We start from the raw sequence: 56,308 nt of genomic DNA on the forward strand, positions 1-56,308 counted from the left end.
TCGACGCCCGCTTCGAGCGCTGCCTCGTCGATCTCGGCGTCGTCCAACGCCTGGATAAATGTCTCGACGGGCTCCTCGGCCAAGGCGATCCGATCGAGGGCATATTGCTCGTCTTGCGACTTTCGCTCGTCGGCAACTCGGCTGCGGATGTCCGCGGCAAGCGCGACGAGCGCATTGGGTCCCGACATCAGCAGTGCTTCGAACGCCTGGGCCTCGAAACCCTCCAGTAGGAACTGCACATCGCTGATCGAGCGATGGAAAATCGACAGGCCCTCGGCCAGTAACTCGTGCCAGGCCGCAAAGGGGCTATCGTGTTCGTCGGAAGGCAGCAGGGTCCGGTGTCGGATGATGTTCTGGCGGCGGCCATAGCGGTCGAGACGACCGATGCGTTGTTCGATTCGGGCGGCGCTCAGCGGCAGATCGAGATGTACGATCGCGTCGGCGAAGCTGAGATTGAGACCTTCCTCGGCCGACCGATCGAGAGTAAGGATCGCGGCGTCCGGCGCTTGTGCGAACAGCGCCACGACATCCTTGTCGGCATCGGGTCCGGCACGCTCGACGAGTAGCAGACAACGCGCTCCGTCCACTGCATCCTGCAGTGCGTCGTGAAACTCCGCCGCCGTGGCTGGCGCGGTCGCAAAGACCACGATCTTGGGATGGTCGACATCCGCACGCAGTGTCTTGATCAGTCGCCGCGCGCTTTCGACCATTGTTTCAATCCGGTCGGCGTCGTCATAATCTGCGGCCTTTTCGCGCAAGGCGTCCAGAATTTCACCCTCGCCGAGGAACATCGGGCTGGCCCCAGCCAGCCAGGCCCGAAGCGCGTCGCCGCCTTCTGAGATTGAGCCGAGCAACTCGCGATAGCGAGCGGCGAGCAGCGCGGATCCAACCTTGTGATCGACAAGTGAGTCGACAGCTGCCGACCGCCAGTCCTCAAGCGTCGCGAGCAGGAACGCGAGAACCTCGCTCGGATCGCCTTCGGTGCGAACATGGGTCAGCGCGCCACCCTCGGGGCCGCGCGGCTGAAACTCCCAGCCCTGGGCGTCGGCTCGCCGCGAGCGGATCAGCCGCTGATGAATGCGGTAGCTATCGGCGACGTGCTGCTTGAGTGTGCCACACAGGTTGCCAAGCCGCTCGGGTGCCTCACGCGTTGCGGTGATCAATTGCGGCGCTAGATCCTGCACGACAGGATCCTCGGGGAAAGTGCGGACAAGTTCGGCGCCGCGCTGGCGCAGGACCAAGCCTGACGCGTCAGGGTCGAGACTGAGGAGCAATCGGCCAATCGCCCGCCGTTGTTCCAGTTTCACTCGGAACCCAGTCAGATCGTCGAGCGGATGAGTGAGTGGATCGAGAAGGTTGAGTAGCGCCAGAAATCTGGCTTCCTCGCCGAGCGGCGGTGTCGCTGAGAGCAGCAGCAGAACAGGTACATCGCGGGCAAGCTCTCGCAAGCGCGCCGCCGATGGACCGAGCGGCCCAGCCTCGAGCCCGACCAGATGATGCGCTTCGTCGACAACTAATACATCCGGCGTTCGCATGACCCGCGCGATCTCGGCATGCGAACAGCACTCAAACGGCTCGCCAAACTGATCGAGGCGCAGCTTTCCGATTAGTTCGCGCCGCCACTGGTCGCAAAGCGCGGGCGGGGTAGCGATCAGCACCTCAGTGTCGGGATTGTCGATTAGGTGCTGGCGGATGATCAGCCCCGCTTCGATCGTCTTGCCTAGGCCAACCTCATCAGCGAGCAGATAACGCTGGATCGGGTCGCTCAAGACACGGCGGACCGCGGCGACCTGGTGTGGGACGAAGTCGATCCCGGACGATAGCAGCGAACTCAGGCCCTGCGCTGCGCTTGTAAGCGCGCGTAGCGGTGCTAATGCGGCTTGGCGTCGATCATGGAGAAACTGACTTTCAGCTCCACCGAGTGCGAGAATTTCGGCCGGGTCCTCTGGAGCATTCCAGGGGCGGACGAAGATGTCGACTTCGCTGACGTCGCGCTGTTTGCCATTTGGAAAGCGGACCTCGTAGGTGACGACGCCGTTCTCATGATGCAGATCATAACCGGTGACCCGCCCGACGCGCATGCGGTCATTTTCGCGGACATAAGCCCGAGTTTGCGGGCTCAAAAAGGCGCGCTCGATCTCGGAGGCGGCACATTCGATCGACTGCGTGCGCTGAAGCGAATGGAAAACAGAAATGGTGCAGCGCCCTTCGGCCGCCGCTTCCAGTTTCCCGACACCTCTGTGTCCGGGCAGTCCGACCAACATCCCCCTGAACAGCTTCTCGACCCTCCGCGAGCGAATCTTCTTACGTTCGCTCTTGAAGGTACTTTAATGGGAGTGGCTGAAGTGCCAACCAAAAATCGAGGTTAAGCGTCCGTGTTGCCTGCAAACTTGTGCCAGCCAGCACGGCGTAGTTCACAGGCTGGGCACCCGCCGCAGCCATAGCCCCAATCGTTTAGGGTTTGACGATCGCCGATGTAACAGCTGTGAGACTCGGTTCGAATTAGGTCTACCAGATCCGCCCCCCCTAACTCGCCAGCAAGTTTCCACGTCGCCGCCTTGTCTATCCACATGAGCGGCGTGTGCAGCACAAACCGTCGTTCCATACCGAGATTGAGTGCGATCTGAAGCGCTTTGATCGTATCGTCCCGACAATCGGGATAGCCCGAGTAATCAGTCTCGCAGACTCCAGTAACAAGATGTTTGATGCCTCGGCGATAGGCGATGGTGGCCGCAAAGGTCAGGAACAGGAGATTGCGGCCGGGAACGAAGGTGTTTGGTAGTCCGCTGTCGGCCATCGCGATCTCGACCCCGGTCGTCAGGGCAGTTTCGCTTATTTGGCCCAGGACAGCGAGGTCGATCATATGATCGTCCTTCAGCTTGGCCGCCCACGCCGGAAACGACCTCCTGATGCCGTCGCGGAGCAGTTCGCGGACTTCAAGTTCAACCCGATGGCGTTGACCGTAGTCAAATCCGATCGTTTCGACAGCGTCAAACCGATCCAGCGCCCAAGCCAGGCAGGTCGCGCTGTCCTGCCCCCCTGAGAAGAGAACGAGAGCGTGGCCTTCTCCGTTCATGCCGCGACATCCCCGCCCCAGTAGGAGCAGGACTCGGCGCCGCTGTCCCGATAGACGCTGACCTTGTGGAGATTGCCGACGACAGGGGAGAGGCGATCCCAAATCCAGCGGCTCAGATTCTCCATTGTTGCGGGGCCAAGATCGTTGACCTCGTCGAGAAAGCGGTGGTCGAGACCGTCGCGCGCCTCCTCCATCGAACGCTGCAGAAGACCGAGGTCGACCACCATACCCGTCACTGGATCAGGCCGTCCCCGCACCGTCACCTCCGCGCGATAACTATGGCCATGGATCCGCCGGCTCGATTCTGTGTCAATCACCCGGTCGAGGGTATGGGCCGCATCAAATCGAAATTGCTTACTTATCTCAAACATCAGCGTATCCCGATCATCTTGTGTGACTGGAGTGAAAGCCGCCACCGCGGGTTTTCGGTACAGTAAGTGATGGCCGCCGCGAGGTTGGCGGCAGCCTCCGGCGAGTCCATCGGCTGAAGAAAGAAGTGGTCAAAGGCGAGATGCTCGAAGCGGTCAGGCATCGCCTGGCGCTGCGGGTACACCAGTTTGAGTTCATGCCCCGCCGCCTGCACGAGTTGGGCATCGGCTTTTGGGCTGACACAAATCCAGTCGAGCCCGTCTGGCGCAGGCTGGGTTCCGTTAGTCTCGACGCCGATCTCAAAGTGACGCGCGTGAAGCGCTTCGATGAGGGCTTGATCAACCTGGAGCAGCGGTTCGCCTCCGGTAAGCACAACATAGCGGCGAACCATCGCGCTACCCCACTCCGCTTCTATCGCGTCGGCCAAAGCATCAGCATCGGAGAACCGACCGCCACCAGTTCCATCCATACCCACGAAATCAGTGTCGCAAAATGTGCAGACTGACGTGGCACGGTCGACTTCCCGGCCGGACCATAGGTTGCAACCCGCAAACCGGCAGAAGACGGCCGCTCTGCCCATCTGGGCGCCTTCCCCCTGTAGTGTCTTAAAGACCTCTTTGACAGCGTAAGTCATGATGTCCCCTCTACCGGTTCAAGCAGCGGCGCCGGTGCTGCTTTTCGCTGTTGTCGCTGGTTAGATTTCACTACCCCGACGAGATGGTGCTTGAGCAATGCAACGTCGCGATTGACGTTCTGCAACGAGTTCCATCGGCGAACCTCGCCATCGAAGTTCCACTCACCGGCAGTCCAGGCTGTCTTGCCCTTAAGACACTCCATCCCTTCCCGAAAATCTTCGGCGCTGCGCGCGTGGCTCCGCTGCGCCAGAACCTCCATGACGTCACCTAGAGCCTCGATGCCGGCGCCGTGAAGGAGCCTGGAACTCGCTGGCTTGTGGCCGTGCCAAGCGTCCGGGAAGGTCTTCTTCACGGCATCGAAAAAGTTGGAGACAAGCCGCACGCACCGTGTCGCACCTTTTGGCCCTCGAATGAGTTCCCGCATCACGCCGTTCGTCAGCGATTCCATTATGATCTTCTGCATGACCGTATCGGTGATCATACCTTCCGGCGCGGTGTGCTGCTTGATGTAGCCTCGTAGGGCGGTGTTCTCGAAGTTCAGCCGCGCGGTAATGTCCGCAGCCGTCGAGCGTCGACTGAGCCGGGGAGGCAAGTCACTCACAGTCGGAAGCAACTCATAGATTAAGGATTTTGGGAGGGGTTTTGTGTTGTTAATCAGCACGAACTGGCGCCGCAACTCGGCCTCATCTCGGCATATGAGAGCTGAAACAAAAATCTGGAAGTCGCGGTCAATCTCGGCGAGCGCCGAGAGCCGCTGCTGCCCATCGACAACGAGACCAGGTATGCCGGAACTCATGTCGATCGAGAGCCTGACAAGGCCATCACCAAGGTCCTGCATCTCGACCCGATCCGTAAATGCTACGACGATGGGGTTAGGCAGAACCGCGTTCGGCTTTTCAAGATAGTCGCGGATTTCGCGGATGTGTGCAGCGACCTGGGGTCGTTGGAAGCCCCTGAGTTCGCCTTGGGCATCCCGACCGATGCGTTCGATCGACGCGAAGCGTAGCACGTCGGCAGCCCGAGCCGCGAAACTAAGGACAGTGTGCTCATCGCTCTGCTCCGCACAGACGCTGAGATAGGTGATCGGTTCGTTCAACGGCACGCTTCAAATCCAATTTTTCGATATGGTCGTGGTAGACTACGAGATTGTGGATCCCGCGGCGTTTGTTCCGATTGCTGCCGCGAAAGATGATCACATCAATCGCGGCATCGCGGCAGATTTTGCAGGCACACTGCTTCCAAGGCTGCTCAGTGAGGGTGATGCGATAACGCTCGGCAAGCTTTGCCAGCGCTACGCTGCTTTTGCAGTCCTCGTATGGCTTCTCTTCGACCAAAGGGGCGCTGTAGACGAGAACATTGTGGAGTGTTTCGTCCAGATCCGCTTCGCCCCGATCGAAAGCCCGCAGTGAATTCAGCGCAAGGGCCTCAAGCCGCACCAATTCCTCCGCACGGAAGCTCCCTTTCTTGACCCCGCGTTGCAACTTGGGATTTTCAATCGCCTGCGGGACCCGGATTGAAGTGAAATAGCGAAGTGCCAGCCCCTCGCCCGGAAGATAGTAATTTTGCTTGGCGTCTTTGAATGCGCGGATCAGCGGCGAAGTCGTGTCGAAACTGGCGATGTCATAGCCGTGAAAACCATCGATATCGTCGGCCTTAGCGAAGCCGAGGATGTGCAATCGGGTCGCCGCTGGTATCGCATCACGGATAGCCTGGAGACAGAGCTTGATCTCCGGTGATTTAAGCGGGACCATCCCGCCAATCGCAAGGTAGGTGTATCCCATCGCGACCAGCCGGCGCGCCGCCTCAGCCATGCTTCCCGGTGACCAGCCCTGAACAACGCCCATGGGCGTGAACGACGCGCCCATTGCAAGAGCTTCGCGGCGAAACCCGTCTGCGTTCTCTAGCGTGATCTCGAAGCGGTTCTTCGCATCGTCAGTACCGCCGGCTAGACCGGTCAGGGCGGGGTTAAAATCGAAAATGATGTGGTCGACAGAACATCCGTGCGTAAACCCGCACTCGTCATAGAACTCAGCCATCTCTGCCGGCGTGTATGGCGGCCGTTCTTCTTCAACATAGGTGAAGGCTCCGCAATCGCCGAAAATGTCTAGCTTCGCGAATTGGGGCGTGTCGAGCCGAAGAAACTTGCGGGCGCCAACAAGATGAAAGCGACGCGCTTGGCTGGCGGTGTATTTCCCCTTTACGCGGTGATCTCCGATGATCCCGCGTGACACAAGGACTCCATCATAGGGCGCGTATCCGAGTATCTCATGAGGATATGCATCATCCCAATAGGGCTGACGGTCGGCGGGGCTTCGATCCGCAATGAAGTCGAACGCGGGATCGACATAGTCTAAACTATCGGCGAAAATGAACTTCATGCCGACACCCGAGCCTGCTCGCGCTCAATTCGAATGAGATGCTCACTCAGCTTATTGATGTGCTGTGGTGTGGATTGAAGTTCGTTCCAAGCTAGGCCGAGGCCCTGCCATTGCCCTTCGGTCCAGCGACAATGGGGGGCCAGTCGCGAAAGGCTCTCCATGATCACCGACGCCTTGTTGGCCGCCCCGTCTGCTCGGAGCATAATCGTATCCATGAGCGCTCCCATCGCTCGGATACCCACCGAGTGCATCAGTCGGCTGTCCTTGGGAGATTTGCCCCACGCGTCCGGGAAGGTTTTTCGGACAGCAGACCAGTAGGTTACGAGCGCATCGTACATGGCGGCGGTGTCGCTGCCCTCGCCATTATGTTTGAACTGACCCAAAGCGCCGGCCGTAGTTTTAAGGCTGGCCTTCATCGTTTCGATCAGGGCGTTGTCGCTCACCATGCCAGTCCCGTTCTTCGGGTCGGACTCGCGCCTGATCAGGCCATGGAAAGGCGATTTCGGATCGTTGTTCAAAAGGGTACAGAGTTCGCTGGGAAGCTGCCGAGTAGCAAGGTTTCGCGGCAGTTTGACACTGACCTCAGGCAGAAGTTCGTCGATGAGGCCGGTCGGCAGCTTTTTCGACTTGTTGACCAAGATGAATTGCTCCCGCTGCGTGGATACTTCGTCAGAGATGAAGCCGATCACGGGAACAGCAATCTGCTTGTTTTTGGCCTCAGCGAGGGCAAGAGACCGCTGCTGGCCGTCGACAATCCACGCGGCGCGGGCGCCTTCGGGGTAAAGTGGGATCGACAGCGTGCCGGCATCGCCGACTTCGCACATATTGCCCGGGGAGCGGCCGCGGGCCGAAGCGAAGTCGACCTCATCGGAGAGGGCGAGGATGATCGCGTTCGGAAACAGCACGGGACCGCTGTCAAGGAAACTCGTGATGTCCTTCACGTGATCGCGGATCTCACGGCGCTGAAATCCTTTCAACTCGCCGTCCTCCCGACGAACACGGCTGATGTCCGCAATCCGGTGGATGTCAGCGCCATAAAGAAAGAAGGCGTAGACCCCGGTTCCTTCGCCCTGCTCCGCCCGCACAGCGCGAACTTTGAGATATTCACGATTGCTCATGCTCTTTCTGCCCGAACGAAGTCAGACAGTGCTCGAAAGCGACCCTGCTCACACGCCACATTGAATTCATCACGGAAACGCCGGAGCGATCGGCCGCGAGGATCGTCCCAGTGGGACCGGATCAATTCGAGCATCGTCTCATCATCGTAGCGGACACGCTCGACCTTTGTCGGTAGCCGCCAGCCATCGAGCGAGGTCGACACCGCAGCAGCATGCTCGGATGCGGAGCGACCATCTTGAGCAACTGTCACCGTTTTCGCGAAATGGTGGACTGCCCTGCTGGCAAAGTCGCTCAACGTTCCCTGGATCTCGCTGTCCGGGCCGTCGAGGCGATCATCGTAGGGCATGATCAGCGGCCGTATTCCTTCCGGTACACGCTCAGCCGGCGCGCGTGTGAAGAGCCTAAGGCGCTCGAGTGTTGCCTGTGGAAGCGCCAGCAGGTCTTCGGAGATCATGTTGATATAAGCGTCGGAGAGCGCCGCCAGGATCAGCCCGCCCTTGCTCTCGGCCACTGACCGCAGCGTGAGAGAAAATGGTGAGGCATTGGCAAGCGCTGCCCACCACCCAGGTGCGGTAAAGCCATCGCTCACTCGCCCGGCGACCCCGTCAGGAGCGTTGTGCAATATGGTACAGGCATAGGGCGGAACGCAGGTCGACGCATCAATCAAGCCCAAGCCCGCCGACACAATCATCAGGCGTGCGTCGAGCAATGCTGCGGCCGCCATAGCTTCCTGGAACCCTCGGCCTCCATAAATCTCCGCAGCCGGAAACTGCACAGCGGTTTCCCGAAGCCGGTTGCCCCAGTCCGCCGCCACGCCAGCCAGGGGGGAGCGCGCAAGGGCGCCCATGTAGAACCGGCCAGGCACGGCCTTTCGCTTTCGGTTCGTACATGTAGTGATCACGAGCGTCACGGACTGCGGCTCCCCCTGAGCGTCATTGAAGCGCATTTATTTGTAATCGACCACGATCAGATTTGCCACATTTAATGGGCGTGGCAATCCAAATTATTTCCCATAAATGCGCGCTTGCGATGCGCGGCGAAGCCGATAAAAGGATGATTCGTGCGAGCCGCAGTTTGCCGCCATATCAGCCGCTCGAGCGAGGAGATCCTCTCGGTGCTAAAGGAGCAAGTGGCGGAGATGAATACCGCTCACGCGTGTCGCAAGCACGGAGCCTCCGAGCACCCAATTCCGTTTTCTCGAACTCGCCGCAGCCGACGGTCTAGACAAGGAGCCGGCCCGCCACGGTGAATACGTGTATCCTCGTGGACGGGGGATTGACGGCGAGCAATGGCGCCTCCACGCGCAGCGTGAGATGCTTGGCAGCCAACCCGGCCGAGCGCATTCGTCGATGGCCAATCCGATCGTCGCCGACAACTTCAAGCTTCCGGAGGCCCAGTCGCTGACTTTTGGCTGACGGGCCATTAAGAGAGGCGAAAGCTGACGTTTGCCAGGTCGCTATGGGCCAAAGTAGCCGTTCCGTGAACCCACCACGAATGGCCAAGATTGATGCTGTGGACGGCTCACCACCACGGCGGGAGCATGGCTCCTGCTGAAGAGGACGAGAGCAATGGGTCAGGTGGTGACGATTGACCTTGATCTCGCGACGTCGGTGTTCAAGGTGCATAGAGTTGACGTCGGGGGCGACATCGCTATCCGGAGTCAGATCAGGCATGCGCAACTCCTGCAGTTTTTTTTTTGCCAAGCAGCCTGCGTGTGTCGTGGGGATAGAAGCGTGCGCCTCGTCGCATCATTGGGCGCACGAGTTGATCGCGCTCGGGGTCGTCACGATCGGGGTCAGTAGTTTCGGCCGACGCTCAAAGGCACGGCGCTTGGCGGGAGTGCCTGGTGATGGCGTGCTGATAGCGATCTTGCCCGAGTTGCGCAGAAAAGTGCCCACGCCAGTGCCCACAAGACACCAAAACGAAGGGCACTTGGCGCCACTCGCGTGAGCTAACCCTAAGATTATTTTTTTTTCAGGAAGTTCCGTGGTGGGTGATGTAGGGCTCGAACCTACGACCCGCTGTTAAGCGTCAACTGCTGAGATCGCAGCCTCTGCCGCCATCTGTTGATCAGCTATCGCATCTCGGACCATCTAACCGAGCCGAGTTGGCACAATCGGAATGCTTCCCATATGCTTCCAAATCCGGCCTGTTGGGAAGCAGGCGATAGGCCAACCCGATTTAAGTACTTGAAATAAATGGCGCGCCCGAAAGGATTCGAACCTCTGACCCTCAGATTCGTAGTCTGATGCTCTATCCAGCTGAGCTACGGGCGCGTCTCAGAGCGTCAAGACGCTAGAGCGTCTGGCCTGATGGACGCCGAGATAACGGCTTCATTTCGTCTTGGCAACCCCAAAATCATCGAGGGCCCGAATTCTCCGCGACTGTGGACAGGGATGCCGTCATGCGCCGTCTCAACGCGTTTGCGCCGCGACGGCGGGCGCCTGTTGCCGGCTTCGCTTCGCGCGCTGTGCGCGGCCGCCCTTCGGCAGCTTCTCGGCGATTCCGTAAAGCCGCTCGCGCCGGTCGATCTCGCTCCAGATCTCATCCGGCTCGATCCCCATGGCGGTCCAGAGGACGATCAGGTTGTAGATGAGATCGGCGCTTTCGAGGATCGCCGCCTGTCGCTTGCCTTGCAACGCTTCAAGGCTGAGCTCGACCGCTTCCTCAGCCAGTTTCTTCGCCATCTTGGGCAGGCCGTCGGCAAAGAGTTTTGCGGTTCGCGAGCAAGCCGGGTCCCGGAATCGCGCTTCGAGGACGGCAGCGTGGAGTCTCTGCAGCGAATCGGCCATCCGACGAGCATTGGATCGCTCGATGAGAGTTTGATGACAGCCGGCAGGAGGAGGGCAAACCGGTGGCCCCATTCGCGGCTCGATCCTGCTGCGAAGGGCGGCGTGCCGAGCCGCCCCCGCCATCGATGCTGCGTCAGCGGGTGGCGCGACGGGTCGTCCGGACGACGGTCGGGGCTGTCACCGCACCTGCCGCGCCGCCGACCACGGCACCGACCGGCCCGGCCACGACGGCTCCGGTGCCGGCGCCAACTGCTGCGCCGCCGATGCGCTGCTCCGTGGTATTGCCGCAGGCGCCGAGAGCGAGGCCTGCGGCAGCGATCAAAGCCAGTGTCGAAATGCGCATGATGGGGTCCCCCCGAGGAAAGCTCAGGGGAAACGCTGCCGCGGCTACTCTGTTCCCCGGACTTTCCCGCGCTCTTTTGCGCGTGCGAGTGCGAACGCACTTGCGATCTGCGGAAAAATCCGTATACAGCCGCCATCGCATCAGTCGCACCATTGTCATGGGCGGTGAGGGCTTGGCCCCAAGTCGCAGACTGAAGGTTTTTGACCGGCGCGTCCGCAAGGGCGGGTCGATGGAGTTGAGACGATGAAGATCCGCAATTCGCTGAAGTCGCTGCGCGCGCGCCATCGCGACAACCAGCTGGTGCGCCGCAAGGGCCGCGTCTACATCATCAACAAGGTCCAGAAGCGCTTCAAGGCGCGTCAGGGCTGAGCTTCTGCGCGGCTCTCGCCGCGCGAAAGCCTGACCGGGACTTTGCAGAGCGGGGCGCCGACCGGCGCGCCCCGCTTTTTGCGTTGCGCGCTCGCCCAGGCGTGATTTGACCTGCCTGAACACGTGGCTACAGTCGACGGCATGATGCGTTTCCATCTGGCGCCTGCTTTCGCTTTCGGATTGGCCGTGGCCGCCTCTCTCGGCACGGTCGCGGCTCCCGCTCAGGAGGCCGCGCCGCCGCGGCCCGGCACGGTCGCGCCTTCCGACAAAGCCGATAATCCCGTCACGCCCTCCGCCCCTCAACGCGGCCCGGCTGCGACGCTCGAGCGGCTGTTCGAGCGATTGCATGAGGCCAAGACGCAGGAAGAGGCCGAGGGGGTCGCGCGGCTGATCCAGCGGCGTTGGGCGCGATCCGGCTCCGATACCGCCGACCTGCTGATGACCCGCGCTCAGAAGGCCTTGCAGGAGAAGCAGACGGAAATCGCGATCGAGCTGCTGGATCGCGTCATCAGCCTGCAACCGGACTGGGCCGAGGCCTGGAACCAGCGTGCCAATGCGCTCTACCTCTCCGGCGATTCAATCCGCTCGATGATCGATATCGGCGAGACGCTGAAGCGCGAGCCGCGCCATTACGGCGCGATGATGGGGCTCGGCATGATCCTGCGCCAACAGGGCGACGACAAGGGCGCCATGATCGCCTTCCGCAAGGCGCTGACGATCTATCCGGAATTCGACGCCGTGAAGAAGGCGGTCGACGCGCTCAAGACCGAGGTCGATGGTCGCGACGCCTGAGCGTCGCAACCAGCCGCGCCCTGCCCTCCCCGCTCAGGCCTTCGCCACATGCTCCTGGGCGATGAAGGCGATCCGCACCATATTGGTCGCGCCCGGCGTCCCGAACGGCACGCCGGCGACGACGATCACCCGGTCGCCGATCTTGGCGTAATGCTCGCGTACCGCGAATTTGCAGGCGCGGAAGGCCATGTCGTCGGCGTCGCTGGCGTCCTTGGTCACTATGGCGTGGACGCCCCAGACCAAAGTGAGCCGGCGCGCCGTGGCGCGGTTCGGCGTCAGCGCGATCACCGTCGAGTTCGGGCGCTCGCGCGCGATGCGGAAGGCGGTGGAGCCGGACGAGGTCCAGGCGCAGATCGCCTTGAGGTTCAGCGTCTCGGCGATCTCGTGGGCGGCCTTGGCGATGGCGTCGGCACCGGTGGCCTCCGGCTCGTTGCGCTGCGAATCGAGGATCGAACGGTAGACCGCGTCGTTTTCGACCTCCTCGGCGATGCGGTTCATCATCGTCACCGCTTCGATAGGGTACTGGCCAGCGGCGCTCTCGGCCGAGAGCATCACCGCGTCGGCCCCTTCGAAGACGGCAGTGGCGACGTCGGAGACCTCGGCGCGGGTCGGCACCGGGCTGGTGATCATGCTCTCCAGCATCTGCGTCGCGACCACGACCGGCTTGCCCTTGAGCCGGGCCATGCGGGTCAGCCGCTTCTGCGTGCCGGGGACCTTCTCCAGCGGCATTTCGACCCCGAGATCGCCGCGCGCCACCATGATGGCGTCGGAGGCGTCGATGATCTCCTCCATCCGCACGACCGCCTGCGGCTTCTCGATCTTGGCGAGCGCCAGCGCCCGGCCGCGCACGATCTTGCGCAGCTCCGCCATATCCTCGGGGCGCTGCACGAAGGAGAGCGCGATCCAGTCGACCCCGACCTCGGCCGCGACCTCGGCATCGGCGCGGTCCTTCTCGGTCATAGCCGAGACGGCGATGGTGGTGTCGGGCAGGCTGACGCCCTTGCGCGAGGACAGCCGCCCGCCGACCGTGACGCGCGTGACCGCCTCCTTGGGCGACGCCTTCTCGACGACGAGGCGCAGCTTGCCGTCGTCGAGGATCAGGGTGTGGCCGGGCTCCAGCGCGCTCAGGATCTCTGGATGCGGCAGGTGGACGCGCTTGACGTCGCCCGGCGCCGGATCGGAATCCAGCGTGAAGCGGGCGCCGTTCTCCAGCATCACGCCGCCATCGCCGCCGAACTGGCCGACGCGCAGCTTCGGGCCCTGGAGATCGGCGAGAATCCCGACCGGACGATGAAACTTGGCCTCCAGGCCGCGCAGCATCGCGATCTTTTCGGCCAGCGTCTCGCGCTGGGTATGGCTCATATTGATGCGGAAGACGTCGACGCCCGCCTCGAAAAGCTTGGCGCACATCTCCTCGCTCGAGGAAGCCGGCCCGAGGGTGGCGATGATCTTGATCCGGCGTTCGCGCTTCATTGCTTTTCCCCTGCGGTCCGAGAGCCGGTGCGGCTTCGGTCCCATCCAGGCCCCTTCAATCGTTGCAGAGCTGCCATCGGCCAGCAATCCTGCTGCCCCGACGCGGCGTCCCCTGTTTCCCTTTGGGCAGGCCCGAATGGCCCGCCTTTTATCGTTCTCGTGCTCGCACCCGCCTCGCCGCGCCGCTCATGGTCGGGGCGACGCAGCTCCGCCCGTATCGGTGAGCTGGATCGTCCAGCTCTTCTGCTCTCCGGTGTCGACCTCGAAGAAGCCGGCGCGGTCATAGCCGCGTGCCAGACAGTCCTCGATGCCGCGAATCGTGAATTCCTTGTTGCGGACACACATGACGGATTTGCCGGTCCACTCGCCGCCTTTGTCGTAGTCAACGGCGTGAACGTAATAGAAGCGCGCCGCCAGCGTGCCGCGCAGCAGGGTTTCGCAGCCGCGCGGGCTGATGTTCCACCAGCCTTCGGTGGTCCAGCCCTGCGCGTCGCGGTAGCCGATCGCGACGCCGATCCGGCTCGACGTGGTGTTGCACATGCGCAGATCGGCCTTCGCGGGCACGGCGCCTGCGATGAAGGCTGTGGCGCAGCAGGCGGCCAGAAGGCCCGTTCGCTGATTGAAGGAGAATCTCACGGCTCGATCAGGATCACGCGGCAGTCGTTGACGTTGGTCAGCGTCGGTCCCGGCTGCAGCAAATCGCCCAGCGCTTCGAAGAAGCCGGTCGAATCGTTTTCGGCGAGGGATCGGGCGGGATCAAGGCCGATCTCGGCGGCGCGCGCCAAAGTTTGGGGATCGACCAGCGCGCCTGCCGGGTCGGTCGCCTCGCCGCCGCCGCCATCCGTGCCGTCCGTGTCGCCCGCGAGTGCGACGATGCCGGGCTCGCCGGCCAGCGCGATCGCCAGCGCCAGCGCGTATTCCTGGCTCGGGCCGCCCCGGCCGGAGCCACGCAGCGTCACCGTGAGTTCGCCGCCGGAGAGGATGGCGGCCCGCCTGCCCTCGCGCTTCAGCCGGCGTGCGAGTTCGGCATGATCTGCCGCGACCTCTCGCGCCTCGCCTTCCAGATCGGGGCCGAGATCGTGCACCTCGTAGCCCTCCGCCTCGGCGACGGCGCGGGCGGCGGCCAAGGCATCGGCCGGGCGGGCGATGATGCGGAACGCGCTGTTGGCAAAGGCGGGATGGCCGGGTTTCGGCGTCTCGTTTGCGGAGTCGTCGAGCAGCGCGCGGGCGGCGGGCGGCAGATCGAGCCCATAGCGGGCGACGATGGCGCGGGCCTCGTCCATGGTGGACGGGTCCGCGACGGTCGGGCCCGAGGCGATGGCGGTGGGCTCGTCGCCCGGCACGTCCGATATGGCGAGCGTCAGCAGCTTCGCCGGGGCCGCCGCAAGCGCGAGCCGGCCGCCCTTGATGCGCGACAGGCGCTTGCGAACGATGTTCATTTCGCCTATCGGGGCGCCGGAGCGCAGCAGCGCCTTGTTGACGGCCTGCTTCTCGGCAAGCGTAAGCGAGCCGGCCGGGGCGACCCAGTTGGCCGAGCCCCCACCCGAAAGCAGGACCAGGACCAGATCGTCCTCGGTCGCGGAAGCCGCCAGCGCCAGCGCGCGTTCGGCGCTGTCGATGCTGCCCTGATCGGGCACGGGATGGCCGGCGGCGATCATCGGGATCCGGCGGGTCGGAGCGGTGTAGCCGTGGCGGGCTACGGCATGACCGAAAAGTCGCTCCTGCGGAAAACCGCCATCGAGATAATGCGCCTCGGCAAGGGCGGTCATGCTGCCGGCAGCCTTTCCGGCAGCAAGCAGGATCAGGCGGCCCGTTGCAGGGGCAGACGGGAGATGTTGCGGCAGGCATTCGGCCGGATGGGCCCGGGAGACGGCGGCATCGTAGATCTTCCGCGCCGTCGCGCGCGGCTTCGCTGTCTCGCTCGCAGGACTGTGCACGTTGCCCATTTCCACCCAGCGTCGTCGCTGGCCGCGACGGTCCTCTTGATTCTTCCTAGATCGCGCGAAGGCCGGCGTCATCTGTCTTATCCAGATTAAGTCATACTTTTCTTCGTCAGCCCGAAGCGGGTGATTGCGGCATCACAGCTGTTGAGGGCGAGCCGTTTCCGGCTTGACGCCCAGCCCCGATCCGGGCGAACGCTGCCGGCCGAATTTTCATACCCCGGAAGGATATCAGATGGACGATCCGGTTCAGGGCGACCAGCTCAAGAGCATTGTCGAGCGCATCGAGCGGCTCGAGGAAGAGAAGAAGACGATCGCCGACGACATCAAGGAGGTCTATGCCGAGGCCAAGGGCAACGGCTACGACGTCAAGGTGCTGCGCAAGGTGGTGGCGCTGCGCAAGCGCGATCTCGAAGAGCGCAAGGAGGAAGAGGCGATCCTCGACCTCTATCTGCAGGCGGTCGGCGAGACGGTCTGACAGCATCCTGCACGGCGATTTTGCCCGGGGCATACCGATGTCGGGCAAACTGCGTAAGCATTCGCATTTCACGCCAGGCGCGATCTGGAGGACATCCCACCAGATCGCGTATTGCCATGGCAGGCAGGACTATTGACCGGTCCATTGCCTCGGCAATGTCATTCCCCAAATCATGCACGATCGATGATTGACGACCGATGATCGGCGATGGATGATCAACGCCGGGGGAGAATTCGGCATGATCGTAAAACCCGTTCTGGCGCGCGTGGCGCTGGTCGATCAGGTCACGGCCGTTCTGATGGAACGCATCCTCGATCGGGCCTATGCGCCGGGAGAGAAGCTCAATATCGATGCGCTCACCCGCGAGTTCGAGGTCAGCTCCTCGCCGATCCGCGAGGCGCTGACACGGCTCTCCGCGCTCGGCCTCGTCGCTTCGGCATCCTTCACCGGTTTCTCCGTGGCGCCCGAACCGCCGCGCGAATGGTTCGAGCAACTCCGCGATTTCCGCATACTGAACGAGGGCTGGGCCGCCAGGCAGCTCGCCCGCAGCCGCGATCCTCACGCGATCGCCCGGATGCGCGCCAGCATCGCATCGATGGAGCGCGATCCTCCGCGCGGGCAGGCGTGGGACTATGTCGGTGCCAGCCGCGCCGACGAAATCTTCCATGAGGCGATACTGGAAGGAGCCGGCAACGAGATCCTGGCCCAGGCGGTGAGAGGCCTGCATCCGCATCTGCACCACGCCCGGCTGTTCAGCCGTATTCCCCACGACATCGCGCCGATGCTCGACGAGCACCGCGCCATCCTCGGCGCGGTCCTTCGCGGCGACGAGGACGGCGCGCAGGCCGCGGTGGAGTCGCATCTGAAGACGTCATGGCATCGCTACAATGGCTGGCATGCGGACCGGCCGGAGAAACGCTGAGAGATCACCCGGGAAGGAAGCCGAGAATGGCCAAGATCGTATCCGTCGAAGTGTTGCAGGCGAACCTGAAGCCCAAGGTCAAGCGCACCGACGCCGTGCAGAGCTTCGAGCTGCAGGAGACGCCGATGGTCCGCATCACCGATGCGGATGGCGTGACCGGCACGGGCTACAGCTACACCATCGGCACCGGTGGCTCCTCGGTCTGCAAGCTGATCGACGATCATCTCGCACCCGTCCTGATCGGCCGCGAGGCCGAGGAGATCGAGGGGCTGTGGCGAGCCCTGTTCTTCCGCGTCCACGCCACGACGGTGGGCGCCATCACCTCGATCGCGCTCGCCGCGATCGACACGGCACTGTGGGACCTGCGCGCCCGGAAGACGGGCCTGCCGCTACACCGGCTCGCCGGCGGCGCCAAGAATGCGATCGAGCTCTATTACACCGAGGGCGGCTGGCTCCACATGGAGCAGTCCGAGCTGGTCGAGGAGGCGCTCAAGGCCAAGGAAAGCGGCTTCGGCGGTACCAAGGTCAAGGTCGGCCGGCCGCATGTCGCCGAGGATGTGAAGCGCCTTTCCGCTGTGCGCGACAAGGTCGGCTTCGGCTGGGAGATCATGACCGACGCCAATCAGGGCCTCTCGCTCGACGAGGCGATCCGGCGGGCGCGTCATTACGAGAAGCTCGACGTCGCTTGGTTCGAGGAGCCGATCCATGCCGACGATATCGGCGCGCATCGGCGTCTCTCGCAATCGACCACCGTGCCGATCGCCGTCGGCGAGTCGATGTATTCTCTCTCGCAGTTCAAGGACTATCTCGAAGCCGGTGCCTGCTCGATCGTGCAGGTCGATGTCGGGCGCATCGGCGGCATCACGCCCTGGCTCAAGGTCGCGCATATGGCCGAGGCCTTCAACGTGCCGGTCTGCCCGCATTTCCTGATGGAGATCCATCTCGGGCTGTGCTGCGCGGTGCCCAACAGCCGCTGGCTCGAATACATCCCCCAGCTCGACCTCGTCACCTCCTCGCCGATCCGCATCGAGAACGGCAAGGCGATCCCTTCCGAGAAACCGGGTCTCGGCATCGACTGGGATTGGGAGGCGCTGGAGAAGACCATCGTCCACCGCAAGAGCCATGGCACCGCTCCTGCCTTGAAGGCCGAAGCCTGAGATGAGTGCGGTCGAGAGGCGCGCCGTCGTCATGACGCCGTAAGCCGCCGGCGCGATTATCCAGGACGCCCTCGCCTGTGAAGCCCGTTCACAGATAATGTGGCAGGAGGCGTGATTATCAAGCTGGTCGCGGTGCCTTATCTCCCGGCCATGACACGGAACTCCGCATTGGACCTGATCCGGAAGCCGGATCGCCTGACTCTTGGCCTCGAGCTGCCGCTCGACAACGACTGGTCGCCCGCCGGCGAAGCCCGCCGCACCGAGCAGGGGCGTCCGCCCGGCGTCCCCGATCTCAGCCGGCAGACGGAGCTGATCCGCTGGGCCGACGATCTCGGCTTCTCGGCCGTCTGGCTGCGCGACGTGCCGGTGTTCGACCGGGTCAATATGGGCGACGCAGGCTCGGTATACGACGTCTTCACGCTGCTCGGCTTCCTCGCCGGCCAGACGCGCAATATTGCGCTCGGAACGGCCGCCGTCGTGCTGCCGATCCGCCATCCCCTGATGACGGCCAAGGCCGCGGCTTCGGTCGACGCATTGTCCGGAGGTCGTCTGATCCTCGGCGTCGCCTCGGGCGACCGGCCGGTCGAATATCCACTGCTCGGTCTCGATTTCGAGACACGGGGCGAAGCCTTTCGCGAGGCCGTCGCCTATCTGCGCGCGGCATGGCAGCCCGGCGGGCTGCCGGTGAACGGAGAGCGGATGGCGGGGCTCGATCTGCTGCCCCGGCCCGACCAGCCGAGCATACCGCTCGTCGTCGCCGGACAGGCGCGGCAGGACGACGCCTGGCTCGCGGCCAACATGGATGGCCGCTTCGTCTATCCCGGCAGCGTCGAGCGCATGGCCGCGCAGGTCGCGCGCTGGCGGGCCGCCACCACCGGCCCGGGCGCGTTCATCAGCGCCTTCCATCTCGATCTTCTGGACGATGCCGCCGCGCCGGCCGAGCCCATCCGCTTCGGCGCGCGCGTGGGTCGCAACGGGCTGATCGCGCATCTGCAGGCGCTGGTAGCCGCCGGAGTCGACCACCTCGCCCTCAACCTCAGGCAGTCGGCACGGCCGCCGGTGGAGATCATCGAAGAACTGGCGTCGGACGTCATCCCGGCGCTCGCCACCAAACCCAAGGCGCATGCCGCCTAAGCACTCAGGAGACAGACAATGGAAATCGTGAAAGCGCATGGCGCGGAGATTCCGGCGCTCGGTTTCGGCGTCTTCCGCATGTCGGACGCCGAGGTGGAGGCCGTTGTGCCCGCCGCGCTGGAAGCCGGCTTCCGCCACTTCGACACCGCCCAGATCTACGGGAACGAGGCGGCGCTAGGCCGGGCCCTTGCAAGCGCGGGAGCCCGCCGCGACGACCTGTTCCTGACCACCAAGGTCTGGGTCGAGAATTACAGCCCCGCCAAATTCGCCGCCTCGGTGGATGAGAGCCTCGGCAAGCTGAAGGTCGACCAGGTCGATCTGCTGTTGCTGCACTGGCCGGCCGAGGTCGCCATCGCCGAGCAGATCGCGATGCTGGACGCGGTGCAGAAGGCAGGCAAGACGCGCTTCGTCGGCGTCAGCAACCAGAACATCGCGCAGATGCGGGCGTCGGCAGCGCTGAGCACCACGCCGATCGTCACCAATCAGGTCGAGCTGCATCCTTATCTGGACCAAAGTCGTCTCGCCGCCGCCGCGAAGCAGGCCGGCATCGCGATCACCGCCTATTACGGCATGGCCGATGGGGCCGTGCCGCGCGACCTCGTCCTGCAGAAGATCGGCGCGCAATACGGCAAGAGCGCCGCGCAGGTCGCACTGCGCTGGCTGGTCCAGCAGGGCTTCGTCGCGCTGTCGAAGACCGCGAAGCCGGAACGTATCGCCGAGAACATCGCGATCTTCGATTTTGCGCTGTCCGATGCGGACATGACAGCAATCGCGCAACTGGCCCGACCGGACGGGCGGCTCGTCAGCCCGGCGGGCCTGGCGCCCGCCTGGGACGCGTGAAGCCGAGGCGACAATGACCGCAACCACCTGTTCGGCGACGGCCGAAGCCGCCGCCGCGCCGCATGCCCGCTGGGCGCTGCTGGCGCTCGCCGTCGGCGCCTTCGGCATCGGCACCACCGAATTCTCGCCGATGGGCCTCCTGCCCGTCATCGCCCAGGGCGTGGACGTCTCGATACCGACCGCGGGCCTGCTGATCAGCGCCTATGCGATCGGCGTGATGCTCGGCGCGCCGGTCATGACGCTCGCCTTCAGCCGTTTCGGCAAGCGCACCGCGCTGATGCTGTTGATGGGCATCTTCACCATCGGCAATCTGATGTCGGCGATGGCGCCGGGCTATTTCACCCTGCTGCTCGCCCGCCTCGTCACCAGCCTGAACCACGGCGCCTTCTTCGGGCTCGGCGCGGTGGTGGCGGCCAGCGTGGTGCCGAAGGAGAAGCAGGCGAGCGCCGTCGCGGCGATGTTCATGGGCCTGACGATCGCCAATATCGGCGGCGTGCCTGCGGCGACCTGGATCGGCCAGCAGATCGGCTGGCGCATGGCCTTCGCCGGCACGGCCGTGCTCGGGCTCGCCGCAATCGCTGCGCTATGGTTCGCGCTTCCGCGCGGTGAGGCAGGCACGCGGCCCGACCTGCGACGTGAATTGCGCGTGCTGACCCGCCCGGCCGTGCTGCTGGCGATGGCGACGACCGTGATGGGCGCGGGCGCCATGTTCACCCTCTACACCTATGTCGCGCCCGTTCTCGCGACCCTGACCGGCGCGTCCGACGGCTTCGTCACGCTCGGGCTGGTGCTGATCGGCGTCGGCTTCACCCTCGGCAATGCGCTCGGCGGGCGACTGGCCGACTGGTCGCTGGACGGCGCGACGAAGATATTCCTCGGTGCGCTCGCCGTGATCATGTTCGCCCTGCCCCTGGCCATCACCAGCCATATCGGCGCGGCCATCGGCCTGCTGGTCTGGGGCGCGGCGGCCTTCGCGATCGTGCCACCGGTGCAGATGCGCGTGATGGAGGCTGCGTCCGAGGCGCCGGGCCTCGCCTCCTCGATCAATGTCGGCGCCTTCAACCTCGGCAATGCCGTCGGCGCCGCGCTTGGCGCCGCCGTCATCAGCCTGGACCTCGGCTATGCCGCCATCCCGATCGCCGGCGGCCTGCTCGCTGCTTCCGGCCTCGCGCTGGTCTGGCTCGGGAACAGGCGTTCCGAGCCTTAGGCGGAGCGTGCCTCAGCGGTTGTTGGCGCGGCGCCATTCCGCGAAGTCGATCTTCGTCTGCTCCTCGGTCGCGGGGTAGAGCCCGAGGATCGAGCGGCCCTTCATCACCTCCTCGGCGACGAAATCCTCGAAGGCCGTCATCTCGACCGCCTCCTCGGTCACCTCGTCGGCGAGATGGGCGGGGATGACGACCACGCCCTCGCCGTCACCGAGCACGACATCGCCCGGCCAGACCGCGACATCGCCGCAGCCGATCGGCACGTTGATGTCGATAGCCTGATGCAAGGTCAGGTTGGTCGGCGCCGCCGGCCGGTTGTGATAGGCCGGGAACGGCAGCGCGGCGATCTCCGGAGAATCGCGGAAGCCACCATCGGTGACGACGCCGGCGACACCACGCTTCATCAGGCGCGAGACGAGAATGGCGCCCGCCGAGGCGGCCCGCGGGTCTTTGCGGCTGTCGATCACCATCACCGCGTCGGGAGGACAATCCTCGACCGCCTTGCGCTGCGGATGTGCCCTGTCGAGGAAGACCGAGAGCGGATTCAGGTCTTCCCGCGCCGGGATGTAGCGCAGGGTGAAGGCCTCGCCGACCATGGTGCCGGTGTTCGGGCTCAGGGGCCGCACATCCTGGATGAACTGGTTGCGGAGGCCGCGCTTGAACAGCGCGGTGCAGACCGTCGCGACCGAGACGGTGCGGAGCTTGGCGCGGGTTTCCGGCTTGAGCTTGGACATCAGTTCATTCCCGAGGAGATGCGCCGCCCGCCGGCGGCTTCGAAGACATGGATGGCGGTGGGGTCGATAGCGAGCGGAATGTGCTCGCCGACGGCAAGTTTCCTGCTTTTGCCGGTGGTCGCAACCCGTGCGGCGCCGCCGAGATCGAGGCTGACGAGCCGCTCCGGGCGGTCATTTCGATCATCGTGACCGTCGCGTCGAGCGGGCTTGCGCCCAAACCGAGATGCTCCGGCCGGATACCGGCGACGACCTTCTGCCCGGCCTCCCTAACTGAGTCAGCTCGATCTTCTGCCGGCCCTGCGCACCGCCGAGACACGTAAGCAGCACGCCGCACAAGTGATCCCGAGAGCTGAAATTCATCTCGTCTCTCCCAGCGAATTCTTCTTACCCAGCCCACTCGAACGGCTGATCCTAAGCCTGGCGACCATAAAAGCGAGTATAATTTGTAAAATAAGTTGTAAAGTAGTTTTTTAGACGATGCACCGAAGCCGGCCCTGCACTAGAATGTCGGCAACTGCGATGGGGCGAAGCGGTGACGGCAGCGAGAAAGGTGGCGGCGGGCAAGCTCGGCGACCGCGTCTACGAGTATATTCTGAGCCAGATCATGACCGGGGACTTCGCGGTGGCGGCGCGGCTGCCCGCCGAGAGCGAGCTCGCCGAGCGCCTTGCCGTTTCCCGCCCGATCGTGCGGGAGGCGCTCGGCCGCCTGCGCGACGACGGCCTGGTCGAATCGCGGCGCGGCTCCGGCTCCTATGTCCTGCGCCGGCCCGCCCCCGATGTCCGCAGCTTCGCGCCGATCAGCAGCATTGCGGACATCCAGCGCTGCTTCGTCTTCCGCATCGCGGTGGAAGGAGAGATCGCCGCGCTGGCGGCGAAGATGCGCGATGAGGACGGGCTTCTGAGATTGCGCCACGCCTTCAACGCGCTGGAGATCGTCAGCGAGCAGGGCCGGCTCGGCGTCGAGGAGGATATCGCCTTCCACCGCGCCGTCGCCGAGACCACCGGCAACCATTTCTTCGTGACCACGCTCAACGGGCTCCACGAGCAGATCGCGACCGGCATCAGCCTCAATCGCAACCTCTCGCTGATCCAGCCGCGCCCCCGCCTTCTGACGGTCCAGATCGAGCACAGGGCGATCCTGGACGCGATCGAGAGCGGCGACGAGACGGGCGCGCGCCGCTCCATGCAAACCCACCTTGAAAGCGCGCGCAGGCGCGTTTTCGAAGGAAGTTAGCCCGCTGCGCGGTCGCGCCGGTCGCATCGCCGCCGCGCGACAATGCATGGGAACGCCCGATGCGCCCATTCCTCATGGGAAGGCGGCAATAAAGAGTTGTTTCCGCATACCGAGCGCCACAACAAAACGATGCCGTTGCCGAATGGCTGGAGTAATATCCGCCCGCTCGATACAGATGAGCGCCGTTGGGAGGAGACGGCCTTGCGCTTTCTGCCCTTCGCCTCGACAGAGGCTCCCGATCGCATGAGCCGGCGCGACGTCCTCGTGCTTGCTGGCGGGGCGGCGGCATGGGCCGGCCCGGCCTACTCGCAGCAACCCGCAATGCCGCTGCTGGGGTATCTCGGCTCGGAAACCCCGGATCGCTACGCCAGTCGCCTCGTGGCCTTTCGCGCCGGGCTGGCCGAGGCCGGCTATGCCGAGGGGCGCAACGTCGTGATCGATTATCGATGGGCGGAAGGCCAGTACCAGCGCTTGCCGGCGCTGGCCAAGGATCTGGTCCAGCGCAATGCCAGCGTGATCGTCGCTCCCGGAGGCGCCGAGGTCGCGCTCGCGGCGAAATCGGCGACGGCCACGATTCCGGTCGTATTCGAGCTGGGCGGAGACCCCGTTGCCCTCGGGCTGGTGGACAGCCTGTCCCGGCCCAGCGGCAATCTCACCGGCGTATCAAGCCTGAGCGTCGAGGTGTCGCGCAAGCGGCTGGAGTTCATGGCGGAATTGCTGCCGAGCGCCAAGCTCTTCGCGGTCGCCGTGAACCCGGCAAGCCCGACCTCGAACTCGCAATTGACGAACCTTCATAATGCCGCAGGCAGCCTCGGAGTGACGCTGCATCTGCTCAAGGCCAGCACGGAACAGGAGTTTGGCGCGCTTTTCGCCGGGGCCGCTCAAGCCGGCGCAGGCGGCCTCATCTTCACGTCGGACCCTTATTTCGCTTACCGCAGCCCACAGCTCGCCGCGCTCGCGGCCGCCCACGCCGTACCGGCGATCACCCAGTCCCGAGACTTCCCCGTTGCCGGCGGATTGATGAGTTATGGCGGCGATTTCGAACAATCGCACCGTCACACCGGCGTCTATGCCGGCCGCATCCTCAAGGGCATGAAGCCGTCGGAACTGCCGGTGCAACGCGTCACCAAGGTCGAGATGTTCATCAACCTCAAGGCTGCGAACGCTCTCCGCCTGTCCATCCCGCCTTCGCTCCTGAGCAGTGCCGACTTCGTGATCGAATAACCCGGCCGTTGAGCCGCTGAGCGAGCCTACGCGATGTCCAACATGCCAGCGGCGCCGCGACTATCGCTGTTCAGGAAGTATTTTCTCGCCCTGTTCGCGGCCGTCGTCGTGCCGCTCCTGTTCGCGGGGAGTGTCGAGGCGTGGTTCGGCTATCGCGACCAGCGCACCAGCCTGAACGATATCCTCGATGCCGAGGCGCGAGCAGCGGCAGCCAAGATCCAGGACTTCATCGAGGGCATCCGCGATCAGCTCGGATGGGCCGTCCTCTTGTCCTGGTCGGATAGCGCCGACGAGAAGCGCAGGCTCGATGCGTTTCTCGTGCTTCGGCAGGTTCCGGCCATCCAGAGCCTCAGCCTTATCGACGCCGCCGGCCGGGAACGGTTGTTCCTGTCCCGCATCGGCCTGAACAGGGTCGAAAGCGGGGATGATCAATCCGGGAACCCGGCCGTTGCGGGAGCGCGCTCGCATCGCGCCTGGTTTGGGCCGGTCACGTTTCAACGCGGCTCGGAGCCTTTCATGACGATTGCGGTCGCTGGCAACCGCCCAACCGCCGGCGTGGCGGTCGCAGAGGTCAATCTCAAATTCATCTGGGACGTGATCGCGGCGATCCGCGTCGGGCGCACGGGGGAAGCCTTCGTGCTCGATCAGCCGGGCCGCCTCGTCGCCCACCCGGACATCAGCCTGGTCCTGCGCGCCGATGAGACCGCGGCGGGGCCGTTGCGGGACCTGCGGGCATCGATCCTGGCCCAACCGGGCGAGGCGATCGCCGGCCGGGATCTGACGGGAGGCAGAGTGCTCGCGGCCATGGCGCCCATCGCTGGGGTCGACTGGACCGTCGTCGTCAAGCAGCCCATCGTGGAGGCGTTCGGCCCGATCTACGCCGCTTTATGGCGCACGGTGGCCCTGCTCGTCGCCGGTGCGGGCCTCGCTGCCGTGCTGGCCTACTGGCTCACGCAACGCATGGTCGAGCCCATCGTCCTTCTCGAAGACGGGGTGACCCGGATCGGCGCAGGGCATTTCGAGCACCGGATCCACCTCGCGACGGGCGACGAGTTCGAGCGGCTGGCGACCCGTTTCAACGAGATGGCAAGCGAACTGGCGATCTCGCAGGAGCGCTCGGAGCGCATAAGCAGGCTCAAGCGCTTCCTGGCCCCGCAGGTGGCAGAACTCGTCGAACGCACCGGGGACGAGCACCTGCTCGACGGGCGGCGTCTCGAAGTGGTCGTCCTGTTCTGCGATCTGCGAGGTTTCACCGCCTTCTCGGCGCGGGCCGAACCCGAAACCGTCATCGGTATGCTCGGCGAGTACTACACCGTTCTGGAAAAGGTGGTCAGCGCCCATGGAGCGACGTTGACGAACTTCTCCGGCGACGGCGCGATGGTGCTGTTCAATGCGCCTTTCTCTTGCTCGGACCCGGCGATGCGCGCCCTGGAAATGGCGCATGACATGCAGGTCGGCGTGCACAAGCTGTTGGCCGGTCAGCGCGAGCTCGACCATCGGCTGGGGTTCGGCGTGGGTCTTGCCATGGGCCTCGCGACCGTCGGCCGGATCGGCTCGGAGGGCCGCCTCGACTACACGGCGATCGGAAATGTCGTGAACCTCGCCTCGCGCCTGTGTTCGACCGCCCGCGATTTCGAGATTCTCTGCGATCGCGCGGCGGCTGACGCGATCGGTTCCCGCTTGCCGCTCGTCGAGCTGAAAGCGCAGGTCTTGAAAGGGTTCGACCAACCTGTGCCGGTCCATTCCCTTGTCGTCACCGAAAAAGCTTAGCGACGCTCAGACGCTGGTGCGGCCCGGCTTGGACATTGCGATCTTCGCGATCCGGCGGAACTCGTCGATGTCGTGAATCGTCAGGCGTTCGCGGCCGAGCGAGAGAACGCCCATCCGCTTCCAGCTCTGGAGCTGGCGGTTCACAGTCTCGCGCGTGATCCCGCTGAGCGACGCCAACTCGTCCTGCGTTGCGTGCACCTCCGTCCCATAGTCGATCGCGAGCGTGAGGATGCGCCGCGCCAGCCGGGTCGCGGCAGGGAAGAAGGTGGTGTCCTCCATGCGCTGGAGCACGTCGCGCAACCGCGCACAAAGGAGCTCGATAAGCTGCAATGAAATTGCAGGGTCGCCCGAAAGCAGTTTCAGAAAATCCCGGCGCGGCAGGAAGAACATCTCGGTATCTTCCATGGCCACCGCATCGGCGGTTCGCGAACGCCCATCGAGAAGGGCGATTTCGCCGAAGATGTCGCCGCCTCCGAGCAGATTCACGGTCATCTGCTGCCCCAGATCATCTGTCGTGCCGATACGGATCAGACCGCGGCGGATGGCATAAAGGCCATCGCCCGGATCCCCCTTCAGGAACAGGACCTCGCGTGCGGCCAGATGCTGCGGCCGACAGATCAGCGCGATGTCCTCCAGCGTCCCCGGAAGCATGCCCGCGAAGAACGGATTCACCGACAGAAGGCTCGCGATGCGATGGGATCCGTCGTTCATCTGGTGCTCCCGGTATCCGGCTTTTCGGAGCAGTCTATTCCTATGTGATCCAGCGCACGGAAGGTGAAGCGTGAACGGCACAGAACTCTGCCCCGACAGGCCGCCCAGCACCGCATTCCGCGGCCGGGTGAGAGCCGATCGAGAACGGAGCTCATCGTGTACGACGCTCTGGACCGCGCTAAAGCGCCTCTGAACCTAGCAGCTCTGGCCCCGTTACGCGACGGCGCGACGGAAGCGCCGCTCATGGTGCCGCCATCGCGCAGAGCACCGCGGCTGCTTCGCTGGCTGGTGCCAGCCTACACCCTTTGGCGAGGTGCAGCGGGCCCCGGGCCCCTCGACGAGCACACCTTGAACGATATCGGGCTGACGCGAATAGAAATGCTCTATAGCGGCCCGAAGAAATAGATCGGCGGTATCCCTTGTCCGCCGGTCCCGACCACTCAGCCGTCCGTATCGCCGACCCGCAACGGAACGCAATCCGGACGGACAGCGACTCGTGGAAAGGCGAAGGCTCGCCTTTCCACGTCATGGTTCCCATACGGAAGCGCTTACAGGTAGACCCGACGAAGCTCTCATGCCAGCATTCGCGGAGGCTTGATCCATCCTTGTCGATCCCGGTCCGGACAGGACCGGGACCAGGTGCGAAAGCTCCAACGCAGATGCAGCGTCGTCCGGCCGCCATCCTTTCAGCCGACGTGGTCGGCTACATGCGCCTGAGCGAAGCGGCGGAAGAAGCGACGCACCAGCGGCTGATGAGTCTGCGCGCAGATCTGATCGATCCGTGTGTGCGCGAGCATGGCGGGCACACCGTCAAGAACACCGGCGACGGATTTCTGGCCACGTTCGAAAGCGCGCTTCAGGCGACCCTTTGTGCCCTTTCGCTGCAGCGCGCGCTGACAGCCGCGACGGCCGACCAACCGATGTCCCTGCGGATCGCGTTTCGCATGGGAATCCATCTCGCCGACGTCATTTTCGAGAGTGGCGATATTTTCGGAGATGGCGTCAACGTCGCGGCCCGGCTGCAATCCTATGCCGAACAAGACGGAGTGATCATCTCCGAGGCAGTCTTTGATCAGCTTGACGATGCGACGAGAACGCTGGGCTCCGACATGGGCGAGATCTTCCTGCGCAATCACGAACGGCCGGTGCGCGTCTTCGCCCTTCGATCCGAGCCCGGGCCCGCTCCCAGCAGCAAGATCGGCGAAAGCCATGCCGCAATCGATGCCAGAGCTTCCATCGCGGTCCTGCCGTTTCGCATGAACGGCTCCCGATCCCACAAGGTTTCCATCGCCGACGGCGTGGTCGACTCGATCATCCAGTCGCTGTCGGGGCTCAAGGAGCTGTTCGTCATCTCACGCGGCTCGACGCTGGAATACGGCCGGCAGCGGATCGACCCGGTGGCCTTCGGGCGCAAGCTCGGCGTTCGCTACGTGATGGACGGCACCGTCTCGCTGTCCGACCGTCGCGTGCGCATCAGCACCGAGCTCATCGCCAACGAGAACGGCGCCGTGGTCAGTGCAGATCACTATGACGGCAGGGTCAACGAACTGTTCGACCTGCAGGACCGCATCGCTTTGAAGCTCGTCCGGACCGTCGCGCCCCATGTCCGCGAGCGCGAGTTGCAGCGGGCCCTGCGGCAGCATCCGCAGAACATGACCGCATACGATCTACTGCTTCAGGCCCTCGACCTGCTCTACAAGATGGATGCCGACAGCTTTGCCCGGGCGCGCGGCCTCCTCCAGCAAGCGATGACGCTCGATCCGTCCTACGCTCCCCCTTTCACCTACACCGCGCTCTGGCATGTCTTCCGCGTCGGCGAACTGGGCTCGCCCGATCCCGATGGCGATGCGCAGGCGGCGGTCGATCGGGCGCGGGCGGCAATCGAGCGCGACGGCAACGACCCGCTCGCGCTCGCGATCTACGGCCATGTCCAGGCATTCTTCCTGCGCGATACGGTCACGGCTCAGCGCTTCCTCGACCGGGCGATCGAGGCCGGGCCGAGCGTCGCGATGGCCTGGACGATGAGCAGCGCCACACGTGGCTTCGTCGGCAACGGGCCCTTGGCGGTTCTGCACGGCGAGAAAGGTCAACGCCTCGCCCCGGCCGATCCCTATCGCTTCTGGCACGAAGGCATCCTGGCCCAGGCGCACTACATTAACCGCGACTATGATCAGGCGGTTGGCTGGGCACGAAGTGCAGTTGCCCATAATCCATCAATCCGCTTTACTCTACGTACGCTTGCCGCCAGCCTGATCGCTGCGGGTCGAACGAGAGAGGCTGCAAGCGCGTCTGACCGGCTTCTTTTGGTCCAGCCCGATTTTCGACTGACCCCCTACGCGCAGCGCTGCCCGTTCGCCTCGCCTATTCTTGAGCAATGGATCACGCATTTGCGGAAGGCAGGACTGCCTGACTGAGCCGAAGCCTAACGAGTTTGCCGCAACAGCAACCGTGCGGGGTTCACGCGATGACCGGCAATACTGGCAACACCGGCAATACCGGAAACACGGGAAACACGGGAAACGCCGGCATCAGCGGCGACGACGGGAGCTGGTTCGTGCCCGACAGGGCCGATTTTCCGTTCTCGATGGAATCGACGGCGACCGGCGGCCGAATCCGCGACCTTCACAAGTCGGTTCATATCCGGCTGGATCCGACACCGGGACCGGTAAAGAAAATTCTCTTCACCAATGCCGCCGGCGGCGGAGACCCTGTGACCTTCGCGGATCGCAACTGGGCTGCCCGCTGGCTTGCCTTCCGCGTGCTGACGGATTTCACGGCAACGAACTGGAACACCACCCAGCTGAACAATACCCTCGCCGACATCCTGATCGACCTGAACACCCTGGTCGGGACCGAGACCAAGCAGGCGCTGGAGATCAAGAACCTGCTCGCCGCCGCGCGTGACGAAAGGGCATCCGCCTTGGGCGAGATTCTCGGGCAGGATGGCGAGTTCATCAGCACCTTCATGGCGGCGCTGGCAATGACACCGGCTTCGCATCCGCAGACATTCCGGGTTCTGCATATCGCCAGCCTGGTCGCTTCCTTCGGCGCCCTCTACTACAAGCAGGTCTTTCAGCGGCCACGCCCTTCCTGGGAATGCCCGGCGCTGATGCCGCCGATCCCCGTGCCCGGACACTCGGCTTACCCAAGTGGCCATGCCACCCAGGCGCTTCTCATGGCCGCCTGCATGGAACATGTGCTGACGATCGTGACGCCGGCGCTGCCGCAGGCCGACCGGACCGCCCTGACCGAGACGATCAAGGCGCTGGCGCGGCGGGTCGCTCGCAACCGCGAGATCGCCGGGCTGCATTACCCCAGCGATTCCGCGGCCGGCGCGGCACTGGCATCCGCAGCTTTCGCGAAGCTCTCGAAGCACACCGGCACCGGGCAAAGCGTGAGCCATTATGCGCTCCGGTCCTTTGGCGAGGCCGTCACGAAAGCCGCCGCCGAATGGAAAGCGGGTTGAGGAGGCGGTGATGGTCATCCGCCCGCGTGACAGGACCGTATCCCTGCATCCGAATGGTGCGATCGTGCCCTATCCGCTGCCGCCGGACCATTTCGATCCCGCGGCTGCGAACGACGAGGAACTGCGCCTGTTCGGTCTGCCCACACAAATGGCATTCAGCGGCAATCGGACGGCGGCAGCGTTTCGCCGGGCTTTCCTGCGCCACCGTCCGGGCACCCCTCCCTTGAGCTTCCTTCTCGCGGTCGAGCCCACGGCGGGGCCCCCGCCGTCAGGGATCATCGCGATTGCCGCGCCGGTCTCCTGGCCATCCCAGAAAAGCATGAACTGGTCGGGCGGATACGTCACCCCGCGCGATGGCCGCAGCTTTGCGTCCGTGATGGCGAACTGGACGGTGCCAGAAGTCTCGGCACCCACAAGCGGAAATGCCTCGGAATATCAGAGCTCCACCTGGATCGGGCTGGACGGGCAGAAGCGCTATCTCGATTCCTCGCTCCCCCAGATCGGCACTCGGCAGAAGCGCCTTACGCAGCCGGCTCCACGATCCGAATATTCGAGCTGGTTCCAGTGGTGGGCGCGGGGTCGTGATCTGCCCATTCAGGATCTCGCGCTTCCGGTCGACGCCTATGACGAGATCAGCGCCATCATCACCGTGCTCGACGAAACGACCGTGCGCTGCAATCTGAAGAACGTCAGCAAGGGCATCATCCTGCAAGCCTTCGATGCGCTTGCCCCCGCTGGCCTGCGCATCAGCGGCGCGACCGCCGAGTGGATCATGGAACGCCCGAGCCCGATGGGATCCGACGGGTGGGAGCCCTATGAGCTTCCCGCCTACACGCCCTTCGCGTTCACTGCCTGCGTGGCCGAGTCCGCCCTGCCAGGTCTCCCAGACCTGCGGGAGCACGATCTCGAAGGCGCGCGGCTGATCCGCATGTACGAGATCGCTCACACTCCGACGAGTGTCCGAACGATCTCGACCGCCCGCCGCGAGCTGGGACCGCCGCAGCGGCTGGAACTGACCTATGTTGCGCCCTGACCGGGAGATGCCCGGAAGCGGCCGACCGCAATCTAATGCATCTTCAACAGCGACCGCACTTTCGTCGCTCTTGACGAAAGCGGCCGGTTGCGGCGCTGATGACCACTTCTTTCACACGGGTTTTAACGCGTCATGCCGGGTCCTGCCGGAGGCATGGCGCAGCCGGCGTTGACGCATATCTGCCAAGCCGGAACGATAAGAGACAAAACGCGGGGCAATCGGACAAGATGGCCTGCAAGGACCATGTTTGGCGCACAGAAGGGACATCGATATGTCATTCGTCACCACCAAGGACGGGGTCGAGATCTTCTATAAGGATTGGGGTCCGAAGGACGCCCAGCCGATCATGTTCCACCATGGCTGGCCGCTGTCTTCGGATGACTGGGACGGGCAGCTCCTCTTCTTCCTGTCGAAGGGCTATCGCGTCGTCGCCAGCGACCGGCGCGGCCATGGCCGCTCGTCGCAGGTCTGGGACGGCCATGACATGGATCACTATGCCGCCGATGCCTCGGCCGTCGTCGAGCATCTCGACCTGAAGAACGCCGTCCATATCGGCCATTCGACCGGCGGCGGCCAGGTCGCCCGCTATGTCGCGAAATTCGGCGAGCCTCAGGGCCGCGTCGCAAAGGCGGTGCTGGTCAGCGCCGTGCCGCCATTGATGGTCAAGACCGAGAAGAACCCCGGCGGCCTGCCGATCGAGGTCTTCGACAGCTTTCGCAAGGCGCTCGCCGACAACCGCGCGCAGTTCTTCCTCGATGTCCCGACCGGCCCCTTCTACGGCTACAACCGTCCGGGCGCGAAGGTCGACCAGGGCGTGATCTGGAATTGGTGGCGGCAGGGCATGGCGGGCAGCGCCAAGGCCCATTACGACGGCATCAAGGCCTTCTCGGAAACCGACCAGAGCGAAGACCTGAAGGCGATCAGCGTGCCGACGCTGGTGGCCCATGGCGACGACGACCAGATCGTGCCGATCGGCGCCTCCGCGCATGAATCGATCAAGCTTCTGAAGAACGGCACGCTCAAGGTCTATCCGGGCTACCCGCACGGCATGCTCACCACCAATGCCGAGGTGCTCAACGCCGACCTGCTCGCATTCGTGAAGGGCTGACGCCACGGGAGTGGTCGGTCAGCCGGCCACTCCCCATCATGGAAGATGCGTGAGCTCCGGCGCAAACCTCAGGGCGTATCGGCCTTGGCGTCCTCATTGGCCGCCCTGCGGCTCCTGAAAAGCCGCCACAGCGACCTGCCGAGGCGCCTGGTTGTCATGTGCGCGCCCGCGGGACGGCGCTCCAGCGTGATCTTCTGGTCGTGATAATCCTCCAGCCCCGGGCGATGGCCGACGCTGATCAGCGTGGCCTGAGAAAGTTCACTGTCGAACAGGCCCAGCAGCGATTCCTGGCTCTCCTCGTCGAGCGCGGAGGTCGCCTCGTCCATGACGATGATATCGGGCTTCTGGATCAGCAGGCGCGCAAAGGCGATGCGCTGGCGCTCGCCCCCGGAGAGGATACGGTCCCAATCATCGTCCTCGTCGAGCCGCTTGAAGAGATAGCCGAGGCCACAACGCTGCAGCGCGCCCGTGATCGTCTCCTCGTCGACCGCCTGGTCGGAAGCCGGATAGAGCAGGATCGAGCGCAGCGTGCCGCGCGGCAGATAGGGCTTCTGCGGGACGAAGGCGATCGACTGTCCTTCGGGGACGCGGATCGACCCGGAACCCCAGGGCCATAGCCCGGCCAGCGCGCGGATGAGCGTGCTCTTGCCCGAGCCGCTCTCCCCGGCGATCAGGACTTTCGCGCCCCGCTCGATGGCGACCGTCGCATCCGCGACGACGATGCGGCCATTGCTGTGGGCGAGCGACAGGTTCTCGATATGGATCGCATCGTCGTCGCTGTTTCCGAGCTCGATCCGGGAGTCGCCCTCCATGATCGTGCCGACGTCGAGGCCCTGCAGCTCCTCGACCAGCTCGTCGACACGGGTCACCGAAGCGAACCATTCGGCCAGCCTGACGAAATTGTCGACGAACCAGATCAGCGCGGCCTGGACCGCGCTGAAGGCGGCCACGACCTGCACGACCGCGCCCAGCGTCACGGCGCCTGCCAGGAATTTGGGCGCGATGAGCAGGAGCGGCACGATCGGGAACAGGGCGCCGTTGGTGTTGAGCACCAGTGCGATGATGCCTTGCTGGCGAATGATTCTGAGCCAGGCCGCGACGACGCGCCCGTAATTCTCGCCCACGGCGCTCAATTCGTCAGCGTCGCCGCGAATGAGGGCGATGCTCTCGGCGTTCTCGCGCAGCCGGGTCATCTCAGCCCGGAACTGGGCCTCCATCTCGTTCTTGTGCGACACGAGGCCGACGAGCGGCCGGCCGGTGAAATAGGCCGCCACCGATGCCACGAACGCATAGAGGACGGCGGCAACCGCCATGTAGCTCGGGATCACCACCGTGACCCCTCCGAGCGTCAGTTCTGCCGAGCCCGCGACCTGCCAGAGGATGGCTGCGAAGGTCGCCGCCGTGATGAAGGCGCTGATCAGCCCGATCGCCATTTCCACCAGCGGCTCGATCGAAAGGCGCACATCCTCCGCGATCCGGTATTCGGGCGCGGTGAGCTTCTTGGTCAGAAAACCCAGGCGGTAATAGCGCTGGTCGGCGATCCACCAGCCCGAGACGCGCCCTGTCAGGTTCTCGCGCCAGCGCGTCTGGAGCAGCATGCGGCTGACGACGAGGCCCGATACCGACAAGGCCGATGCCACGACGAGAAGCGGCAGCCAGCCCGTCGCGGACCACACGCCCGCCACGTCGCGCTTTTCGAGGGCATCGAAGAACAGGCGGTTCCAGCTGTTGATGCCGACTGCAGTCGTAATTTGCGCGGCGACGAAGGCCAGCACTGCCGCGGTTATCCCCCAGGCGCGCCACCGCGTCTCCGGATCGCTCCAGAAGCGCAGGGCGACCCGGAAGAATTGACGCATGCGCGAGCGCTGCGAGGCAAGCGGAGCATCGGCCATCAGCTCTCCCGCGGCTCGGGGTGTCTTAACGAAGGTTTCTATCGGCAAGGCGAGCGGACTGCTGTCTCAAGCCCAATGCGAAAACGGAGCGTCTTCGTCGCGGCGGAGCCGCACGCCGCCGGGAAGCTCGAATGTCTCCCGATCGATCTTCCTGACGCCGGTACCGTCGAGAAGCTCATAACGCGTAGCGCCCCTCGCATCCGGCCAGGCGGCGACGACATATCTGTTTCCGTTCGAATCCTGGCATCGCTCATGCCAGGCAGGCGCTGTGAGAGCATCCGAACGGCGCAATTCCATCGCTCTTGCAGGCATTGGCAACCTCTTCCGTTACAGGCTTCAACGGGGGAGCAGGTAGCGGAGTTCCATGCCACGACAGCGAGGTTTTCAGTCAGGGCGAGCGGCCGGAAAGGGCCGGCTATAGCATCTCAGCGCCGCGGCGCCGTTTCCAGCAGCTCGGCCATCGCCACATACCCACGAGCCCTGGCATGCTGCAGCGGCGTGATGCCCTGGCGGTCCGCGATCGTGCGATCGGCGCCAGCCGCGAGCAGAGCGCGGGCCGCCTCGACATGTCGTAGCCCGCCATCGCCGAGAACCACGGCTTCCATGAGAGCGGTCCAGCCGAGATTGTTGACATGGTCGAGCGGCGCCCCGGCTTCGATCAGCTCCCTGACGACACCATCATGGCCGAGATGGGCGGCCGCGATCAGAGCCGTGCCGTCATAGCGGCTGGTGATCAGCTTGGCCGAAGCGCCGGTTGCCAGCAGCGCCTTCACCACGGGCACGTCGTCGCGCACCGCGGCGATCGTCACCGCATCATAGCGCTGATCGTCGAGGAGTCCGGGCTTTGCGCCGATGGCGATCAGGAGACGAGCCGCCTCCCCATGCCCCTGAAAGGCCGCGACATGAAGCGGCGTTCGGCCATTGCCGTCGCGCGCATCGAGATTGTCGCCCGCCACGGCCAGCCGGCGGATGGTCGCGACATCGCCAGCCGCAGCTGCCGCATGCAGGCCGCGATAGGCGGCGAGCTCGGTAGCGCTGGGCGGCGTCTGCGCCATGGCCGGAGCCACACACACGGCGGCCGCGAAGATCAGGGCGGCCAGCAATCTTCGCGTCATCATGATGCTCCTCGAACGGCGACGCAGGCGGCCGCGATGGCGGCCACCTGCCCTGTTATGAGCCAGCCCGGTTCAGCGAAGCTTGGCCTTCACCTTCTCGATGCCGGCATTGGCGCATTCCTCGTCGAGATGACCGCCCGGCGCGCCGCCGACGCCGACCGCACCGACCACCTCGTCGCCGACCTTGACCGGTACGCCGCCGGCAAGCAGCAGGAAGCCCTCGATCGAGGCGAGATGGCGTGCGGCCGGGTTTTTCTCGGCGCCGTCGGCGATGGCGCTGGTGACGTTGCGGGCCGAGGCCGCGGTGAAGGCCTTGTCACGGCTCGCCGCGACCGTATGCGGGCCGGCACGGTCGGCGCGCAACACGGCGCGGACCACGCCGGCGCGGTCGACGACCGTGGCGGTGACGTTGAAGTTCTTGGTAGCGCAGGCCTCGACCGTCGCCTGTGCGATCTCCTGCGCGATGCCGAGCGGAATGTTGCGCTCCTGCAGGACCTGGGCGCCGGCAATGGCGGGGACAAGCGCGAGCGCCGCAGCGGCGGCAAAAAGGATCCTGGACATGGTCTCTCCGGTGCGGGGCATGGGGCGAGCTCTGAGCTCGACAGGGGCCAAGCTACCGGGCGGCGTGGCGAAAAAGGATCGGTGCGGTGCCGGAGGGGGCTCCGTAGTCCTACGCAGAAAGGGCCTGGACGAGCGTCCCTACCCGTCGAGCGCGAAGCGAACCATCTCCGCCACGGAACCGGCTCCCAGCTTCTCGGCGATGTTGGCGCGGTGGGTCTCGACCGTGCGCGGCGAGAGTTCCAGCGCGCGGGCGATCTCCTTGGTCGAAAGCCCCTCGGCGACGAGGTCGAGGATCTCGCGTTCGCGCTGGGTCAGCTTCGCGAGGCGCGCATCGCGCCCGGCACGCGCAGCCTGCGTGCGGCCGCGTTCGTCCAGCAGCGCGAAGCCGGCCTCGATCGCCTCGAGCAGGACCTGTTCGTCGATCGGCTTGGTCAGGAAATCGACTGCGCCGGCCTTGAAGGCCCGCCGGCAGGCGGCGACATCGCCGTGGCCGGTGATGATGATGGTCGGCATCTGTCCCGCCTCGGCAGCCATGCGCTCGAGCAGTTGCAGGCCGGATGTTCCGGGCATGCGGATATCCGCGACGAGGCAACCGTCATGACGCGGGTTCGGCCGCTCCAGGAAGGCCTGGACACTGGCGAAGGGCTTCGCCGCAAAACCCATCGTGCGCAGCAGGAGCGCGAGAGCATCCCGGACATCGACATCGTCATCGATCAGGTAGACCGTGCGGGCAGCGGGCTTCATTCGGCCGCGATCCCCTGCCCGGCGGCAAGAGCCGGGAAACGCACCGTGAAGACGGCGCCACGGCCGGGATCGCTCCGCGCGGCGATGCGTCCGCCCGCCGCCTCGACCAGGCGCTCGCAGAGCGGCAGCCCCAGCCCCATGCCGCTGCTCTTGGTCGTGAAGAACGGCTCGAACAGCCGCGCCAAATCGGCCTCGGCGATACCCGGGCCGCTATCGCTGACGGAGATCTCGACCTCGCCGCCGGAAACACGCGTCGCAAGGACGACTTCCCGCTTCGCGCCAGGGCTGTTCTCGATGGCCTCGGCGGCGTTGCGGACGAGGTTGTGCACCACCTGCTCGATCGAGACGCGGTCGACCCGCGCCAAAGGCACCGAGGCACTCAGCTCAAGCGTGAGCGTGATCCCGCGTTCCTGCAGATCACGCTGCGTCAGCTCGACGACATTGCGCACGATCCGGTTGAGATCGTTCGGCTGGGGCTGCGGGTCGCGGCGCGTGACATAGGCCCGCAGGCGCTCGAGGATGTCGCCGGCACGCCGGGCGTGCCGCACATTCGCATCGAGAACGCCGGTCAACTCCTCGGATGTCGCCAGTCCCGAACGCGCCAGGCGCAAGCCCGCCTGGCTCTGGCTCAGGATGGCGGTCAGCGGCTGAGTGATCTCATGGGCGATGCCGGACGCCATCTCGCCGACGGTATTCACCCGCATGGCATGGGCCAGTCGCGCCTCCTGCTGATGCAGGCGCATCGCTTCGCGCGCCCGCTGGCCGGCACGCCGTTCACGCAGCATCGCGAGCAACAGGAACACGGCCAGCCAGGACGCCAGCGGCCAGCCGATCAGCAAGCCCGGCGGCAGGATCTCGGCGATCTTCGGTTGCCGCGCCCATGTCAGGACCAGCGGCTGGGACCGGCTGCTCAGGGCCTTCTCGAAGGCGAATTTCGGGATCGGAATCTTTTGCGGCACCAGCAGTCCCTGCTCGACGATCGCCGTGCCGGACGCATCGCGCAAGGTGAGGAAGGCGTCACCGGGCAATCCGCCCTCCGGCTCGGTCAGGAGCCGGGCGTCGATAACGAGCACCAGCGCGCGCGGCCCTGATCCGCTGTCCGGAACGCGCTTGACCAAGGCGTAGAACGGCGTGCCCGCGGCACTGGCGAGCGTCGCCGCCTGACCCGGCACCAGTTCGCCGATTCGTGCAGACAGCGCAGACAGGTCGAAATCCCCGAGACTTCCCGGCGCTCGACCGGTCGAGACATCCGGAGAGATTCCCGGCCCGATCAATTCGACCGCCACGATGCGGGGATAGAAGCGCTGCATCGCCTCGATGACGGCCCGGAAGGTGCCGGACTCCGCCGTCGAGCTCGCCAGCACCGCCGCGAGGCTCGTCAAATGCGCGTCATGCTGTTCGACTCGCTGCGAGATGACGCGGTGCAGCGTCGTCCCTTCCCGCTGGACGGCCTCGCGCGCCCGCATGATCTCGACGCCGGCTCCCACCCCCAGGCCGGCGAGCGCGAGGGGAACCCACAGCATCAGGAATGGGACAAGTCGGGGCTTCAAGGGGTGCGATCCGGTTCGAGCCCAGCCTATCGCGCCCGGTCGGCGGCGTCACTGCATCACGCGCCCGTCATCTCGGTGGCGAGCGGCGGCTGGCGTCGAGAGCGCGGAAAGGCCCTTGCCGCGGCAATCCCGCCTCAATAGGCTCGCTTATGACGCGCCGACGACAGGCGTGCACAAGGGGAAAGCCTATGCCAAAGATGTTCTGCAAGCTGGCCGCGCTCGGTCTCGCCGCGGCCGCTTTTTCAGTGTTTGCCGCTCCGGCCTCGGCGCAGGCGACGCTCGATGCCGTCAAGAAGCGCGGCAAGGTTCTCTGCGGCGTTTCCCCGACTTCGGCGGGCTTCTCCTACGCCGACGACAAGGGCGTCCGTCAGGGCTTCGATAGCGACGTCTGCCGCGCCGTCTCCTCCGCCGTCTTCGGCGCGCCGGACAAGGTCGAGTTCGTTCCGCTCAACACCAATATCCGCTTCCAGGGCCTGCAATCCGGCGAAGTCGACCTGCTGTCGCGCCAGACGACGATGACCTTCTCGCGCGACACCTCGCTCGGGCTCGATTTCGCGCCGATCGTCTTCTACGACGGCCAGGGCCTGATGGTTTCGACCAAGCTCGGCGTGAAGAGCGCCGGAGAGCTGTCTCAGGCGGCGATCTGCCTGCTGCCGGGCACGACGACGCTGCAGAACCTCGAGGACTACTTCAAGCCGCGGAACATCAAATACGAGGCGGTCGTCTTCGAGGACAACAACGAGTGGCGCAACGCCTTCTTCTCCGGCCGCTGCGACGTCATCACCTCGGACCGCTCCGACCTCGCCTCGGTGCGGGCCGTGGCCAATGACCCCAAGCAGTTCGTCATCCTGCCGGAGACGATCTCGAAGGAGCCGCTCGCCCCCGTCGTCCGCCAGAACGACAGCAACTGGCGCGACATCGTCTCCTGGACCGTCAACGCCCTGATCGCGGCCGAGGAGTACGGCGTCAACAAGGGCAATATCGACGAGCAGCTGAAGAGCAAGGACCCCGAGGTCCAGCGCCTGCTCGGCGTCACCGGCGATCTCGGCAAGATGCTCAACCTTGACGTCAAATGGGCCTACAACGCGATCAAGCAGAACGGCAATTACGGCGAGATCTTCGAGCGCAGCCTGGGCGAGAAGACCGCGCTTGGTCTCAGCCGCGGCCCGAACCAGCTCTGGAACAAGGGCGGTCTGATCTACTCGCCGCCTTTCCGGTGATCCCGGCCGACGTGCGTTCCCTCGATTGACCTGAAACCACCGGCCGCGCCATGCGGCCGGTGCGTCTCCAGCACGGAACAGCCCGATGGCCTCATCAACCTCCAGCCCGGTGCGGCTGCTCTACGATGTGCGCGTGCGCGCCATCCTCTATCAGGTCGTGGCGGTCGCCCTCGTCGTCGGCGTCGGCTTCTATCTGTTCGGCACCGTCTCGCGGAAGCTCGCGGACCAGAACATCGCGACCGGCTTCGACTATCTGTCGCGGCCGGCCGGCTTCGTCATCAGCCAATCCTTCATCCGCTACGAATCCAGCGACACCTATGCCCGCGCCCTGCTCGTCGGGCTGCTCAACACCGTCTGGGTCTCGATCTTCGCCGTGATGCTGTCGAGCGTGCTCGGCCTGATCGTCGGCATCGCGCGATTGTCGCGCAATCCGCTGCTGTCCTTCCTCGCCCTGATCTATGTCGAGGCCCTGCGCAACGTTCCGCTGCTGCTCTATCTCTTCCTCTGGTACGCGCTCATCGTCGCGGTCTTCCCGCCGGTGCGGGAAGCCTGGCAGATCCTGCCCGACGTCTTTCTCAGCAATGGCGGCCTGATCGTTCCCTCTCTGCAATGGTCGTCCGCGCATAGCGGCGTGCTGGCATCGGCGGTCCTCGGCATCGTGCTGGCCTTCGTCGTCGCCTCCGCCTTGCGGCGACGGCGGGTCGCCTCCGGTCAAGCCCGCCCGGCCTGGCCCTTCGTCATGCTCGCGCTGCTCGGGCCGCCGCTCCTCGCCATCCTGCTGCTGCAACCCGATCTCGTGGTGAACTGGCCGGAGAGGGGCCGCTTCCGCATCACCGGCGGCGTGCAGGTCACGCCGGAATTCACGGCGCTTCTGGTCGGGCTAGGACTGTCCGCCTCGGCCGGCGTCGCCGAGATCGTCCGGGCCGGCATCCTCTCGGTCGGGCGCGGACAATGGGAAGCCGCGCGCGCCGTCGGATTGCACGATCGCCAGACGATGCGCCTCGTCGTGCTGCCGCAGGCGTTGCGCGTGATCGTGCCGCCGCTGACTAGCTCCTATCTCTCGACCTTCAAGAACTCATCGCTCGCCATCGCGATCGGCTACCCCGATCTGGTGATGGTCTCGAACACCACCATGAACCAGACCGGGCAGGCCATCGAGGGCATCGCCATCTTCATGCTGGTCTATCTCGGCATGTCGATCACGATCTCGCTCTTCATGAACTGGTACAACGCCCGCGTCGCGTTGGTGGAGCGCTGAGATGGCCGATCTGACCAACACGGCGATGCTCGGCATCGAGCGGCCGGACCGTCCTTCGCAGGGGCGCCGGTGGCTCTCGGGGCTGAAGCCCTATGTCGGCTCGCCGCTCAACGCCGTCATCACCTTCGCCTGCCTGTGGCTGATCTATCGGCTGGTCACCGGCGTCTGGGACTGGCTCGTCACCCGCGCGGTCTTGGAAGGAGGGCCGCAGGCCTGCAAGGCCGGCAACGGCGCATGCTGGCCCTTCCTGGCAGCCAAGCTGCGCTTCATGATCTTCGGCTTCTATCCCTATGAGGAGCATTGGCGGCCGGCCCTGGCGCTGGTCCTGTTCCTCGCCGTGATGATCGTGTCGATGATCCCGCGCTTCTGGTCGAGAAACCTGCTCTGGCTCTGGCTCGCGGTCGTGCTCGGCTGCGGCGTCCTGATGTATGGCGGCGTCTTCGGCCTGCCGATCGTCACCACCACAAGCTGGGGCGGCCTGCCGCTCTCCTTCATGCTCTCCTCGGTCGGCCTCGCCTTCGGCTTCGTGCTCGGCGTCCTGCTGGCGCTGGCGCGCAGCTCGAAGCTGCCGGCGATCCAGGTCATCGCCGTCATCTTCATCGAGATGGTGCGCGGCGTGCCGCTGGTCTCGATCCTGTTCATGGCCTCGGTGATGCTGCCGCTGTTCATGCCGGACGGCGTGACCATCGACAAATTGCTGCGGGCGCAGGTCGCGATCATCATCTTCGCCGGCGCCTATATCGCCGAGACGGTCCGCGGCGGGCTGCAGGCGGTGCCGAAGGGCCAGCACGAGGCCGCCGCCTCGCTCGGCCTCGGCTACTGGCTGTCGATGCGCAAGATCGTGCTGCCGCAGGCGCTGAAGATCGTCATCCCGCCGCTGGTCAACATCTTCATCGGCTTCTTCCAGGACACGACGCTGGTCACCATCATCGGCCTGCTCGACTTCCTGGATACGGTGCGCGCCTCGCTGCGCGACCCGAACTGGCAGGGCATCGCCGTGATGGAAGGCTATGTCTTCGCCGCGCTCGTCTATGCCCTGTTCAGCTACAGCATGGGCTCCTATAGCCGCTTCATCGAGCGGCGCCTCAAGACGGACCACAGCCATGGCCGGAGCGGCTGACGCGGTCGATACCGCGCTCCAGCCCTGATTTCGCACGAAAGCGGCCTGCTGCCCTGCAGCCGCGCAATGTTCCAGCAAGCCGTGAAGCCGACCACTCCGGGTGATTCACCATGGAGATCGGATGATGCGTCCCAGCTCAGGCCAGTCCGCGGCGCTCGCCGGCCGCGCGCTGCATGCCTATATCGACCTCGTGCAGCGAACCACCCGGTTCAAGCCGGAGATCCCCGGCGCCCGCCCCTGGGAGCGCAGCCGCGAGCCCTTCATCGCGCTGACCTGGCACGGCCAGCAGATGCTGAGCCTCGCCGCGCTGCAGGGGGCCTCGCAGGTAGCCGTCCTGGCCTCCCTGCATTTCGACGGCGCGGTCGTCGCCTCGGTCGTCGAACGGGCAGGTTTCCGGACCATCCGCGGCTCGGGGACGCAGAGCCGCCCCAAGATCCAGCTCAAGCGCGCCGTTCCCGCCTTCTTCGAGATGCGCGATGCTCTGCGCGATGGAACCAGCGTCATGCTGACGGCCGATGTTCCCAAGGTCTCGCGCATCGCCGGCAAGGGGGCGGTGCAGCTCGCCCGCGCCTCCGGCAGGCCGATCTATCTCTTCGCCGCCGTCACCAGCGCCCGCTTCGATCTAGACAACTGGGATCGGGCCAGCATCGCCCTGCCTTTCGGGCGCGGCTGCGTCCTGTGGTCGGAGCCGCTCTACGTCCGCAAGGGCGCTGACGATCGCGAGGTCGGGCTGATCGCGATGGACATCTCGGCGCGCCTCGACGATCTCCATGCCACCGCCTACCGGTCCCTCGAGCGGGGGCGCTAGACGTGCTTCTCTCCTGGCATCTCAGGGGCGTCCAGATGGCGGACAATCGGCCGGGTTGCCGCAGATGTTGCCTGGCGGGCGCAACACCTCCGGCTCGCCTGCCGGCTCGATGCGAATGCGGCTGAGATCGCCCGAGAAGCGCAGGCCGAGGCCCGACGAGATGAGGACGATCCTGGCACGGGGAGAGGCGAGGATCGTCGCATTGGCACCAGCCAGGAAATGAGCGCTGCCGCCGAGGCTGGCATAGACGCCGAACACGTCCTCGCGCCGGTCGAGCCCGTAGACCAGCATGATCACCCGGCCGTAATCGGCGCCGAGCCCGATGCCGACCGACAGGGCCGACCAGATCACCGGCTCGGGCGCCCCTTCCGGGAAGCGCAGCTCGCCGCTGCCATGCCGGCCGCCAAGGACGAAGGAACCGCTCAGCTCGCCACCGACGATATAGGCGTTTGGCTCGCCGAACAGCGCCAGCGAGCGCTCGATCGGCAGGCTCACGGTCTTCGACGCCGTGTCGAAGACGCCCTCGACCATTCTCAGAATCTCGTTCCGCGAGGCCGTCGGCAGCTGGCCCGGCCTGATCTGCTCTTTCGTGACCGGCCCGCCTTGCGCAAAGGCGGATGGGAAGACGGGTGCAAAGGCCAGGAGCGCGGTCAGCGCGAAGACCGCACCGCTCCATTTCGCCAGGGCACGCAACACGGACATCAGGCCGGCAGATCCGGGAAAGAGTTGAACGGCAACGGTGATACGGTCCATGCAGGGCGAAGCAGGGCGGCAAGCCCCGTCAGACAAGCCATACCCGCACAGAGGCTCCGTGACGACCCGCAACGCTGAATCCGTGACCACGCGGCCCGGAGGGTTGCGGTGACCTCGCTTTCGCGCGCCCTCACCATCCGGCTGAGCCTGCTGGGCATCGTCCTGTTCGCGGCTTTCATCGCTGCCGTTCTGGCCTTCACCTTCATCACCGAGGATCCCGGCGTCCTGCGCAACGATGTCACCTCGCGGGTCATCCAGCAAAGCGTTCGCCAGCCGGCAGGCAGCGGGCTGCATGTCGAGAAGACGACGGGGCTGGTGCAGATCGAACGCGCCAGCCCCAAGCTCTGGTATCTCGTCTCCGACGGACGATCCGTCGTCGAGTATGCGCTAGAGTTGCGGCCGGGGCTGCCCATCGACATCCGGCTGGACGGCCCGACCATCGCCGCGCAGATGCGGGTGGGCGGCGACAACGCGCTGGCCTTCGACGTCATCGAGAAGGACGGCACCCGCATCATCGTCGCGACAGGCGGCGGGCAACCCGGCTGGGACCTGATCCTCGGCTACTTCCTGCGCGCCATCGCCGGCTCCGCGCTGGCGATCTCGGTGGTGTTCGGGATCATGATCGCCGCTGCGATCGCCATGTCCGTCTCCTATATCAGCGCGCGGCTGCGCAGCGCCGCCGAGGCCGCCGCGCGCATCGATCCCCGCGCGCCCCGTGGGTTGCTGCCGACGGAGGAGACTCCCGTCGAGCTGATGCCCTTGACCACCGCGCTCAACTCCGCGCTCGACCAGATTGCCGGAAACATGGAGGTGCAGCAGCGCTTCATGAACAATGTCGCGCATGAGCTGCGCACCCCGCTCACCGTGATGCGCAGCCGGGTGGACGCGTTGGCCGACGAGCCGGCGCGCCTTGCGCTGACGACGGATCTGAGCCGGCTGACCACCATCGTCTCGTCGATGCTCCAGCTCGCCCGCCTGCACGCCACCGATCTGCCCTTCGAGCCCCTGCAGCTCAACGCGCTCGCCCGAGCCGTGCTGGCGGACCTCGCTCCGCTGATCCTCAGCCATGGCGTCGACGTCGCACTGGAGGAGGAGGGCGAACACCATGTCATGATCGACGCCAACGAGGCGACGGTGCGTGCCGCGCTGGCCAATCTCGTCGACAACGCCCTGCGTCACTCGCAGGCCAAATCGACCATCCTGGTCCGGGTCCTCGACGGGGCCGTTCTGGAGGTCACCGATGACGGCATCGGCATCGCCGCCGTCAAGCGCGCGCAGGCGATGGAGCCGTTCAACCGGATGTCGCCGCATTCGATCGGCGCCGGCCTCGGCCTCACCATCGTGCGCGACATCATGGCAGCCCATGGCGGAACCATCGCCATTCTCGGCAACGAAGCCGGCGGCACCACGGTGCGCCTGATCTTTTCCGCTGACGGCGCGAACGGCGCGTGAGGGCGGTCAGGGAGCGGGCGCGCAGGTCTTCAGCATGTAGCCGATGCCGCGCAGCGAGGTGATCTCGACCTGGGCGCCGGCATCCCTGAGCTTGCGGCGCAATCGCGAGATCTGTGCTTCCAGCGTATTGGATTCGATCAGGTCGTCGAAGCCATAGACCGCCTCGATCAGCACGTCGCGGGTGACGACGCGGCCGACGCGCTGCACCAGCGCTTCCAGGATCAGCGTCTCGCGCCGGCGCAGGTCGAGCGGCTCCGTCCCGACGCAGGCGTTTCGCCCCTCCAGATCGATCGAGAGATTGCCGGCCGCGATGACCAGCGAGCGCTTCGGCTGGCGCCGGCGCGCGATGACGCGCAGGCGAGCCAGCAATTCGCCCGGCTCGAACGGCTTCACCAGATAGTCGTCGGCGCCGCCATTGAGGCCTTCGATGACATCCGTCTTGGCGTCGCGCGCCGTCAGGATCAGGAAGGCCGGCCGCGTCTCTTCCGCGCTGAGGGCCTTGACGATCGACAGGCCGTCGCCGTCCGGCAACCGCCGGTCGACGATGGCGATGTCGAAGGGTGCCGTCCGCAACGCCGACAGCGCGGCATCGATCGTGGTCGTGCGGTCCACGATCAGCCCGGCATTCGTGAGGAGCAGGGACAGGAAAGCCATCAGCTCCGGCTCGTCCTCGACGATCAATGCGCGCATGTCTGTCCTGTCGGAGTGCAGGGATGGAACGTGATGCCGGACAAGGGGCGGTAGTCCAGACACCGCGCTCCATCCCTACCTCGAAACGGCCAAAAGGCCGTAAGTCAGGGCCGGCTCGGCAAAGCCGGCCACGATCGCGAGATCAGAAGCGGTAGTTCAGACCCGCCTTGACGAGGTGCTCGGTGACGCCGATCCGGGTCCGGTTGGCGCCGAACTGGAAGTTCTGCTTGCCCAGGGAGACGTAATTGTACTCGAGCTTGGCGGTCAGATTGTTGGTGATGCCGTATTCGGCGCCGGCACCGACCACATAGCCCAGCTTGCTCTTCGTCTTCGAGAGCAGGCCGTCGCTCGCCTTCATGTTGCCATAGGCCAGACCGCCCGTGCCGTAGACCAGCACGCGGTCGAAGGCGACGCCGGCGCGCGCCTTCAGGGTGCTCACATAGCGCATGTCGGCGCTGGTGCCGGCGCCTCGCCGCTTGGAGCTGCTGCTGAGGCCGTTCATCGACATGTCGCCTTCCATGCCGAAGACCATGTTGCCGAGCTGCATGTTGTAGCCGAGCTGGCCGCCGAGCAGCACTTCGTTGCGGCTCTTCTTGGCGGCGCCGTCGAAGCGGTCGAACGCCGCGCCGGAGTGGATACCGGCATAGATGCCGTTCCAGTTATAGGTGCGCGGCGCGGTATAGGCCGGCCACTCCTGCGCGCGCGGCAGGGGGCGATCCGCCGCCGCTGCGGGCACCGCGAACAGGGCCAGCAGGCCAAGGCCCGTCATCGGGCGGGTGCGAGACATCAACAACTCCTTGCAGCGGCGGTCATTGCCGCCGACACATCTGCCTGCATCCCTTCCCCGTGGATCGGAGCGGGTCGGCATGCGCAGATTGCGAGCGAAGATTACGGCAGTGTTGCCTACCGAAGAGGCAGGCATCCCGTATCGGGCCGGCGTCAGGCCGCCTGCCGCGGAGCTGCAGCGGGGAAGATGCCCCGGCCGATGTTCCGCGCCTTGTCGAGCAGGACTCCGGGCGAGGTTCCGTCCGGAGGAAGCAGCAGTTCCGACGTGACGACCGTCGCGCCGCAATAGCCGAAGATGCCGTGGTCGATCTCGTCCGTGTGTCGAGCGTCAGAGCACGGGTTCGGCCTGCTTCCCGAGTTCCTCCACCGGAGGAATGCGGCCGCCTTCGAACCAGTAGGCCGCCGCCGCGCGCGACATCGCAGCGCCGTCATGGCCGATCCCGCCGACCGTGATCAGCTGCCAGTTGCAGGGCACACCGAGGCGCGCCGCTTCGGCTCGGGCGAAGTCGAGCATGAAATGGGCGCGGCCATAGCGATGCGGGCCCTGCGCCAGTGCCTCCGCCTGCGCCGGCAGGTTGGGATCGTCGGTGACGATGTCGCGGTCCCCGGCAAAAATGATCATCGGATAGGCGAGCCAGCGGGTGAGCGTGTCACGATCGAGATGGAGCCCGCCGAGCCCTTCCGGGAAGCGACGCTCGAGCACCGGCAGCGTGTACCAACCCGGATTGGAGGCCATCGCGGCGGCGAAGAGTTCGCCGCCTTCCGTCGCCAGCATGCGATGCACGAACTGGCCGCCGGCCGAATGCCCGAAGATGCGGATGACCGGGCTTTCGATCACGCCGCCGGCGCGCAGCGCGTCGAGCACGCGTTCCGGCACCGAATAGAGCCACTGCTCGCGCGGGGCGATCGCGCCGTCCTCGGACACCATCAGGCCGTTATTATAGCCCTCGGCCTTGGGGAAGTGCTCGTCGGGAAAGGTCGGCGCCACGATCAGCAGGCCGTGCTTCTCGGCCGCATCGATCCAGAAATCGCGGTAATCGTCGCCGTTGCGCAGCATGCCGTGCTGCACGACAATGACGGGATCGTTCGGCTGGTGGCGCGCCGGGCGGTAGAAGTTGACGGCGAGCGGCCGGTCAGGATGACGGCTGTCGACGAAGGGCAGCGTGCTGCGCCCGACCGGCGGGTTGAGTGTCGTCGTGGTCATGCGGCCTCCGGAGCCGTGTGCAGGTGGCAGGCGGCGCTGCGGCCGGGCGCGATTTCGGCCAGGACAGGCCGCACCTCGCGGCAGACGGGCATCGCCTGCTCGCAGCGCGGGTGGAAAGGGCAGCCCGGCGGCGGCGCCAGCGGCGACGGCAATTCGCCCTTGAGCGGCTGGAAGGCGCGCTTGCGCCGTGCCGCCGAGGGAATCGCCGCGATCAGTGCCGCGCTATAGGGGTGCGCGGGCTTTGCGAACACCTCGTTCGCCGCTCCGATCTCGACGATGCGGCCGAGATACATGATGGCGACCCGGTCGCTGATATGTCTGACGAGGCCGAGATCGTGGCTGACGAACAGATAGGTCAGGCCATGGCGCTCGCGCACATCCATGAACAGGTTGATGACCTGCGCCTGGATCGAGACGTCGAGCGCCGAGACCGGTTCGTCGCAGACCAGGAAATCCGGCTTCACGGCAAGGGCGCGCGCAATGCCGATGCGCTGGCGCTGCCCGCCCGAGAACTGGTGCGGATAGCGCTCGCGATAGGCGAGATCGAGCCCGACCTCGCTCAGCGCCTGATCAACCGCCGCATCGGTCTCGGCCTTGGGCAGGAGCTTGTGGACGCTCAGCGCCTCGCCGACGATGCGGCTGACCTTCATGCGCGGATCGAGCGAGGCATAGGGGTCCTGGAAGATCATCTGGACCTTGAGCAGGAAATCCAGCCGCTCCTTTCCCCTGAGCCCTGCTACCGGCCGCTGCTCGTAGACGACCTCGCCCGCGCTCGGCTTCAGGATGCCGGTGACGACGCGCGCGAGCGTCGACTTGCCGCAACCGGACTCGCCGACGAGGCCAAGCACCTCGCCGCGCTTGACGCTGAGATCGATGCCGTCGACGGCGCGCAGCACCGGCGGCGCCTTGCCCCGCCCTGTCGCCATCAGGATGCGCTCCGCCAGCGTCGGGCTGCGGCGGAAATGCTTGGTGATGCCCTTGAGTTCGATGACCGGAGCGCTCATGCCGCTTCTCCGAACGGAACCGGGTTGTGGCAGCGGAACCGGTGCTCGCCCTCCCCCGTCGCTATCGGATCCACATCGGCACAGATCGGCTGGACACGAGGGCAGCGCGGCCGGAACGGACAACCGCTCGGACGCCCATCGATCCGCGGCGCGACGCCGTCGATCTGGTTCAGGCGCTCGCCCGGCGCGACATTGGCGGCGGAGGAATTCAGCAGCCCGAGCGTATAGGGGTGGCGCGGCGCATCCAGCACCTCGTCGACCGGGCCGATCTCGACGACGCGGCCGGCATACATCACCGCCACCCGGTCGGCGAGCTCGGCCACCACGGCGAGGTCATGGGTGATCCAGAGCACGGCCGTGCCGGTCTCGCGGGCGAGCTTCTGCACCTCGAACAGGATCTGGCTCTGAATGGTGACGTCGAGCGCCGTCGTCGGCTCGTCGGCGATGATCAGGTCGGGCTTGTTGAGCAGCGCCGTGGCGATGGCGACGCGCTGGCGCATGCCGCCGGAGAATTCGTGCGGGAACTGCTTGAGCCGCGCCTCGGGCGAGGAGATTCCGACGCGCGACAGCGCTTTGGCAGCCTCGGCCAGCGCCTCCTCCCGGCCACAGTCGCGATGCTCCAGGATCGCCTCGCTCATCTGCTCGCCGATGCTGAGCACCGGGTTCAGCGTCATCAGCGGATCCTGGAAGATCATGGCGATGCGGTCGCCGCGCAGGTCGCGCAGGCGCTCTTCGGTCGCGCCGCGCAGATCCTCGCCGTCGAAGCTGATAGTCCCGGCGACGATCTCGCCGGGCGGATCGATCAATCGCACCAACGAGAAGCCGGTCACCGACTTGCCGGAACCGGATTCGCCGACCAGCCCGAGCACCTCGCCCCGTGCGACGCTGAGATCGACGCCGTCGACGGCGGGCCAGGCGCCATCGAGCGCATGGAAGACGGTCCTGAGACCGCGGACTTCGAGCAGGGCTTCGGTCATGAGCGCACGTTGAAACTGCGGCGCAGCCGGTCGCCGACGAGGTTGAGCGAGACGATCAGCAGCACCAGCGCGATGCCGGGGAAGACCGCGATCCAGTATTCGCCCGAGAGCAGGAACTCGAAGCCGTTGGCGATGAGCAGGCCGAGCGAGGGCTGCGTCACCGGCACGCCGACGCCGAGGAAGGAGAGCGTGGCCTCAAGCGTGATCGCGCTGGCGACGCTGATCGAGGCGACGACCAGCACCGAGCCGACCGAGTTCGGCAGCAGATGCGCGATCATGATGTGCCGGGTCGGCAGGCCGAAATTCAGCGCCGCCTCGATATATTCCTTGCGCCGCTCGACCAGGGCGGAGGCGCGCATCAGCCGGGCATATTGCGCCCACTGCACCAGCACGATGGCGAGGATGACCTTGTCGACGCCGCGTCCGATCGAGGCGAGCAGCACGAGCGCGATCAGGATCGAGGGGAAGCCGAGCATGAAATCGACGACGCGCATGATGATGGCGTCGACGGCACCGCCGAACTGCGCCGCCAGAAGCCCGGCCGAAATGCCGATGAAGAGCGCGCCGAGCGTCGCTGAAAGGCCGACCATCAGGCTGGTGCGCAGGCCGTAGAGGATCGCACTCAGCATGTCGCGCCCCTGCGAATCCGTGCCGAGCCAATAGATCGTGCCGGTCATGCCGGCCTCGCCCGGCGGCAGGCGGTTGTCCATCACGCTAAGCGAGGCGAGGTCGTGGGGGTTCTGCGGCGCGATGACCGGCGCCAGCAGCGCGAGCAGCACCATGATGCCGAGCAGGATCGCAGCACCGCGCGTCGTCGGCCGGCTGCGGATGCGGCGCAACACCTTCTGGCGCAGCGGCGTGTCGGCATAGGCCGGAACGGCCGGCACTTTCGTCTCGGCGCTCATGCCATCTCTCCCGTCAGCTTCACCCGCGGATCGAGCGCGGCGTAGAGGATGTCGACGAGGAAATTCACGGTGACGAAGAGCAGCGTCGCCAGCAGGACATAGGCGACGACCACCGGCCGGTCGAGCTGGTAGACCGAGTCGATCAGCAGCTTGCCCATGCCCGGCCAGGCGAAGACCGTCTCGGTAATGGTCGAGAAGGCGACGAGGCTGCCGAACTCGATGCCGACCACGGTAACGACCGGGATCAGGATGTTGCGCAGCACGTGCCGGCCGACGATGCGACGCGGCCGCACGCCCTTGGCGCGGGCGTATTTCACGTAGTCCTGCGTCATGGTTTCGGTCGTGCCCGCCGCGACAAGGCGGATCATCAGCGCCATGTTGGGGATGGCGAGGTTCAGCGCCGGCAATGCCAGATGCTTGAGGCCGTCCAGCGTCAGCAGGCTGGTGCGGATGCCGAGCACCGAGACCGTCTCGCCGCGCCCGGCCGTCGGCAGCCAGCCGAGCACCACGGCGAAGAGCAGGATCAGCATCATGCCCTTCCAGAAGCTCGGCAGCGAATAGCCCAGCACCGTGCCGCCCATGATGATGCGCGAGGGCCGGCTCTCCGGATCGAGCCCGGCATAGAGCCCGAGCGGCACGCCGGTGAAGATCGCCAGCGTCATCGCCAGAAGCACGAGCTCGAAGGTCGCCGGCAGCCGGGCGAGGATCAGCTCGATCGCCGGCACGCCATGCACGAAGGAGCGGCCGAGATCGCCCTTCAGGGCATTGCCCATGAACACGAAATATTGCTGCCAGACCGGCAGGTCGAGGCCGAGGCGCCGGATCAGCGCCTCGCGCTCGGCCGCGCTGACCGATGGCGAGACCAGGAGCTCGATGGGATCGCCGATGCCGTAGACGGCGAAGAAGACCACGACCGAAACCGCGAGCAGCACGAGCACGCTCTGGATCAGCCGCTGCAGGACATAGGCGGTCATGAGGCTGGGCCGGCTCCGCTACGCATTCCGCATGGGCCGCCCCGACAGGGCGGCCCATCGTTTCGGGGGATTACTTGGCGACCGGCTTCACCGACATCGCCAGCATGTACTGATCGGCGCGGCCGGTGACGGCGAGATCGGATTTGAAGGCCCAGATGCCGCTCTCGAAGTGCAGCGGGATGAAGGCGTTGTCGGCGACGACGAGCTTGCCGGCTTCCTGCAGAAGCGCCGCGCGCTTGGCGTCGTCGAGGGTGGTGATCGCCTCGCGGATCAGCTTGTCGAACTGGTCGTTCTTGTAGCCGCCATAGTTCGAGCCGCCGATGGTCTTGGTCTCGTTCGGGGTCGGCGGCCACTGGCGCAGGAAGGAGGCCGCCTCGCCGGTGCCGGAGCCCCAGCCGCCGAGCGCGACGCTGAATTCCTTCTTGGCGCGGCGCGGGAAATAGATCGCCCGCGTCATCGCATCGACCTCGGTCTTGATGCCGATCTGGGTCAGGTACTGCGCGACGGCCTGAGTGATCTGGCTGTCGTTGATGTAGCGGTCGTTGGTCGTCGACAGGGTGAGCTGGAAGCCCTTGGCATAGCCGGCCTCGGCCAGCAGCTTCTTGGCCGCAGTCGGATCATAGGCGAGCTTCGGCGGGTTGGCCTGCGTGCCGAACATGCCGGTCGGCAGGTACTGATAGGCCGGCTCGGCCGCGCCATCCATGATGCGCTTGACGATGGCGTCGCGATCGATGGCGAGCGACATCGCCTGGCGCACGCGCGGGTCCTTCAACGGGTTCTTGCCGTCGTCGGACTTGACGAAGGGGCTCTGGTCGCGGGCGACGTCGAGCTGGAAATAGACCACGCGCGTCGAGGGGGTGATGACATGGCCGAAGCGCTTGTCGCCCTTGATCCGGCCGAGATCGCGCGCCGCCGGGTTCTCGATCACGTCGTAATCGCCGGCGAGCAGGCCGGCGAGGCGCGGGCCGGCATTGCTGACCGGCAGCAGGCGCACGGTCGCCCAGGGTTCGGCCTTGCCCCAATAGCTCGCGTTGCGCTCCAGCTCGATCGCCGATCCCCGCACATAGGACTTCAGCTTGTAGGGACCGGTGCCGATGGCGAGCGTGCCGTCATTGAAGCCGTTGACCGTCGGCCAAGGTCCGGTGACACCGCAATTCTTGGCGATATCGTAGCTGATCGGGCCATGCTCGACGATCGATGCCGAGAGGATGCTGAGCGCCGAGAGCAGGTTAGGCAGCAGCGGCTCGGGATTGGTGGTGTTGATCACCAGCGTCTGCGGATCGGGCGTCTCGACTGACGCGAAGTTGCCGGTGACGTCGGCGAAGGAATCCGAGACCTTGGTCTCGTTCTTCAGCGTGCGGCAGAAGGTGAAGACCACGTCCTCGGCGGTGAAGGGCTTGCCGTTCGAGAACGTCACGCCCTCGCGCAGCTTGAACGTCCAGCGGTTCTTGCCGTCGTTCTCCCAGGAGGCCGCAAGGCTGGGGTGCAGCTTCTGCTGCTCGTCCTGGCTGACGAGCGAATCGAAGATATGCTGCGCCAAAGCGTTGTTCGGCGTGAGATCGTGATAATGCGGATCGACGGCCGTCGGCTCGGAGGCCAGCGCGATGCGCAGGGTTTGCGCCGAAACCGCACTCGCGGGCAGGCAGAGGGCGGCGAGGGCCGCGGCGAACAGGGAATGACGCATGGTGGTATCCGCTCCCGAGCTGGACGCTTTTGACAGCTTTATTTTCGTCTAGTAGCAAACATGAAAATATTTGAACGTCAATCGGGTGGCGACATATGTCCCAAGGCCTGAAGCCGACGACGGACCTTTCCAACCGGATCGCGCGGATCTATCCGTCGCTGAGCAACGGCCATCGCCGCGCCGCAGATTTCGTTCTGCAGCATCCGCTCGACGTCGCGACCATGACGATCGAAGGGCTGGCAGAAGGAAGCGGGACGTCCAACGCCACGGTGACGCGTTTCGTCCGGACGCTCGGCTATGGCGGATATGGCGAGTTCCGCAGCGCGCTTTCGGCGGCGCTGAAATTCGCGCACGACCCTGTCGACAACTTTGCCGGAGCGCGCTCGGCGGCAGGCTCGACCTTCGCGACCTTCGCAGCGGCCCTCGCAGATCAGGCGGGCAATCTCCAGGCGGCGCGCGACGGGCTGACCGAACCGGCCGTGACGCGGGCGGTCGAACTCTTGCTGAAGGCGCCCCGCGTCTTCATCGCAGCCTCGGGCGCGAGCCACCACGTCGCGTCCTTCCTCGAGGATGGGCTGGCGCTCTATCTCGACGCCGACGTGATCTTCGCGTCATCGCGCACCGGGCCGGAGCGCGCCATCCGCCACATGATGTCGGCACGTCCGGACGATCTCGTCGTGGCGATCTCGGTGCCGCGCTATTCCCGCGCGACGCTCGATCTCGCCAGCTTCGCCAAGAAACGCGGCGCCGCGCTGCTGGTGCTGACGGACAGCCCGACCTCTCCGCTCGCGCCGATCGCCGATGTCACGCTGTTCGCGCCCGCGCGCAGCCGGCTGCTGCCGAACTCGCCCACGGCGGTGTTCGCGCTGGCAGACGCCCTGATCGCAGCCGTCGCGCGTGAACGGCCGGACGCGGTCGAAGCATTGAAGGAGCTGAGCGAAAGCCTGCTCTGGACGTTCCACCAATAGGCGGGCGCAGTTGCCCGCGATTTCGCGTCAGCCCGTCTCGGGCGGACCGAGATCGGATTCCAGCATCTGGCGCCAGCTCGCGTGCAGGACCGAAGGGTCCTCGCGATCGACGCCATAGGTGTTGAGCACATGCTGGAGCTCGTTCATGCGGGCGATCAGCCCCGGCCCCTGACGCAAACCGACCAGGATCATCAGGACCTCGATCGCGATGAGCTGGACGACATAGGCATCGGTGCCGACCAGCATGGTCGCGTCATGCGGCACATCCATCGGAATGACGATATGGCCGAGTTCGGCCAGCGGCGTGCGCGCCTGGGTCAGGACGATCACGGTCGCACCGCGCGCACGGCCGACCTCGACGGCGCGCAGCAGGGCCGGCATGCGGCCGACGAAGGAGATCGCGACCAGGACATCGGCCGAGGTCAGCGTCGCCGCGGCCACGAGCTGGAAATGCGCATCGGAGAACGCATTCGCCGTCAGGCCGAGGCGGAACAGCCGCGCCTGCAGGTCCTGCGCCAGGAAATGCGAAGTCGCGCCGGTGCCGAGGCAGTCGACACGGCGCGCCTGCTTGATCGCCGCCGCGGCGCGGTCCAGCTCGGCCGGGTCGAGCCGGCGCTGCCAGTCGGCGATGACGGTCGTCATGCTGCCGGTGACGTTGCGCACCACATCGGCAGCCGTCTCTCCGACATGCACCGAGCGATGCAGGAAAGGCGCACCCAGCGCCAGCGCTCCGGCGAGCTTCAGCTTCAGGTCCCGCAGCCCCTCGCAGCCGACCGCACGGGCGAAGCGCACGATCGTCGGCGCGCTGACCCCGGCCCGCGCGGCGATGTCCTCGACATTCGCCTTCACCGCCCATTCCGGGTCGCCGATGAACAGCAGCCCGACGCGCTTCTGGCTTTCGGACATGCCCTCGAGCCCGGCGCGGATGGTGCTCAGGATATCGGAAGCCCCGACGGAATCGTCCGGCCCGCTCGGCCTTAACGTCATCGCAGAGGGCTCGAATTCATTCGTCATGCGCGGGAGCTTCGCTGGCGCCGCGCTTGCGATCCGGTTTCGCCCCGATCCGCATCGGCCGCGAGAAACTTCCACAGGCCAGGGCAGAAAAGGGGGCGAAAGCGGCCATCACAGTGCCTTTCTGAGCCGCGGATCGAGCATGTCGCGCAACCCGTCGCCGAGGATCTGCAACGACAATGCCACGAGCACGATCGCAAAGCCCGGAAAAGCGACGAGCCAGAAGGCATCATCAGCATATTGTTGACCAGAGGCGATCATCGTGCCCCAGGTCGGCGTCTCCGGCGGCACGCCGGCGCCGAGGAAGGAAAGACCCGCTTCCGCCAGCACCGCATAGGCGAAGATGAAGGTTGCCTGGACCAGCACCGGCGAGGCGATGTTCGGCAGCAGATGCACCGCGAGGATGCGTGGGGTCGAGACGCCGATCGAGCGGGCCGCCTCGACGAAGGGCAGCTCGCGGACGACCAGCGTCGAGGCCCGGATCACCCGCACGACGCGCGGCGTGTAGACGATCGACAATGCGAGGATCACATTGCCGGCAGACGCGCCCAGCACCGCGACGAGAAAGATCGCGAGCAGGATGTCGGGCAGCGCCATCAGCGCGTCGACCAGGCGCATGATCGCGGCGTCGAGCCGCTTGAAATAGCCGGCGATCAATCCGAGCGCCGATCCGACGCCGACCGAGATGACCACCACGGCGAAGCCGATGCCCAGCGAGGCGCGCGCGCCCCAGATGATCCGCGAGAAGATGTCGCGGCCGAGCTCGTCGGTGCCGAACCAGTTGACCTCGCCCGGCGGACGCAGCCGCCGCACCACCCGCATCGCACCGGGATCGAAGGGCGAAACCCAGGGCGCGAGCACGGCCAGCGCGAACGCGACCAGGAGGATGATCGTCGCGATCAGGACCAGCTTGCGGCGGAACAGGCTGCGGAAGAAGGCGAAAAAGGGCGAGTTCATCGGCGCGGCCTCAGTAACGGACACGCGGATCGACGAGCGTGTAGATCACGTCGATGACGAGGTTGATCAGCACGTAGATCGCGGCGACCGCGAGCAGTGCCCCCTGGATCACCGGGTAGTCGCGCCGCAGCACGGCGGAGACGACGAGATTGCCGATCCCGGGCAGCCCGAACACGGTCTCGGTGACGATCGCGCCGCCGATCAGCAGCGCCAGCGTCAGGCCGAGCACGGTGATCACCGGAACGAGAATGTTGCGGAAGGCATGCCCCAGCAGCACGCGCCGCTCGGACAAGCCCTTCGCCCGCGCCGTGCGCAGGAAGTCGGCATCGAGGATATCGAGCATGCTCGCGCGGGTGAAGCGCGTGATCAGGGC

The 56,308-nt window shown here is 65.5% G+C and carries 53 protein-coding genes and 1 tRNA gene (2 of these 54 only partly in view); 21 read left to right on the forward strand and 33 right to left on the reverse strand.

Annotation, left to right across the window (positions count from 1 at the left end; translation table 11 throughout):
* From dpdE to NWE53_RS16140, 11 genes are all read right to left on the reverse strand, one after another.
* A protein-coding gene (gene dpdE, locus NWE53_RS16090; protein ID WP_265050386.1) for a protein DpdE crosses the window boundary here: on the reverse strand, positions 1-2,264 show its 5' portion. It extends 874 nt beyond the left edge of the window; 2,264 of the gene's 3,138 nt are visible here — the first part of the coding sequence; the start codon lies at positions 2,262-2,264; its stop codon lies off the left edge, out of view.
* Between the two features lie 101 nt (positions 2,265-2,365).
* Complete coding sequence (gene queC, locus NWE53_RS16095) at positions 2,366-3,076, reverse strand: 7-cyano-7-deazaguanine synthase QueC (RefSeq protein ID WP_265050387.1); 711 nt, start codon at positions 3,074-3,076, stop codon at positions 2,366-2,368.
* On the reverse strand, positions 3,073-3,447 hold the full coding sequence (locus NWE53_RS16100; RefSeq protein ID WP_265050388.1) for a 6-carboxytetrahydropterin synthase: 375 nt from the start codon (positions 3,445-3,447) through the stop codon (positions 3,073-3,075). Before NWE53_RS16100 ends, queC begins: the two co-directional genes overlap by 4 nt.
* Entirely contained in the window at positions 3,447-4,079 is a 633-nt protein-coding gene (gene queE, locus NWE53_RS16105; protein WP_265050389.1) for a 7-carboxy-7-deazaguanine synthase, read from the reverse strand. Before queE ends, NWE53_RS16100 begins: the two co-directional genes overlap by 1 nt.
* Positions 4,076-5,176: a DGQHR domain-containing protein DpdB gene (dbpB, locus tag NWE53_RS16110; protein ID WP_265050390.1), complete on the reverse strand. Its 1,101-nt coding sequence runs from the start codon at positions 5,174-5,176 to the stop codon at positions 4,076-4,078. The genes queE and dbpB (NWE53_RS16110) overlap by 4 nt, the downstream gene beginning before the upstream one ends.
* On the reverse strand, positions 5,127-6,458 hold the full coding sequence (gene dpdA, locus NWE53_RS16115; RefSeq protein ID WP_265050391.1) for a tRNA-guanine transglycosylase DpdA: 1,332 nt from the start codon (positions 6,456-6,458) through the stop codon (positions 5,127-5,129). The genes dbpB (NWE53_RS16110) and dpdA overlap by 50 nt, the downstream gene beginning before the upstream one ends.
* Entirely contained in the window at positions 6,455-7,576 is a 1,122-nt protein-coding gene (gene dbpB, locus NWE53_RS16120; RefSeq protein ID WP_265050392.1) for a DGQHR domain-containing protein DpdB, read from the reverse strand. The genes dpdA and dbpB (NWE53_RS16120) overlap by 4 nt, the downstream gene beginning before the upstream one ends.
* Positions 7,573-8,487 (reverse strand): hypothetical protein, encoded by a 915-nt coding sequence (locus NWE53_RS16125; protein ID WP_265050393.1) that lies wholly within the window; start codon positions 8,485-8,487, stop codon positions 7,573-7,575. Before NWE53_RS16125 ends, dbpB (NWE53_RS16120) begins: the two co-directional genes overlap by 4 nt.
* 1,289 nt (positions 8,488-9,776) lie before the next feature.
* Positions 9,777-9,853: transfer RNA gene (locus tag NWE53_RS16130), tRNA-Arg, on the reverse strand.
* Between the two features lie 138 nt (positions 9,854-9,991).
* Positions 9,992-10,492 carry a phosphoribosyl-ATP diphosphatase gene (gene hisE / locus NWE53_RS16135; RefSeq protein WP_442864842.1) on the reverse strand — a complete coding sequence of 167 codons (501 nt, stop codon included), beginning with the start codon at positions 10,490-10,492 and terminating at the stop codon, positions 9,992-9,994.
* Between the two features lie 10 nt (positions 10,493-10,502).
* Entirely contained in the window at positions 10,503-10,712 is a 210-nt protein-coding gene (locus NWE53_RS16140; RefSeq protein WP_265050394.1) for a hypothetical protein, read from the reverse strand.
* A 243-nt stretch (positions 10,713-10,955) separates the two neighbouring features.
* Here NWE53_RS16140 and ykgO point away from each other — a divergent pair, with 243 nt between their 5' ends.
* Both ykgO and NWE53_RS16150 read left to right on the forward strand, forming a co-directional pair.
* Positions 10,956-11,081, forward strand: a complete 126-nt coding sequence (ykgO, locus tag NWE53_RS16145; protein ID WP_038363015.1) for a type B 50S ribosomal protein L36 — start codon at positions 10,956-10,958, stop codon at positions 11,079-11,081.
* A 186-nt stretch (positions 11,082-11,267) separates the two neighbouring features.
* A complete protein-coding gene (locus NWE53_RS16150; RefSeq protein ID WP_265050395.1) occupies positions 11,268-11,873 on the forward strand; it encodes a tetratricopeptide repeat protein in 606 nt (201 codons plus the stop codon).
* Between the two features lie 33 nt (positions 11,874-11,906).
* Here the strand turns inward: NWE53_RS16150 and pyk are convergent, their stop codons facing one another.
* The 3 genes from pyk to NWE53_RS16165 all read right to left on the reverse strand — a co-directional run bounded on the left by pyk (position 11,907) and on the right by NWE53_RS16165 (position 15,283).
* A complete protein-coding gene (gene pyk, locus NWE53_RS16155; protein ID WP_265050396.1) occupies positions 11,907-13,346 on the reverse strand; it encodes a pyruvate kinase in 1,440 nt (479 codons plus the stop codon).
* 186 nt (positions 13,347-13,532) lie between these two features.
* Positions 13,533-13,949: a DUF1036 domain-containing protein gene (locus NWE53_RS16160; RefSeq protein WP_265054929.1), complete on the reverse strand. Its 417-nt coding sequence runs from the start codon at positions 13,947-13,949 to the stop codon at positions 13,533-13,535.
* Positions 13,950-13,978: 29 nt separating this feature from the next.
* Positions 13,979-15,283: a glycerate kinase type-2 family protein gene (locus NWE53_RS16165; RefSeq protein WP_265050397.1), complete on the reverse strand. Its 1,305-nt coding sequence runs from the start codon at positions 15,281-15,283 to the stop codon at positions 13,979-13,981.
* Between the two features lie 238 nt (positions 15,284-15,521).
* Here NWE53_RS16165 and NWE53_RS16170 point away from each other — a divergent pair, with 238 nt between their 5' ends.
* From NWE53_RS16170 to NWE53_RS16195, 6 genes are all read left to right on the forward strand, one after another.
* Positions 15,522-15,764 (forward strand): DUF2312 domain-containing protein, encoded by a 243-nt coding sequence (locus NWE53_RS16170; protein WP_038363023.1) that lies wholly within the window; start codon positions 15,522-15,524, stop codon positions 15,762-15,764.
* Between the two features lie 238 nt (positions 15,765-16,002).
* Positions 16,003-16,686 carry a GntR family transcriptional regulator gene (locus tag NWE53_RS16175; protein WP_265050398.1) on the forward strand — a complete coding sequence of 228 codons (684 nt, stop codon included), beginning with the start codon at positions 16,003-16,005 and terminating at the stop codon, positions 16,684-16,686.
* Between the two features lie 26 nt (positions 16,687-16,712).
* Positions 16,713-17,843, forward strand: coding sequence for a mandelate racemase/muconate lactonizing enzyme family protein (locus tag NWE53_RS16180; RefSeq protein WP_265050399.1), 1,131 nt, complete (start codon positions 16,713-16,715; stop codon positions 17,841-17,843).
* 111 nt (positions 17,844-17,954) lie between these two features.
* A complete protein-coding gene (locus NWE53_RS16185; RefSeq protein WP_265050400.1) occupies positions 17,955-18,977 on the forward strand; it encodes a TIGR03571 family LLM class oxidoreductase in 1,023 nt (340 codons plus the stop codon).
* An 18-nt stretch (positions 18,978-18,995) separates the two neighbouring features.
* Positions 18,996-19,817, forward strand: a complete 822-nt coding sequence (locus NWE53_RS16190) for an aldo/keto reductase (RefSeq protein ID WP_265050401.1) — start codon at positions 18,996-18,998, stop codon at positions 19,815-19,817.
* A gap of 13 nt (positions 19,818-19,830) precedes the next feature.
* The gene (locus tag NWE53_RS16195; protein WP_265050402.1) at positions 19,831-21,024 is read left to right on the forward strand and encodes an MFS transporter; all 1,194 of its coding nucleotides are present in this window, start codon (positions 19,831-19,833) and stop codon (positions 21,022-21,024) included.
* 12 nt (positions 21,025-21,036) lie between these two features.
* Here NWE53_RS16195 and NWE53_RS16200 read toward each other — a convergent pair whose 3' ends face one another.
* Positions 21,037-21,756, reverse strand: coding sequence for a ribonuclease activity regulator RraA (locus NWE53_RS16200; RefSeq protein ID WP_265050403.1), 720 nt, complete (start codon positions 21,754-21,756; stop codon positions 21,037-21,039).
* A gap of 532 nt (positions 21,757-22,288) precedes the next feature.
* Here NWE53_RS16200 and NWE53_RS16205 point away from each other — a divergent pair.
* The 3 genes from NWE53_RS16205 (at position 22,289) to NWE53_RS16215 (ending at position 25,984) form a co-directional block, all read left to right on the forward strand.
* Positions 22,289-22,990, forward strand: coding sequence for a FadR/GntR family transcriptional regulator (locus NWE53_RS16205; RefSeq protein ID WP_265050404.1), 702 nt, complete (start codon positions 22,289-22,291; stop codon positions 22,988-22,990).
* A gap of 243 nt (positions 22,991-23,233) precedes the next feature.
* A complete protein-coding gene (locus tag NWE53_RS16210; RefSeq protein WP_265054930.1) occupies positions 23,234-24,214 on the forward strand; it encodes an ABC transporter substrate-binding protein in 981 nt (326 codons plus the stop codon).
* 33 nt (positions 24,215-24,247) lie between these two features.
* Complete coding sequence (locus NWE53_RS16215) at positions 24,248-25,984, forward strand: cache domain-containing protein (RefSeq protein ID WP_265050405.1); 1,737 nt, start codon at positions 24,248-24,250, stop codon at positions 25,982-25,984.
* A gap of 6 nt (positions 25,985-25,990) precedes the next feature.
* Here the strand turns inward: NWE53_RS16215 and NWE53_RS16220 are convergent, their stop codons facing one another.
* Complete coding sequence (locus tag NWE53_RS16220; RefSeq protein ID WP_265050406.1) at positions 25,991-26,656, reverse strand: Crp/Fnr family transcriptional regulator; 666 nt, start codon at positions 26,654-26,656, stop codon at positions 25,991-25,993.
* Between the two features lie 698 nt (positions 26,657-27,354).
* On the opposite strand from NWE53_RS16220, the gene NWE53_RS16225 reads away from it, so the two are divergent.
* The 4 genes from NWE53_RS16225 to NWE53_RS16240 all read left to right on the forward strand — a co-directional run bounded on the left by NWE53_RS16225 (position 27,355) and on the right by NWE53_RS16240 (position 32,302).
* Positions 27,355-29,109 (forward strand): adenylate/guanylate cyclase domain-containing protein, encoded by a 1,755-nt coding sequence (locus tag NWE53_RS16225; RefSeq protein WP_265050407.1) that lies wholly within the window; start codon positions 27,355-27,357, stop codon positions 29,107-29,109.
* A gap of 50 nt (positions 29,110-29,159) precedes the next feature.
* The gene (locus NWE53_RS16230; RefSeq protein ID WP_265050408.1) at positions 29,160-30,161 is read left to right on the forward strand and encodes a phosphatase PAP2 family protein; all 1,002 of its coding nucleotides are present in this window, start codon (positions 29,160-29,162) and stop codon (positions 30,159-30,161) included.
* 10 nt (positions 30,162-30,171) lie between these two features.
* Positions 30,172-31,194, forward strand: coding sequence for a G1 family glutamic endopeptidase (locus tag NWE53_RS16235; RefSeq protein WP_265050409.1), 1,023 nt, complete (start codon positions 30,172-30,174; stop codon positions 31,192-31,194).
* 271 nt (positions 31,195-31,465) lie between these two features.
* Positions 31,466-32,302 carry an alpha/beta fold hydrolase gene (locus NWE53_RS16240; RefSeq protein WP_265050410.1) on the forward strand — a complete coding sequence of 279 codons (837 nt, stop codon included), beginning with the start codon at positions 31,466-31,468 and terminating at the stop codon, positions 32,300-32,302.
* Positions 32,303-32,370: 68 nt separating this feature from the next.
* On the opposite strand, the gene NWE53_RS16245 is transcribed toward NWE53_RS16240, so the two are convergent.
* The 5 genes from NWE53_RS16245 to NWE53_RS16265 all read right to left on the reverse strand — a co-directional run bounded on the left by NWE53_RS16245 (position 32,371) and on the right by NWE53_RS16265 (position 38,164).
* Complete coding sequence (locus NWE53_RS16245) at positions 32,371-34,194, reverse strand: ABC transporter ATP-binding protein/permease (RefSeq protein ID WP_265050411.1); 1,824 nt, start codon at positions 34,192-34,194, stop codon at positions 32,371-32,373.
* A gap of 425 nt (positions 34,195-34,619) precedes the next feature.
* Positions 34,620-35,309 (reverse strand): ankyrin repeat domain-containing protein, encoded by a 690-nt coding sequence (locus NWE53_RS16250; protein ID WP_265050412.1) that lies wholly within the window; start codon positions 35,307-35,309, stop codon positions 34,620-34,622.
* Between the two features lie 72 nt (positions 35,310-35,381).
* Positions 35,382-35,870, reverse strand: coding sequence for a GlcG/HbpS family heme-binding protein (locus NWE53_RS16255; protein ID WP_265050413.1), 489 nt, complete (start codon positions 35,868-35,870; stop codon positions 35,382-35,384).
* Positions 35,871-36,008: 138 nt separating this feature from the next.
* Positions 36,009-36,614: a response regulator transcription factor gene (locus NWE53_RS16260; protein ID WP_265050414.1), complete on the reverse strand. Its 606-nt coding sequence runs from the start codon at positions 36,612-36,614 to the stop codon at positions 36,009-36,011.
* A complete protein-coding gene (locus tag NWE53_RS16265) occupies positions 36,611-38,164 on the reverse strand; it encodes a sensor histidine kinase (RefSeq protein ID WP_265050415.1) in 1,554 nt (517 codons plus the stop codon). The genes NWE53_RS16260 and NWE53_RS16265 overlap by 4 nt, the downstream gene beginning before the upstream one ends.
* 197 nt (positions 38,165-38,361) lie before the next feature.
* Here NWE53_RS16265 and NWE53_RS16270 point away from each other — a divergent pair, with 197 nt between their 5' ends.
* From NWE53_RS16270 to NWE53_RS16285, 4 genes are all read left to right on the forward strand, one after another.
* Complete coding sequence (locus NWE53_RS16270) at positions 38,362-39,384, forward strand: amino acid ABC transporter substrate-binding protein (RefSeq protein WP_442865038.1); 1,023 nt, start codon at positions 38,362-38,364, stop codon at positions 39,382-39,384.
* 85 nt (positions 39,385-39,469) lie between these two features.
* Positions 39,470-40,642 (forward strand): amino acid ABC transporter permease, encoded by a 1,173-nt coding sequence (locus tag NWE53_RS16275; RefSeq protein ID WP_265050417.1) that lies wholly within the window; start codon positions 39,470-39,472, stop codon positions 40,640-40,642.
* Position 40,643: 1 nt separating this feature from the next.
* Positions 40,644-41,762, forward strand: coding sequence for an amino acid ABC transporter permease (locus NWE53_RS16280; RefSeq protein WP_265050418.1), 1,119 nt, complete (start codon positions 40,644-40,646; stop codon positions 41,760-41,762).
* Between the two features lie 124 nt (positions 41,763-41,886).
* Positions 41,887-42,570, forward strand: a complete 684-nt coding sequence (locus NWE53_RS16285; RefSeq protein WP_265050419.1) for a lysophospholipid acyltransferase family protein — start codon at positions 41,887-41,889, stop codon at positions 42,568-42,570.
* A gap of 21 nt (positions 42,571-42,591) precedes the next feature.
* On the opposite strand, the gene NWE53_RS16290 is transcribed toward NWE53_RS16285, so the two are convergent.
* A complete protein-coding gene (locus NWE53_RS16290; RefSeq protein WP_265050420.1) occupies positions 42,592-43,272 on the reverse strand; it encodes an EipA family protein in 681 nt (226 codons plus the stop codon).
* Between the two features lie 159 nt (positions 43,273-43,431).
* Here NWE53_RS16290 and NWE53_RS16295 point away from each other — a divergent pair, with 159 nt between their 5' ends.
* Positions 43,432-44,775, forward strand: coding sequence for a sensor histidine kinase (locus NWE53_RS16295; protein WP_265050421.1), 1,344 nt, complete (start codon positions 43,432-43,434; stop codon positions 44,773-44,775).
* 6 nt (positions 44,776-44,781) lie between these two features.
* Here NWE53_RS16295 and NWE53_RS16300 read toward each other — a convergent pair whose 3' ends face one another.
* From NWE53_RS16300 to NWE53_RS16335, 8 genes are all read right to left on the reverse strand, one after another.
* A complete protein-coding gene (locus NWE53_RS16300) occupies positions 44,782-45,465 on the reverse strand; it encodes a response regulator transcription factor (RefSeq protein WP_265050422.1) in 684 nt (227 codons plus the stop codon).
* Between the two features lie 142 nt (positions 45,466-45,607).
* Complete coding sequence (locus NWE53_RS16305; RefSeq protein ID WP_265050423.1) at positions 45,608-46,252, reverse strand: outer membrane protein; 645 nt, start codon at positions 46,250-46,252, stop codon at positions 45,608-45,610.
* A gap of 327 nt (positions 46,253-46,579) precedes the next feature.
* Positions 46,580-47,455 (reverse strand): esterase family protein, encoded by an 876-nt coding sequence (locus NWE53_RS16310; protein ID WP_265050424.1) that lies wholly within the window; start codon positions 47,453-47,455, stop codon positions 46,580-46,582.
* Complete coding sequence (locus tag NWE53_RS16315; RefSeq protein ID WP_265050425.1) at positions 47,452-48,459, reverse strand: ABC transporter ATP-binding protein; 1,008 nt, start codon at positions 48,457-48,459, stop codon at positions 47,452-47,454. Before NWE53_RS16315 ends, NWE53_RS16310 begins: the two co-directional genes overlap by 4 nt.
* Entirely contained in the window at positions 48,456-49,436 is a 981-nt protein-coding gene (locus NWE53_RS16320; protein ID WP_265050426.1) for an ABC transporter ATP-binding protein, read from the reverse strand. Before NWE53_RS16320 ends, NWE53_RS16315 begins: the two co-directional genes overlap by 4 nt.
* The gene (locus NWE53_RS16325) at positions 49,433-50,341 is read right to left on the reverse strand and encodes an ABC transporter permease (RefSeq protein ID WP_265050427.1); all 909 of its coding nucleotides are present in this window, start codon (positions 50,339-50,341) and stop codon (positions 49,433-49,435) included. Before NWE53_RS16325 ends, NWE53_RS16320 begins: the two co-directional genes overlap by 4 nt.
* Positions 50,338-51,315, reverse strand: a complete 978-nt coding sequence (locus NWE53_RS16330) for an ABC transporter permease (RefSeq protein ID WP_265050428.1) — start codon at positions 51,313-51,315, stop codon at positions 50,338-50,340. Before NWE53_RS16330 ends, NWE53_RS16325 begins: the two co-directional genes overlap by 4 nt.
* Positions 51,316-51,385: 70 nt before the next feature.
* The gene (locus NWE53_RS16335) at positions 51,386-52,999 is read right to left on the reverse strand and encodes an ABC transporter substrate-binding protein (RefSeq protein ID WP_265050429.1); all 1,614 of its coding nucleotides are present in this window, start codon (positions 52,997-52,999) and stop codon (positions 51,386-51,388) included.
* Positions 53,000-53,094: 95 nt separating this feature from the next.
* On the opposite strand from NWE53_RS16335, the gene NWE53_RS16340 reads away from it, so the two are divergent.
* Complete coding sequence (locus NWE53_RS16340; protein WP_265050430.1) at positions 53,095-53,967, forward strand: MurR/RpiR family transcriptional regulator; 873 nt, start codon at positions 53,095-53,097, stop codon at positions 53,965-53,967.
* A 27-nt stretch (positions 53,968-53,994) separates the two neighbouring features.
* On the opposite strand, the gene NWE53_RS16345 is transcribed toward NWE53_RS16340, so the two are convergent.
* The 3 genes from NWE53_RS16345 to NWE53_RS16355 all read right to left on the reverse strand — a co-directional run.
* Positions 53,995-54,981 (reverse strand): MurR/RpiR family transcriptional regulator, encoded by a 987-nt coding sequence (locus tag NWE53_RS16345; protein WP_265050431.1) that lies wholly within the window; start codon positions 54,979-54,981, stop codon positions 53,995-53,997.
* Between the two features lie 108 nt (positions 54,982-55,089).
* Positions 55,090-55,935, reverse strand: a complete 846-nt coding sequence (locus NWE53_RS16350) for an ABC transporter permease (RefSeq protein ID WP_265050432.1) — start codon at positions 55,933-55,935, stop codon at positions 55,090-55,092.
* Positions 55,936-55,945: 10 nt separating this feature from the next.
* A protein-coding gene (locus tag NWE53_RS16355; protein WP_265050433.1) for an ABC transporter permease crosses the window boundary here: on the reverse strand, positions 55,946-56,308 show its end. The gene runs 579 nt beyond the window's last position; the window shows 363 of its 942 coding nt (coding positions 580-942); its start codon lies off the right edge, out of view; it ends in the stop codon at positions 55,946-55,948.

This window comes from Bosea sp. NBC_00550, from assembly GCF_026020075.1.
Taxonomy (GTDB): Bacteria; Pseudomonadota; Alphaproteobacteria; order Rhizobiales; family Beijerinckiaceae; genus Allobosea.

What these genes read in the sequence shown, in the direction of transcription:
- NWE53_RS16235 (WP_265050409.1), top strand. Translation starts at nt 30,172, where the DNA reads ATGGTCATCCGCCCGCGTGACAGGACCGTATCCCTGCATCCGAATGGT.
- queE (WP_265050389.1), bottom strand. Translation starts at nt 4,079, where the DNA reads ATGACTTACGCTGTCAAAGAGGTCTTTAAGACACTACAGGGGGAAGGC.
- NWE53_RS16325 (WP_265050427.1), bottom strand. Translation starts at nt 50,341, where the DNA reads ATGAGCGCCGAGACGAAAGTGCCGGCCGTTCCGGCCTATGCCGACACG.
- NWE53_RS16230 (WP_265050408.1), top strand. Translation starts at nt 29,160, where the DNA reads ATGACCGGCAATACTGGCAACACCGGCAATACCGGAAACACGGGAAAC.
- NWE53_RS16225 (WP_265050407.1), top strand. Translation starts at nt 27,355, where the DNA reads ATGCAGCGTCGTCCGGCCGCCATCCTTTCAGCCGACGTGGTCGGCTAC.
- NWE53_RS16175 (WP_265050398.1), top strand. Translation starts at nt 16,003, where the DNA reads ATGATCGTAAAACCCGTTCTGGCGCGCGTGGCGCTGGTCGATCAGGTC.
- hisE (WP_442864842.1), bottom strand. Translation starts at nt 10,492, where the DNA reads ATGGCGGGGGCGGCTCGGCACGCCGCCCTTCGCAGCAGGATCGAGCCG.
- NWE53_RS16335 (WP_265050429.1), bottom strand. Translation starts at nt 52,999, where the DNA reads ATGCGTCATTCCCTGTTCGCCGCGGCCCTCGCCGCCCTCTGCCTGCCC.
- NWE53_RS16315 (WP_265050425.1), bottom strand. Translation starts at nt 48,459, where the DNA reads ATGAGCGCTCCGGTCATCGAACTCAAGGGCATCACCAAGCATTTCCGC.
- NWE53_RS16180 (WP_265050399.1), top strand. Translation starts at nt 16,713, where the DNA reads ATGGCCAAGATCGTATCCGTCGAAGTGTTGCAGGCGAACCTGAAGCCC.
- NWE53_RS16245 (WP_265050411.1), bottom strand. Translation starts at nt 34,194, where the DNA reads ATGGCCGATGCTCCGCTTGCCTCGCAGCGCTCGCGCATGCGTCAATTC.
- NWE53_RS16290 (WP_265050420.1), bottom strand. Translation starts at nt 43,272, where the DNA reads ATGTCCGTGTTGCGTGCCCTGGCGAAATGGAGCGGTGCGGTCTTCGCG.
- NWE53_RS16210 (WP_265054930.1), top strand. Translation starts at nt 23,234, where the DNA reads ATGAGCCGGCGCGACGTCCTCGTGCTTGCTGGCGGGGCGGCGGCATGG.
- NWE53_RS16280 (WP_265050418.1), top strand. Translation starts at nt 40,644, where the DNA reads ATGGCCGATCTGACCAACACGGCGATGCTCGGCATCGAGCGGCCGGAC.
- NWE53_RS16310 (WP_265050424.1), bottom strand. Translation starts at nt 47,455, where the DNA reads ATGACCACGACGACACTCAACCCGCCGGTCGGGCGCAGCACGCTGCCC.
- queC (WP_265050387.1), bottom strand. Translation starts at nt 3,076, where the DNA reads ATGAACGGAGAAGGCCACGCTCTCGTTCTCTTCTCAGGGGGGCAGGAC.
- NWE53_RS16100 (WP_265050388.1), bottom strand. Translation starts at nt 3,447, where the DNA reads ATGTTTGAGATAAGTAAGCAATTTCGATTTGATGCGGCCCATACCCTC.
- NWE53_RS16340 (WP_265050430.1), top strand. Translation starts at nt 53,095, where the DNA reads ATGTCCCAAGGCCTGAAGCCGACGACGGACCTTTCCAACCGGATCGCG.
- NWE53_RS16345 (WP_265050431.1), bottom strand. Translation starts at nt 54,981, where the DNA reads ATGACGAATGAATTCGAGCCCTCTGCGATGACGTTAAGGCCGAGCGGG.
- NWE53_RS16195 (WP_265050402.1), top strand. Translation starts at nt 19,831, where the DNA reads ATGACCGCAACCACCTGTTCGGCGACGGCCGAAGCCGCCGCCGCGCCG.
- NWE53_RS16320 (WP_265050426.1), bottom strand. Translation starts at nt 49,436, where the DNA reads ATGACCGAAGCCCTGCTCGAAGTCCGCGGTCTCAGGACCGTCTTCCAT.
- NWE53_RS16285 (WP_265050419.1), top strand. Translation starts at nt 41,887, where the DNA reads ATGCGTCCCAGCTCAGGCCAGTCCGCGGCGCTCGCCGGCCGCGCGCTG.
- dpdA (WP_265050391.1), bottom strand. Translation starts at nt 6,458, where the DNA reads ATGAAGTTCATTTTCGCCGATAGTTTAGACTATGTCGATCCCGCGTTC.
- NWE53_RS16215 (WP_265050405.1), top strand. Translation starts at nt 24,248, where the DNA reads ATGTCCAACATGCCAGCGGCGCCGCGACTATCGCTGTTCAGGAAGTAT.
- dbpB (WP_265050392.1), bottom strand. Translation starts at nt 7,576, where the DNA reads ATGAGCAATCGTGAATATCTCAAAGTTCGCGCTGTGCGGGCGGAGCAG.
- NWE53_RS16305 (WP_265050423.1), bottom strand. Translation starts at nt 46,252, where the DNA reads ATGTCTCGCACCCGCCCGATGACGGGCCTTGGCCTGCTGGCCCTGTTC.
- NWE53_RS16270 (WP_442865038.1), top strand. Translation starts at nt 38,362, where the DNA reads ATGTTCTGCAAGCTGGCCGCGCTCGGTCTCGCCGCGGCCGCTTTTTCA.
- NWE53_RS16275 (WP_265050417.1), top strand. Translation starts at nt 39,470, where the DNA reads ATGGCCTCATCAACCTCCAGCCCGGTGCGGCTGCTCTACGATGTGCGC.
- NWE53_RS16140 (WP_265050394.1), bottom strand. Translation starts at nt 10,712, where the DNA reads ATGCGCATTTCGACACTGGCTTTGATCGCTGCCGCAGGCCTCGCTCTC.
- NWE53_RS16260 (WP_265050414.1), bottom strand. Translation starts at nt 36,614, where the DNA reads ATGAAGCCCGCTGCCCGCACGGTCTACCTGATCGATGACGATGTCGAT.
- NWE53_RS16330 (WP_265050428.1), bottom strand. Translation starts at nt 51,315, where the DNA reads ATGACCGCCTATGTCCTGCAGCGGCTGATCCAGAGCGTGCTCGTGCTG.
- ykgO (WP_038363015.1), top strand. Translation starts at nt 10,956, where the DNA reads ATGAAGATCCGCAATTCGCTGAAGTCGCTGCGCGCGCGCCATCGCGAC.
- NWE53_RS16170 (WP_038363023.1), top strand. Translation starts at nt 15,522, where the DNA reads ATGGACGATCCGGTTCAGGGCGACCAGCTCAAGAGCATTGTCGAGCGC.
- NWE53_RS16200 (WP_265050403.1), bottom strand. Translation starts at nt 21,756, where the DNA reads ATGTCCAAGCTCAAGCCGGAAACCCGCGCCAAGCTCCGCACCGTCTCG.
- NWE53_RS16300 (WP_265050422.1), bottom strand. Translation starts at nt 45,465, where the DNA reads ATGCGCGCATTGATCGTCGAGGACGAGCCGGAGCTGATGGCTTTCCTG.
- pyk (WP_265050396.1), bottom strand. Translation starts at nt 13,346, where the DNA reads ATGAAGCGCGAACGCCGGATCAAGATCATCGCCACCCTCGGGCCGGCT.
- NWE53_RS16255 (WP_265050413.1), bottom strand. Translation starts at nt 35,870, where the DNA reads ATGTCCAGGATCCTTTTTGCCGCCGCTGCGGCGCTCGCGCTTGTCCCC.
- NWE53_RS16190 (WP_265050401.1), top strand. Translation starts at nt 18,996, where the DNA reads ATGGAAATCGTGAAAGCGCATGGCGCGGAGATTCCGGCGCTCGGTTTC.
- NWE53_RS16250 (WP_265050412.1), bottom strand. Translation starts at nt 35,309, where the DNA reads ATGACGCGAAGATTGCTGGCCGCCCTGATCTTCGCGGCCGCCGTGTGT.
- NWE53_RS16240 (WP_265050410.1), top strand. Translation starts at nt 31,466, where the DNA reads ATGTCATTCGTCACCACCAAGGACGGGGTCGAGATCTTCTATAAGGAT.
- NWE53_RS16350 (WP_265050432.1), bottom strand. Translation starts at nt 55,935, where the DNA reads ATGAACTCGCCCTTTTTCGCCTTCTTCCGCAGCCTGTTCCGCCGCAAG.